The sequence below is a fragment of the uncultured Acinetobacter sp. genome, from assembly GCF_947624825.1.
Classification (GTDB): Bacteria; Pseudomonadota; Gammaproteobacteria; order Pseudomonadales; family Moraxellaceae; genus Acinetobacter.
The window spans coordinates 1-57,671 of sequence record NZ_CANQLZ010000003.1; the positions used below are offsets into that span (position 1 = coordinate 1).

The following is a 57,671-nucleotide window of genomic DNA, read 5'->3' on the forward strand; positions in this document are numbered from 1 at the left end:
GAAATAAGTTTAGAGTTAAAGATATTGATAAATTATTTAAAGATTACTGTAATGATTTATTTGGTATTTAGCTATATAACCACGCTCGCGTAATGTGGCATAAATTGCACGCTTTATTTGCGGACATTGGCTATTTTTATGTTTTTGAAATAACAAAGTTTCGCTTTCACTACGTAACACTTGTTTAAGCTGTAATACGTGTGTTGTATTTTGAGGAAAAAAGCGTTTAAAAAACTGACGTATTCGGGGGGACATATAACACTATACTAACTAAGATAAGCTGATCTTATCGAGTTTTAAATCAACTGCATATTCCTTTTTCACGCCATATTGTTGTGTTTGTGTAATATTAATTTTATCGTCTTCGGTGGCGATCTAAAGCTTAAATACAACGCATCATATCTTTTTTTCATCTCAATAAAAAATGAGCTCAAAATTTATGTTGTGAGAATCTGTATTTGTGCACCAAAATAAAAACATCAGATCTAAAATCAATCATATTGCTGCTCATTTAATTTTTCACGTTCAATAAAATAAAGCTATCTAGCTGAAATATATAGATTATACAAAGTTGGCATAAGTTCTGCATAATGGTATCCAAACTTGTATACAAGATAGGATGCAACAATGGGCAATAATAAAATGATGGGTTGGACAATTTCAGAATGGCATCATGCTTACCAACACCAAGACATTCAACTGGATGACTTATATCAATATGTCAGCCAATTTGATCAAAACGATCCAGCTTGGATTTCAATTGCATCCCGTGAAGTGCTCAGTGCACAAATCAATGCCTTAAATGAAAAAGAGCATGCAAAGCAACTGCCACTTTATGGTATTCCTGTTGCGATTAAAGACAATATTGATGTTGCAGGTTTTGCAACCACGGCTGCATGTAAAGTACTTACACAAGTTAAAGATCAAGATGCTTTTGTGATCTCACGTCTTAAACAAGCGGGTGCCATTATTGTGGGCAAGACCAATCTCGATCAGTTTGCGACAGGCCTGGTTGGCACACGTTCTCCATTTGGTACAGTCACTAATACCTTCAACCCAGACTATGTCAGCGGTGGTTCAAGTTCGGGGTCGGCCAGCGTAGTGGCGCGTGGCTTAGTGCCGATTGCTTTAGGTACCGATACAGCAGGTTCGGGACGTGTACCAGCAGGATTTAATAATATTGTTGGACTTAAGCCAAGCAAAGGACGTTTTTCCAATACAGGATTAATGCCGGCATGTAAAAGTATTGACTGTATTTCCATCTTTGCTTTGACTGCTATAGATGCAGAAATTGTCGGCAATATTATGGAAGGCTACGATACACAGGACAGTTATTCACGTGTAAACCCACAAACAGCTCCTGCAAAATTCAGTCAAAGCTTAAACTTTGCTATTCCGGCCCAGTTAGAATTTTTTGCCGATGAACAATCAAAGACTGCTTATGAAAATGCATTACAACAACTCAAAGCCTTAGGTGCGACATTCACCCCAATTGATTTTTCCGCATTCTCTATTTTGGCAGCACAATTATACCAAGGCTCATGGGTGGCTGAACGTACAGCGGCAGTTACTGATTTATTAAAAACCAACCACCAAGATTTTGATCCAACTGTATTAGAAATCATCCAAAAAGGTCATCAGTATTCTGCAGTGGATGCTTATCAAGCAGAATATCTTAAACAAGATTTGGCGCGTTTTATTCAAATGCAACTTGCTGACTTTGATGCGTTAATTGTTCCAACCTCACCCACAATTCACCGTATTGAAGATATGGTCACGGCGCCGATTGAAAACAATAGCCATTTTGGTACCTATACAAATTTTACCAATTTGGCAGATTTGAGTGCTTTAGCAGTACCAGCGGGTTTTCGTCGCGATGGCTTACCTTTTGGTATTACGTTAATTGCGCCGGCGTGGCATGACACAGCATTACTTGATTTTGCAAAAACATGGCAACAGCATACCAACTTACCCCTAGGTGCATTCAATAAAAAATTACCCCAGCAGGAGCACAGCCAAACGGTCTCGGCACATCATTTTCGAGTTGCTGTGGTCGGAGCACATTTAACCGGAATGCCCCTTAATTTCCAACTGACGACGCGTCATGCTGTGCATGTAGAAACCACACACACTTCGGCAGATTATGCTTTATATGCCTTACCAGGTACGGTACCACCGAAACCAGGTCTAGCACGTGTAGATAAACATCAAGGACAGAAAATTGTTGTAGAACTTTGGGATATTCCAAAGGCACGTTTTGGTGAATTTGTGGCAGAAATTCCAACACCATTGGGTATGGGCAATGTAGAGCTCAGTGATGGACGTTGGGTTAAAGGTTTTATCTGTGAGCCCTATGGACTCAATGGTGCGACAGATATTAGTGCATTGGGTGGATGGCGTGCCTATATCCAACAACTCAATCACACTAAAAACAACGCGGCACTGGCTTAAAAAGTCTCAAAATTTAAACCTATAAAAATTGACAAAAATAAGAGGATGACAATGTTCACTACTGTTTTAATTGCAAACCGAGGCGAAATTGCTGTACGTGCGATCCGTACTTTGAAAAAAATGGGCATTACATCTGTTGCTGTCTATTCAGATACAGACCGCTATGCACAACATGTCTTAGATGCCGATCTTGCGGTGTCATTAGAGGGGATTAAACCCAGCGATACTTATTTAAGTATTGAAAAGCTGATTGCAGCTGCTAAACACACGGGTGCACAAGCGATTTTCCCAGGCTATGGCTTCTTGTCGGAAAGTGCAGATTTTGCCCGTGCTTGTGAAGATAACCAGATTGCCTTTATGGGACCTACAGCGCAACAAATCTTAGAATTTGGTTTAAAACATCGCGCACGTGAACTTGCAGCTGCAGCTGAGGTGCCAATGACACCGGGAACAGGCTTACTGCAAAGTTTAGAAGAGGCATTAGTGGCTGCTGATCAGATTGGTTATCCTATTATGCTCAAAAGTACTGCAGGCGGTGGCGGGATTGGCTTAACACGTTGTGATGATGCACAGGCATTGCATCTTGCTTATGAAAGCGTAAAGCGTATGGGAGAACAATTTTTTAAAGATTCAGGGGTTTTTTTAGAGCGCTTTATTGATCAAGCGCGTCATGTCGAGGTACAGATTTTCGGTGACGGTCAAGGACAAGTGGTCGCACTGGGTGAACGCGATTGTTCATTACAGCGTCGTAACCAAAAAGTTGTAGAGGAGACGCCAGCACCACATTTACCTGAAGCAACCCGACAAAAATTACATCAAGCTGCCGTGCAACTGGGGCAATTGGTCAAATACCGTAGTGCAGGCACCGTTGAATTTATTTATGATGCAGCACGAGATGAGTTTTATTTCTTAGAGGTGAATACTCGATTACAGGTTGAGCATCCTGTCACAGAAATGGTGACGGGCTTAGACCTGATTGAATGTATGTTAAAAGTTGCGGCAGGAGAGACACTTGATTGGGCATTTTTGGCTAATATTCAACCCAAAGGTGTGGCAATTGAAGTACGAATTTACGCTGAAGATCCAGTCAAAAATTTTCAACCCAGCCCCGGGATTTTAACCGATGTGTATTTCCCTAAAAATGTACGCGTTGATACATGGGTTAGTACAGGCACTGAGATTTCTCAATACTTCGATCCAATGATTGCTAAAATTATTGTGCATGCACAGAATCGTGAAGCAGCACTGAGCACATTAAAAACAGCACTGGCCGAAACTCGCCTCAATGGTATTAGTACCAATTTAGATTATGCATTAAGTGTAGTATCAGATTCACGCTTTGAAAATATGCAGATTTGGACACGCATGTTGGATAATTTCAACTATATTCCGAACGTCATCGAGGTCATTCAAGCCGGTACACAAAGCTCAATCCAAGATTATCCAGGCCGTGTAGGATATTGGGATATTGGTGTACCACCGTCAGGTCCTATGGACGACTATGCATTTCAACTGGCGAATAAAATTGTGGGCAACGCACAAACTGCAGCCGGTTTTGAATTTACCTTAGAAGGACCTACGCTTAAATTTCATGCCCAAAGCATTATTGCTTTAACCGGAGCACCATGTTGTGTCAGCCTTGATGGCACGGCTGTAGACTTTTGGCAACCGATTGAGGTGAAGGCTGGGCAAACCTTAAAAGTTGGTCAAGTTGAATCAGGCTGTCGTACCTATTTGGCGGTGCGAGATGGTTTAAATGTTCCCGAATATTTAGGGAGCCGCTCTACTTTTGCTTTGGGTAATTTTGGTGGGCATGCCGGACGCGTTTTGCGTGCCGGTGACATGATCAAGATGGTGAATCCTGAGCTGCCAAGCGACGGCTTACCCTTGGCGATTGCTGAGCCTCAAGCACTTGCACAGGATTTAATTCCAACATATGGCAAAACCTGGGACATTGGGGTGTTATATGGGCCACACGGGGCACCAGACTTCTTTAAAGCTGAATACATCGAATATTTTTTCGCATCAACCTGGAAAGTCCATTTTAACTCTAATCGTCTGGGGATTCGTTTAAGCGGACCTACGCCAAGCTGGGCACGTGAAAATGGCGGAGAAGCAGGTCTACATCCCTCTAATGTACATGATTGTGAGTATGCCATTGGTGCGATTAACTTTACTGGTGATTTTCCAGTGATTTTAGCCAAAGATGGTCCAAGTCTTGGTGGGTTTGTCTGTCCTGTAACCATTGCAAAAGCAGAGTTGTGGAAAATTGGACAACTCAAAGCTGACGATACCCTGCGTTTTTATCCAATGTCGATTGAGCAAGCCAATGCTTTAGAAATCGCGCAAAAGCAACGTATTGAGGATTTTTCTCAGGCTCCTCAAAGCATTAATAGCCAAGATCAAGCTGTTGTTGAAGCACAAAGTATTCTTGCAGTCAAAGCTGCTACAGATCAAGCACCAAAAGCAGTATACCGTCAAGCAGGCGATAGCTATATCTTATTAGAGTATGGTGAAAATGTACTAGATTTAGCTCTACGTTTACGTGTGCATCGTTTAATGCAACTGATTGGTGAAGCCAAACCAGCAGGTATTTTAGAGTTATCGCCTGGTGTGCGCTCATTGCAAATTAAATATGATGGCTTATGCCTCCCTCAAAGGCAGTTAATTGAGTTTTTACTTGGTCTTGAACAACAACTGGGGGATTTAAGTGATCTTAAAATCCCATCTCGTATTATTCATCTGCCTATGGCATTTGAAGATTCAGCAACTTTAGCTGCAGTCACACGTTATCAAGAAAGTGTCTGTGCCGAAGCGCCATGGTTACCTAATAATGTCGACTTTATCCAACGTATCAATGGCCTAGACAATCGCCAACAGGTCAAAGATATTATTTTTGATGCCAACTATCTCATTTTAGGTTTGGGCGATGTGTATTTAACTGCACCTTGTGCCGTACCACTTGATCCTCGCCATCGTCTATTGAGCTCCAAATACAACCCTGCACGTACTTTTACCGCAGAAGGGACCGTGGGTATTGGTGGCATGTACATGTGCATTTATGGTATGGATTCCCCAGGTGGCTATCAATTGATTGGCCGTACGCTACCTATTTGGAATAAATTTAAGAAGAACAAGCAATTTGGTGATCAACAATGGTTTTTAAGATTCTTTGATCAAATTAAATATTATGAAGTCAGTGAAGCTGAATTGGATCAATTTCGTGCCGACTTTGCTCATGGATTAGCTGAAATTAAGATTGAAGAGACTGAGTTTGATTTTGCACAATATCAAGCTTTCTTAATTCAAGAACAAGACAGCATTGCAACGTTTAAAGCACAGCAACAGCGTGCATTTACAACAGAAGTGGCACGTTGGAAAGATCAATTTGATGCTCCTACTGAAATAGAGGTCGTACAAGATCATACCGACTATAGTCAATATGCAGCTTTAAATGCGTCTATGACCGGTAATATTTGGAAAATTTTGGTAGAGTCGGGGCAACGTGTTAAAAAAGGCGAGACCATTGCCATTATTGAAGCGATGAAAATGGAATTACCTGTCTATGCTGATGAAGATGGCATTGTCAAAGCCATTATTTGCCGTGCTGGTCAAACAGTGCAAAGCGGTGAACCATTGGTTTATATGGAGTAAACCATGAGCCTTCTACATTCACCGAAGGCATCAGCACGCAGCTCAGACAATTTGTCTGAGCTGGTGTTTGAAAAAATTAAAAACGATATTTTTGATTTTCAATTGATGCCAGGACAATATTTTACTGAATCTGAAATTGCCCAAATCTATTCTGTAAGCCGAACACCCATACGCCAAGCCTTATACCGTTTACAACAAGAAGGTTATGTGGATGTGCAGTTTAGACGCGGTTGGCAAGTTCGTCCTTTACATTTTAAGAGTTATGAAGAACGTTATGATCTTAGAATTTTATTTGAATGTCATGCCATTGAGCAACTTTGTAAAATACCACAACCTCAATTAAATCAATTGCTTTCTGAACTTACTACAATATGGTGTGTTGAGCCTGAGAATTATATAGGTGATCTTAAGCTACTTGCACAGCAAGATGAAGCATTTCATAGTCAGTTGGTCATGTTAGCAGGCAATCAAGAAATGACCAAACTTCATCATGAGTTAAATGAAAAAATTCGTATGATTCGTCGCTTAGATTTCTCTAAAATCCATCGTATTGAAGCCACTTATGCACAACACCAAAATATACTCCGTTTAATTTTGGCAAAAGACCTAAAAGCAAGTATTCAAGCGTTAACTGGACATATTATGCAAAGCCGCAATGAGGTAAAAAAAATTACCCTAGAGATTTTAGCCTTAAGTGCTAATTAAACACTTTTTATGATATTTCATGTGAAGACTCCCTTTAGGGTAAATATGACCTTGTCACAAGCTGCGTGTGTCTAGCTGTCAATTATGCTATAAAGTTGGCTAACTACTTAAATCTGGTTACGAAAATTATAGCTATACTGGGATTCAGTTGGTTCGCTACAAAGGTCATGCATTAAATTAAGTAACATAACATATATTGCAGTATGGCGGCAGTGATCGATAAGATGCTTAGAATTATTTACATTATGGCAATCAAAGATCACAGTAGCTTGACCGTTTAGTAGTGACCATGCTAAACCCAATATACATCTTCCTCAAAGTAGGTTTTAATGACCCATTGAACCAACATTTAACCCATAAGTTGGCTGTCTATAAATGTTAGACGAAAAAGTTGAGGACTCAAATGGTAATCAATGGTGAGATAGATATTATTTAGTCAGTAAATCGAAAATAATAAAATGACTTTATTTCTAGATTCACGCTATTTGATTCAACCCTTATAGGTATTTTTGCTTCTCATTCCTTGAATAAAAAAATTTTCATAGTACATAAGAAGTTATCTAAATGTGTTCGCTTCAACGTGATCATCCTTTTAATTGTCTATTTTTTGGCAATATGAAACATTCTCATAAAATTTGAATCTTAAAAAAGGGTTAATTATATGGTTAATATTAAATCTATTTTCTTTAATAATTATATAAATAACAATAACTTGTTTTATTAATGTGATGCGTCTTACACGCATCATACTTAGTGCTTGTTATTTTTACAAAAGTGCTTTAGATTGCACATGTGTACCTTACATTAAAATTGCTATGAGTTTAACAGAACAACGTATTCGCCAAGCCAAACCTCGTGATAAAACATACTTTATGGCGGATGATGATGGTCTGAGCCTAAAGATCGAACCCAATGGTACCAAGTCATGGAGTTACCGCTACTCTATGCCCAACAGTACCAAGCGCCCGCGTGTAAAATTAGGGATTTATCCTGAGATGTCATTAAAGCAAGCACGTCTTGTACGTGATGATAAAAAGGATGACGTCTTTAATCAAACCGAAGAAAGTAGCAGTATTCTAAGTTTTGAAAAAATTGCGCTTGAGTGGTTGGATTTTAAAGAAAAGAATGCGCTAAAAGACCGACCACGTTCAGGTGTGCTTGAATTGGCGCGTAAGGCCTTAACGCAAGATATTTTGCCTTTACTTGGCGATAAAGAATTTGAAAGCTTAAAACGTTTTGATTTGGTTCAAGTGATTCGCCATATTGAAAGTCGTGGCGTTAAAGAGCCTGTTAAAAAAGCGTGTAGTTATCTTAATCAAATCTATGATTATGCAGTCGCTATGGGATACACCGATTACAATCTTGCAATTGGTTTACAAAAGGTGATTATTAAGCAACGTGTTAAACAGCACTATCCTTACTTACAAACTGAAAATTTACCTGATTTTTTAAGTCGTCTTAAGCAAAGCCAAGCACATCCGATTGTGAAAAAGGCATTGTGGCTAAAATTATATACAGGTGTACGTGGTGCTGAACTTTTATCTGCAGAACCACAACATTTTGATTTAGAAAATAAATTATGGCGTATTCCTGCCATGCATGTTAAACAATTTAGACGCCGTGTTGTGCTTGGGATGCAGGTGCCTGATTATTTGGTACCTTTGTCTGATCAAGCCATTGAAGTGATACGTTCAGCAATGGATTGGTCAACAGGTGAAAAATATGTGTTTGCAAGCCCACGTCATGCAGGTCAAGCCCTGCATTTTAATACCTTAAATACGCTGATTCGTCGTATGGGCTATAGTAGCGAACAGCTATCTTCACATGGTTTACGTTCTACTTTAAGTACGATTTTAAATGATTCGGGTCTGTTCCAATCGAGTTGGATTGAAGCGCAATTGTCACATACAGATAAAGACCAAACCCGTGGCAGTTATAACCATGCTGAGTATTTAAATCAGCGCCAAGAAATGATGCAATGGTGGGCAGATTATTTGGATCAATGTATGCCTTTAACTATTGAATAATTGAGATGACTGATTGAAGCAGTCCATGGGCATAAGATTGATCTTGTGCCCATTTTTAATTGCATATACGTTTAGGTTTTGCTTTAAATCAGCAGATGCAGTCGTGATAGGATTTTTTTAAACACCTATTAAAATTGATGATTTGAGCATTGTACTTGTAGCCAATCTCTTAAGCTAACAAGTGCACTTCTAATCCTTGGATTTAAAGGATAGCCAGCATTTAACCTAATGAAATTAGAGTATTTTTCATCTGAACTAAATACTTCACCAGGTACAATATTGATACCTTGCTGTTGTGCAAATTTGTAGATATCAAGCCCCTTAATCTTGGTAGGCAGTTGCATCCATAGGCAGTAGCCACCTTGAGGTTGGGTGATTTTTATGTTGATCTCTTTAAAAATCTCAATCATAAAATTTCTGTATTCATCAACTTGTTGAGCCAGCGTAAATCTTAATTTATTTAAATGCTGTCGATAGGCGCGACAATGTATAAAATCTGCTAATCCAAGCTGTAATGGCGTATTGACGAGACTTGATAAAGACAATAAACGGTCTTTAAGATGTTCTTGTTGTGCAGGCAAACATAACCATCCTATCCGATAAGCGGGTGATAATGACTTGGAAATGGAACTACATAAAAACACACGCCCTTGTGTATCCCAATATTGAATAGGTAGGGGCCTTAAAGTGGTGTGACCACATTCTGAATAGATATCATCTTCAATGATAAAACATTCATATTGAGCGGCCAGTTGAGCAATTTTTTCTTTATCGCTGTTGCTTAAGCAAAATCCCAGAGGATTATGATAATTGATGGTGAGTAAGCATACTTTTGCCTTTGATGTTGCCATAACGTGTTCTAGGCGCTGTAAATCTATACCGTTATGAGATGCAGGGATTTCTAAAATATTGCGTCCTAAGTTAGCAAGCAATAATTGTTGCCCATTATAATTTGGCGTTGGCACAATAATATTGTCCCCAACTTGTGTTAGGAGCTGAATCACAATAGAAATGGCTGACAAACAGCCGTGCGTGATAAAAATTGAGTTTTCATTGATATAAATACCATCTTCAGCGCAATGACTTGATAATGCTTGACGTAGTTTAAGATGACCTTGTTTATCACTATACAGAAAGTCTTGTGGTGCACTATGTTTTAGCGCGCGTTGGATTGATCTTCTCAAAGTATCAGTTGGGATAAGTTTGGGTGAAAGTTGGATTGCTCCTAAATGTACGCCTGATGGATGAATAGAAGCTTCTTGTATTTCATTTTGCAGTTCTAAATTACTAATCGCTTGTGCGCATGAACTAAAATATGGATGAGTCGGTGGCTCTAGCACGCTATGAATATTTTTAACAAAGTAGCCACTTTTGGGCTTGGCCACAATAAGACCTCTTACTTCTAATAATTCATAGCATGCTTTGGCTGTTGTTATACTGACAGCATGATGACCTGCAAAAGAGCGTAAAGAGCTCAGCTTATGATGGGGTGGAAGATCTCCTGACACAATACTCTCAGTTAATCGATCCGCTAAATTTTGATAATGAAAAGCCACATCTGTACTCTTTTTTTAAATAATATTGTGTCTGTATTTATTTATAGCAAAAATTTAACATGAATAAAAATAACTTCAAGACCCTTCAATCATGATGAATCCGTTAATCACTATTTTAGTTCTCATATTTTTATGTACAGGTTGTACGATTGAGGAAAATTTGCAGATCAAACAAATGAATTATATCTGCACAGCACTGAGCAAAAATTACTTGAAGATGAGTCAATTTGATGGCTATGAAGTATGGCATAAACCTCATTCAGACCATCAAACAATTGAGTTTTTCTACGCTCAGCCAAAGCATTCAGGACAAATCTCATTTTATCCGCATAATAAACTGCTTGAATGCAAAAAAGAAAAAACGCTGTATGTACTCAGTGAAATTGACCCATTGTCACAACACAAGACTCCAAGGTTAAGCTTAAAAGTTGCACTGTGATCTTAAGTAAAATATCTATCTAATTCAGAACGATTAGGTAATTCACTATAGGCATGGTCTACCGTTATTGCTGGTGCCCAATTGATTTTTGAATGAAGACAAAAACTGAGTCTGGTTTGAATATTCGGTAGTTCATTTAGTAAGCCAAGAGGAATCCACATCCATGTGCTATTGCTGACTTGATTGGGTACAGGAGAACCACACAGCTTACAAAAACAAGCACTAAAGCCTGAGGCTTTTTTAAAAGCCTCAATATACTCTACGCCTGCTGTCCATTCAAAAAAGCTCTGGTTGACTAAAGTTGCTGCATTGGATGCAGTACCACTTTGCTTACGACATAAGCTACAGTGACAGTAATATATAGTTTTAATGTCTTGATGAATAAAGAAATTAATATTCCCACATAAGCAGCTACCGCTATAATTAACAGTCTGATCCATACACATACCATGCTTAAAAATAAATCAAATTTTCTCTGAATATCTAAACCTTAAAATTGTGAATGCACTGCAATATTAAAGCCAGACTCACCCAAATAGAAGATGACGATATACTTGAATGGGTTTGGCTAATGATCTAAAAATTTATCTCAAATTCCATGCGTTTAGCGGTGTTTAACGCAATCTCTCGAGTGGTCACTTTAGCCACAACGTATAAAGATGCATGAATACCAGAAGAGATTCATGCAGCAGTTAAGATTTTATCTTGATCAACAAATTTAACATTCTTAATCACATTAATTTGGGGATATTGTGTTTCTAAGCGCTCAAGATCCATCCAGTGTGTGGTAGCACTTAACCCGTCTAATAAACCTGCTTCTGCCAATATAAAAGCACCGGTGCAGATAGAAAAAGTCATTTGGGTAGTGTAGTGTTGTTGCCTAATCCAATTTAAAAGTGTGGTGTTATAAAGCTCTACTGTTTCAGCACCATAGCCGCCGGGAATCACCAATATATCCAGCTGCGGACAATCTTCTAAAAGATAATCACATTTAACCACAAGACCATTTCTGGCTGAAATTTCATGTTTTTGTGCAATGGTCAATACGTTAAAAATTCTATTATTATTGTCATCTAAGCTGATCCCAAAGACTTCATACGGACCTGCAAAATCCAGCACCTCAACTTCATCAAATAATAAAATACCAATATTTATCATAAACTTATCCTAAGATTTTATAGTATTGTGTACAAATATATGTTTTTCATGATGTTACATATTTTTATCTTGCATTGCTGGCATTAAAATTTCTTTTACACAACTGGCTTTAGAAGTTGAAAGAATAAATCGAATGGCTTGGATGACATCATTCAGCGGAATCAAGCGATGATCTGTTTAAAGTTACCCTATCCATTTAGATGCAAATCATCTTAAATAGCACAGATTGACCAAAAGGTTATTTGCAGTACAAAGATTAAAATCCTACCTACGTGACGGTTCCCCTGGCAACAGATCTATGGGGATCTGCTTTGCCTAAGCCACAGCGTTTATATATACAATTTGGTCAGCGGATTACAGTATCGCAATTTAAAGAGCTTAAAGATGTACCCTGGTAACTTCGAGCAACAAATTATAAAACAGATTTACAAAGCTATCGTATGTAAGATTATGCCAGTTGGTCATGGTTAAGACGCCAATTAACGCAAGGCTCATTTTAATAATGGATACATTCAAGGCTGATCAGGACGCAGAATTTTTAAGTGACTTGAAGCATTGAGCTTTAAAAAGTTAACACATTGTAACTTCATTTGCAGGTATGCTGTGATTATTCACTATTAAAAAAATGTACAACAATAAAGAGAAGCTATGTTGATTGATGAATGTATTGAAAATTTAAAGCAATCTAAACACCTATTCAGCAGCAGTAGCGCGTATGTCACTCAACTACAAAAGCTTGTACAAGCCAGTGCTGATGTCCCTCATTCTGGTGAAGGGGCAACCTTAAGACGTTGGCAAATTTTATCTCAGCTTGCAGCCTTAGATTTAAGCTTGGTCAAATGGTTTGAATCACATTTAGATGCATTAAGTATTCTACGTGAGTTGGGTCATGCAGCACAAAATGATGCAATCTACGCAGTTTGGGCAGCAGAGGGTGGACCTCAAGCTTTAAATGTGACAAATGATTTATGTCATGGTGTTAAACCTTGGTGTTCTGGAGCCGGAATCGTTGAAAAAGCTTTAATGACTTATCGAGATGAAGCTCAACAAACGCAACTAATTTTAGTTGATTTACGTGATGCAAATATACAGATCAACCATAGCGTTTGGCAGGCTGTTGGGATGCAACAGACACAAACAGCCAATATTTTCTTTAATGATGTTGCTGTTGAAAAGGTTGCTGCGCCCAATGCTTATTTAAGCCGACCTGGATTTTGGCACGGTGCAGCAGGAGTTGCTGCCTGTTGGTATGGAGCATGTACACATTTAGCCCAAAAATTAGCAGATCATTTACGCTATAAACCGCATGCTTTTAAAGCCATGTATTTAGGTGAAATCAGTACAGCACTGCATGTCAATCGCCAATATTTTCAGGAAATCGCACGGCGTATTGATCAATCACCGAAACACAGTCATGAATATCAAATCCGTATCCTGCGTCAATGTACCGAACACACAGCGCGTTTAGTTATGGAACGAGTAGGCTTAGCTTTAGGGGCAGCACCTTTTTGTCAAGATGGGCACTTTGCCCAACTTATTGCAGATTTAACAGTATTTATTCGCCAAACGCATGGTGCATTTGATTTAGAGCAGATTGGGACATTGGCAATTAATGAGGAGGCAGAAACATGGATGCTATAAAACATGACATTGTGGATGACCGCGTCATTATAGGCGATGGTACAGATGCGCAAACTTGGCAAGATTGGCAAGGCTTACAACAACTGCCTGTATTTAATATAAAAACAGCTTTCCCCGAAGGTCGCCGTGTATGTATTTTAGCACCACACCCAGATGATGAGATTTTGGGCTGTGGTGGTTTGGTGCAGCAATTGGTGGCTCAAGGCAATCCTATTTTAATCATTGCAGTAACCAATGGAGCTGCAAGTCATCCCGATTCAACTCAGTATACCTCCAATGATTTAAATGACCTAAGACCACAAGAAACCCAAGCAGCCTTACATGTATTAGGTGTGGCAGAACACGTTGAACGTATAGCATTAAATCTACCCGATGGACAGGTATATCAACAACAAAATTCCCTGTATTTAGCGCTAGAACATATTATTCATGATCAGGATATTTTGGTAGCTACCTTTGCGCAAGATGGTCATCCAGATCATGAAGGCACAGGTAAGATTGCCGAAAAATTTGCTCGTGATCATGGCTTGCTGTGTTATCAAGTTTTAATTTGGGCATGGCATTGGGCTGTGCCTCATGATGCCCGTATTCCGTGGTCGCGTGCACAACGCTTAGAGCTGAGTTTAACTGAGCAACAAAAAAAACGTGACGCGATCAATTGTTTTAAAACCCAAATTGAAGTTGACCCAACTACCCTCAATCCACCTATTTTATCAACGCATGCCATTGAGCGTTTGTGTAAAGCTGGGGAAGTCTATATATGCTAAACACCCAACTCTATTTTGATGAGATCTATGCCAACAAAGATGATCCGTGGGGTTATGAGCAACGTTGGTATGAACAGCGCAAACGTCATATCTGTTTAAGTGTGTTGTTAAAACCACATTATCAACAAGCCTTAGAAATTGGGTGCAGTAATGGAGTGTTTAGTGAGGCACTTGCAGCGCGCTGTGATCAATTACTGTGTTTAGATGGGCATTTTAAAGCTGTAGATCTAGCACGGCAGCGTTTGGCGGCTTATTCACACGTGGAAGTGCAACAGGCTTGGGTACCCACACAGCTCCCTCATCAATCCTTTGATTTAATCATTGTGAGTGAGATTTTATATTATTTGGATACTGTTGCACTTGATGAGGTGATGACGTGGCTGAATAAACATTTAATACCAGGTGGGACTTTATTGTGTTGTCATTGGCGTCATTCAATTGAAGGCTTTGAGTTAGATGGTAATTTGGTGCATCAACACTTACAACAGCTCAACTTAGACCATTATTTAACTGTAAAAGACCCTGATTTTTTGATTGATGTTTGGTCAAATGCCAGTATTAATCTGGCACAACAAGAAGGTTTAGTATGATTGGTGTCGTAATTCCTGCATGTAATGAAGAACAATCAATCAAATCTTGTTTATTGGCATTACAACACGCCATTGATATCGTTGCAGATCATGTGCAAGTCCGTGTTGTGGTGGTATTGGACAGTTGCACAGATCAAACCTTGACACATGTGCAAGCATTGAACATTGACTATTTATGTTGTGAATTACGTTGTGTGGGGCAAGTGCGTGATTTGGGGGTACGTTATTTGCTAGAGCAAGGTGCTACATGGATTGCCTGTACCGATGCCGACAGTACAGTGAGCCCCAATTGGTTGGTCTCACAATTAAAGCATCAACCAGCCGATTTGATTTGTGGCGTGGTGTGTATTTCAGATTGGCAAGACTTATCAAAACAGACTCAAGCTTTATATCAAGTTCACTATCAAGATCGTATGGGGCATCGGCATATACACGGCGCCAATTTAAGTTTTAGCCGTGAGGCATATTTAAAAGTCGGTGGTTTTTTGGGTTTAAGTTGTCATGAAGATGTAGATTTAGTGCAACGCATGCTGGCCCAAAACTTTGAGGTACTTTGGAGTAATCAAGTTCGGGTCACCACCAGTAGCCGCTTAGACGGACGTGTAGACGAAGGCTTCGCACATTTTTTAAGGAATCTACATACCAAACAACAGTTATTGCAAAAAGCGAGCAACTCATAGAATTAAACTCTAAATATTAAAATATTGTTTTTATAAGCAAAATAATAATAAATTTGGAATTTTAAGCTTTAATACCAAAAAACGCTGAATTTTTATCCAAAATGTGTATAATTTCGCCAAATCACCCCTGTAGAGATTCTTTTTTAATCTCAATATACAGGGGTTTTTCTATGGATATTGTGCAATTGGACGCTTCACTTTATTTGCTTAGGTATTTCGATGTTGCAATCAAAAACCGTAGCGCATGTTGCGCGCGTCCAAGCACCCCCGCTATCGGCGCAACGTTTAGCTACCTTATTATGTTTCTTTAGCTTGGGCTTTTCCACTGCGGCATGGGCACCCCTCATTCCGTTTGCCCAGCAACGTTTGTCTTTGAATCATGCAGATTTTGGTGGTTTATTGTTATGTGCCGGTATTGGCTCGATGTTGGCAATGCCACTGACAGGGATGTTGATCCAAAAAATGGGTGGACGTTTAATTATTGCCGTGACATTGGCAGTATTTATTGTGGTTTTGCCTTTATTGGCCATGCTACCCACCACGTGGGCTTTAGGTATAAGTCTATTTGCCTTTGGTGCAGCTGCAGGAAGTTTAGGCGTTGCAATTAACTTACAAGCCGTCATGGTTGAAAAACAGTATGCCAAAAACATGATGTCGAGTTTCCATGGCATGTGTAGCTTAGGTGGTTTATTGGGCGTGATGAGCATGACTGTTTTATTGGCACTGGGATTAAGCCCATTACTTGGTGCTTTAATCATTGCAGCCTGTATTTTACTGGTGACTTTGCTGGCTGTGCCCAAATGTTTACAATCTGCACCCACAGAATCTGAGAAGTTGGGTCCAAAAACCAAACGTGGTTTACCAAGCCCTTTTATTGTCCTGATTGGCATCATGTGTTTTATTGCATTTCTATCCGAAGGTTCGGCTATGGATTGGAGCGGGATCTACTTAACTCAAGAATTTGGGGTAGACGCAGCTTATGCAGGTCTGGCGTATACATGTTTTGCCATTACCATGACCATGGGGCGCTTTGCTGGGCGTCGGATTCAGCACTATTTTGGAGAGGCTAAAACTGTGTTTTTAGGTGCCTTAATGGCAGGTTTAGGCTTAAGCGTGGTGATCTTAGCACCACATTGGCTGATGGTGTTATTGGGCTATAGTTTGTTAGGATTAGGATGTGCCAACATCGTTCCGATTATGTTTTCGCGTGTAGGGCGACAAAATCAAATGCCCAAAGCTGCAGCATTATCTTATGTATCGACCTTTGCATACACCGGCTCACTGTTAGGTCCAGCTTTGGTAGGGCTAGGCAGTGAAGTCTTTGGCTTAACTGCCGTATTTGCGGTGATTGCTATCGGTCTAAGTTTAATTGCTGTGGTCAATTATTTCACGTTAAAACACGAGCAAATTGCTGTTTAAACCTCATGCAAATGTCTTGTATTGGCGTGTCTTAAATCTTTAAGAAACGAGGCGCGCCAAGCGTAAATATCATTCAGCTCAAGGTCTTTGATCAGGGCATGGTAACGGATCATGCGTTCAGATAAAGGCATATCAAGTGCTTTACTTAAGGCATCTTTTAAGCTTTTAATGTCATGCGGATTAACTATTAAAGCCTGCTGCATATGTTCTGCAGCGCCAGTATGGCAAGATAAAATCAACACCCCAGGATTATTGGGATCTTGTGCTGCAATATACTCTTTGGCAACCAAATTCATGCCATCTTTCAATGAATTGACCCAACACACGGCACTTTTTTTGTAAAGTTGCATCAGTTGATGATGAGGAATCATTTGATTGGTGACATAAATGGGTTGACCCTCTAAGCTAGATAAATCTTGATTGATCGAGGCAATGCGCTGATTTACGCTGTTATAGAGGTGTTTGTAGGTCTCGACCTCCATCCGGCAAGGACAAGCCACCTGTATTACGGCAAAACAATCGGAAGCTTGTTGTTCTTTGATCCAAGATTCAATGGCATCTAAACGTTCTAAAATGCCTTTAGAGTAATCCACACGTTCGGCTGAGATAATCCACGGCACATTGTGCTTGGGTATAGGGTCAAAGTAGTCTTGTAGCAACAAGTTATCGCCTTGAGCTGCCTGTTGAATTGCATAAGGATCAATCCCAATTGGATAAGCTTGTACTAAAACGCGGCGCTGTTGATAAAAAATCGTGTTGTGTTTAATGGCAGTATTGAGCAAAGATTGGTACACCTCAATACACTCGTCTTGGTCCGCTTGCGTTTGTAGACCAATAACATCATAAGCCAATAAATCTGTGAGCAGCGTATTCGCCACATGCAATTGCTGCCAATGGTCTGTATCACTAAAGGGAATATGTAAGAAAAATCCAATGCGATTTTTTAAGCCCAATTGTCGGCACTGCTCGGCCAAACTTAAAAAATGATAGTCATGCACCCAAATGATATCGTCTTCTTGGGCGATTTCGGCAATCTTTTGGGCAAAGCGTTGATTCACTTGTTGATAGGTTTGAAATTGTGTTGGGTCTTCAACCATCAAATCCAAGCGACTATGTAGCATTGGCCATAGAGTATTATTGGCAAAACCTGAATAGAAGTTTTGATATTCATTGTGATTCAATGGCGTGGTGACATAGGTCACTTGATCATGCTGTTGCTCTTGAAATTCCAATGGGTGCGTATCAGATACTTGTGCACCGTTCCACCCTAACCATGTTCCGCCGTGATCTTTTAGGGCATCGTTTAAAGCCACAGCCAGCCCACCCACCGCTTGTCCAACTTGAGGTTGTGTGACCCGATTAGATACTACAATTAACTGACCCATTGTTATTTTTCCATTTTTATTTGAATTATTTTTGCTGTAAATTGCGCTAAAAAATCTGTGCATTGTTGGATGTTGTGTACACGATAGGAGGCTTGCGTTTCACCTTGTCCCACTTTAATGCTGCTTCCACCAAGTGAGTTGACCATTGCAAAGCCATCTTCATCGGTTACATCATCGCCAATAAAGATAGGATGAGCGTGTTGAAGTGCTAAAGCATGTTGTATACGTTGTATCGCATGTCCTTTGTTGGCCGCTTTAGGGGCAATTTCCCAGACATATTGTCCTTTTTTTAAATAAAAATCAGGAAAACCGTGCACAAGTTTCTGTGCAATTTGTTCTACACAATGCGCTGATTGCGGATATTCACGGTAATGTAGGGCAATAGCGTAATCTTTATATTCTAGACGCAATGCCATTCCTTTACAGGCTTGAGTAACACGCTGTTGTAAATCTTGAATAACAGCAAGGTCTAAATTTGGAGCCTCTCTTTTTTGATTTAAATAAATATCTAGACCATGGCTTGCGGCAATATCTAATTTCAACCCTTGCGCAAGTTTTTGCGCTTCTGTTAAACAGCGACCCGTGAGCAAAATTACTGGAATGTCTAAGGTAATTAAGCCATTTAAAAGCTCTAAGGTGTGTGACGGAATAAAGCTATCTTTAGGATCAAGCTGAAATTCAGCTAAAGTGCCATCGATATCTAAATAGAGCACGTAGTGCACCTGTTTTGACAGAGTATCTAAAAAATTTGAGACAGCCTGACAGGGGCTTTGCATCATAAAGACAGGTCTTATTATTAAAAAATAGAAATCTTGTTATAACAGTACTTAAGGCAACTGCGCTGCTTAAATTACAAAGCGCTAACATGCGGACTATTGACGCTTACATGTGTCTTTTTTGGCGCATGCTGCGCCAAAATTGAACAAAATATTTTTGAATTTGTGGTTTTTTAGTGTGATAAAAACAAAAAAAAGTAATACCAAATTGGCACAGCCTTTGCATCTACTCATACCATCATAAAGTGATCTAGGGTTCCGATTTATGTGAAATATCATAAAGGTCCGAGACCGAGAGTTCACGGCTTAAGTTTAAAGCTCAAGCTACACGGAGGGATAAAAGCCCGGGAGGTAAACCGTTAACAAATTGGGGCAGATGCATGAGCACAATAAACTATCACGAAGATCACGTCCTCTGGACTGAACATTTACCGGGTGGACATCACTGGTCAGCACGTATTCAGCGTGGCGCAGTACTACAACTCAAGTCCTTAGGTCAAAATGCCAATGTGGCGCTGTACTGTGTAAACAGTGAAGATAAATTCGAACGCTACAACATGCCAGACAGCTTAAAAGGGCAACATACGGCATTTTTAAGTACAGGGCATATCCTTGCATCTGATCTTGGTCGAGCGATGGTTTCCATTGTCAAAGATGACCACGGTTGGAATGATGCATTCTGCGCACCAAGCACCGTACAACAAATCGAAAAACAATTTGGCACGCAAACCTTCCAAGATGCGCGTAATGACATGTACAGAAGTGGCAAAGACTCTTTACTGCTTGAGATGACCAAATTTGGCTTATCTGCAACGGATTTAAGCAGCACTTTAAATCTCTTTTCTAAAGTCCAACCAAATGACAATGGCAACTTGAGCTATGTGGTCTCTGACAATACCGATCAAGTGATTGAATTACGCTTTGAAATGGATTGCTTGGTGTTTTTATCATCTGCACCACATGCCTTAGATAACAGCACGGAATATGCACCTGCCGAAGTTCAGCTTTCACTGTTTAAAGCATTACCTTTATTTGATTACGATGTATGTCGTGATTCATGCCCGCAAAATCAGCGTGCATTCCAAAACAATAATCGCTACTACGCATTAAGCGCTTAATTGGGGGGAATGATCATGACAGCACTTGTTAAATTAGAAAAATCGGTTTTAAGCGAAGTCTGTCCTGCTGGTGAAGCATGGATGTGCGAAGTCAAAAAAGGGCAGTATTTCCGTATTGTAGACTTAGAGGGCAACCAAGCGGTTGATACGCTCTTTATCTCGGCACATAACCCTGAAGAGCGTTATAGCGCAACTGATACATTGGCAATCAATCAGCAGATTTATTTAGAAAAAGGCACAGCTTTATACACCAATTTTGGCAATAAAATTGCCACCATTCATGATGACAATTGTGGTCATCATGACACTTTAGGTGGTGCATGTTCATGTGAGAGCAACACCGTTCGTTATTCACATGACAAATTTCCAATGCACAGTTGTCGTAACAATTTCATGATTGCACTGTCACAACATCCAATTGCGAAAAAGCACGGTCTAAACGTGCGTCACATTGGTCCAAACATTAACTTCTTTATGAATGTGCCAGTTACAAGTGAAGGACATTTAAAGTTTGATGATGGTATTTCTGCACCAGGTAAATATGTGGAAATTAAAGCCGAGATGGATTTGATTGTGTTGATCTCCAACTGCCCACAGCTGAATAACCCATGTAATGCCTATAACCCAACTAAAATTCAATTGATCATCCGTGAAGGCGAGGACGCATAACATGTTCAATAAAGTATTAATCGCCAACCGTGGTGCAATTGCGTGTCGTGTTATTCGTACATTAAAAAAATTAGGTATCCAATCGGTTGCGGTGTATTCAGAAGCCGATCGTGATTCACTCCATGTGACTTTGGCCGATGAAGCGGTGTATATCGGTGAAGCACCAGCCAGTCAAAGCTATTTAAATGTCGATAAAATTTTAGAAGTGGCCAAACAAACCGGTGCGCAAGCGATCCATCCGGGTTATGGCTTCTTGTCTGAAAATGCTGAATTCTGCGACTTGTGTGAATCACAGGGTATTGCTTTTATTGGGCCAAATTCAACACAAATGCGAGAGTTTGGCTTAAAGCACACGGCACGTGAACTTGCGATTCAAGCCAATGTACCGTTACTTCCGGGTAGTCAGCTCTTAGCCGATGAAGTTGAAGCACTGTTTGAGGCCAATCGTATTGGCTATCCTGTGATGCTGAAAAGTACGGCCGGTGGTGGTGGTATTGGAATGCGTTTGGTTTGGAACGAAACAGAGCTGAAAGATGCATACACAACGGTGTCTTATTTAGCGCAAGCCAACTTTAAAGATGCAGGTTTGTACCTCGAGAAATTCGTGGAAAATGCCCGTCACATCGAAGTGCAAGTTTTTGGTGATGGCCAAGGTCAAGTGATTGCACTGGGTGAGCGTGATTGTTCGGTACAACGTCGTAACCAAAAAGTGATTGAGGAAACCCCAGCACCGCATATCAATGATACGCAACGTGCTTATATCCAAAATGTTGCCATTCAACTGATGCAGTCGGTGAATTACCGTTCTGCCGGTACGGTTGAATTCGTGATGGATACCGACACACAAGAATTCTATTTCTTGGAAGTGAACACCCGTCTACAAGTCGAACATGGCGTGACCGAGCAAGTCTTTGGTGTGGATTTGGTGGAATGGATGGTGACATTGGCTAGCGGTGATTGGACTGCACCAATTGAAAAACTCGAATCCAAAGGTCATTCGATTCAAGTGCGTTTATACGCTGAAGATCCAATTAAAAACTTCCAACCGAGTGCAGGCTTACTGACACATGTTGAGTTTGATGCCAATGCCCGTACTGAAACATGGGTAGAAACAGGCTCAAATGTATCGTCATTCTATGACCCGATGATTGCTAAAATTATTGTGACAGCAAACGATCGTGCTTCTGCCATTCAAGCCATGACGGATACTTTGGCGAAAACCTCAGTTGCAGGGATTGAAACCAATCTTGAATATCTACAAAACATCGTGGATGGTGAAGTGTTTAAAGCAGGGACACAAACCACACGTTTCCTAAATACTTTTGAGTGGAAAACCCAAAAGGTTGAAGTTTTACAAGCCGGTATTCAAACTGCTGTGCAAGACGTCACAGGTCGTTTGGGCTACTGGGATGTCGGTGTGCCACCATCAGGTGCGATTGATCCATTGTCTTTAAATGTCGCAAACCAGTTACTTGGCAATGCCTATAACACTGCAGGGCTCGAATGTACGCTACAAGGTCCAACATTAAAATTCCATTGTGACAGCCAAATCGTGCTTGCCGGTGGCGATATGCTATCGACTTTGGATGGTGAAACTGTACCGATGTGGCAGACCGTGAATGTGCGTAAAGGTCAGGTGCTAAAATGTGGCAAAATCGCGACAGGTTGCCGTACCTATATTGGTATTAAAAGCGGTTTGAATGTGCCTGAATATCTCGGCTCACAAGCGACCTTTACCTTAGGTCAGTTTGGTGGTCATGCAGGGCGCAACTTATTGATTGGCGATATGCTTCCAATTACTGCATTTAGCTCCGATGAAGTGAAAACGCTTGCACCTGAACAAGTACCGTCATTTAGCCATGAATGGGAAATTGCGGTGATGTACGGCCCACATGGTGCGCCTGATTTCTTTACCAAAAATGATATTGATACTTTCTTTGCCAATAGCTTTGAGATTCACTTTAACTCAAGCCGTACTGGTATTCGTTTAATCGGGCCAAAACCTGAATGGGCACGTATCGACGGCGGTGAAGCAGGTCTGCATCCATCCAATATTCACGACAATGCCTATGCCATTGGTGCGATTGACTTCACCGGTGATATGCCGATTATTCTTGGTCCAGATGGTCCAAGTTTGGGTGGCTTTGTCTGTCCTGCAGTGGTGATTCACTCTGAACTGTGGAAGTTGGGTCAATTGAAAGCCGGTGACAAAGTTAAATTTGTGCCTGTGAGCTACACCCAAGCCAAAGTGCTCAATGAAAAATATCATGCGCAACTAGAAGCATCAGATACACAAACTGTGGCATTTGATGAGTCGTTCTATCCTGAACTTGCAACCTTAAAAAATGCCGTGTTGCATGTATTAAAAGGTGAAAATGGTGCGCCTGATGTGGTGTACCGTCCTGCTGGCAACAACTACATGTTGGTGGAATATGGAGAGTTGGTGCTTGATCTAAACTTACGTTTCCGTATTCATGCACTGATGCAATGGGTTCAAAAGCAAAATATTCAGGGCATTATCGACCTAACACCGGGTATTCGTTCTCTACAAATTCATTTTGATTCGATCAAGCTCGATCAATTGGATTTACTGCGCTTATTGCAAGTCGCTGAAGCTGAACTGCCTGATGTGACGCAAATGCAAGTGCCATCTCGTACTGTGTATTTGCCACTCGCTTGGGAAGATTCACAAACCCAATTGGCAACCGAACGTTATATGCAAACTGTGCGAAGCGACGCACCATGGTGTCCTGATAATATTGAATTTATCCGTCGTATTAATGGCTTAAAAGATAAGCAAGCCGTGAAAGACGTGGTGTATGACGCACGTTATTTGGTTATGGGTTTGGGCGATGTTTATCTCGGTGCGCCTGTCGCAACCCCACTTGATCCACGTCAGCGTTTAGTCACCACCAAATATAACCCTGCACGTACATGGACACCTGAGAATGCCGTGGGTATTGGTGGTGCATATATGTGTGTCTATGGTATGGAAGGTCCGTGCGGTTATCAGTTTGTGGGTCGTACTACGCAAATGTGGTCACGTTACCGCAAAAATGCTGACTTTGAGCAAGGCAAACCGTGGTTATTGCGCTTCTTTGACCAAATTAAGTTTTATGAAGTCTCTGAAACTGAACTCATGCACATGCGTGAGGATTTTAAAGCAGGTCGCTTAAAACTGCGTATTGAAGAAGGCGTGTTGAACTTAAAAGAGTACAACCACTTCTTAACTGAAAACCAAGCATCGATTTCTGCATTTAAATCTGTGCAACAAGCCAACTTTGATGCAGAACGTCGTCGCTGGCATGAGGCAGGACTTGCAGAATATGTGTCTGAAAGCTTAGATGCTTTAGATGATGGGGAAGGGATTGAAGTACCTGAAGGTGGTTGTGCAGTAGAATCGCATATGCCGGGTTCAATTTGGAAAATTGAATGTCAGTCAGGGGATATTGTGGAAGAAGGTACAACTTTGGCAGTCATTGAAGCAATGAAAATTGAGATTCCCATTCTTGCGCCTGAACGTATGAAAGTTGAAGCGATTACCATTGAAAAAGGGCAAACCGTGAAAACAGGTCAGATATTGTTTACCTTGGCGCCAGTGGCCTAAAACACAATAAAAAAAGACCGCTTTGGCGGTCTTTTTCATAGCCATGCTATATGTCACAATCTTTTCAAGTTAAAACCATATTAAGTATATGGGTATCCAATAAATCACATAAATTTTCAATTCAATTAGTATTTGAGTCGTATTCATGTCTTATGATGATGCTCTTTAAAGCACCATACTTGATCAAGGTCTAGAAACATCTCTTGGATCAGTGTGGACTCAATTGTCATAGAGGTTATTACGTCATCAAGTGTTTTAAATGCCATACCAAACAAGTATTGCCTGCCTCACAAAGGATCTATTTTAAAATAAGTATGCATGATTTACTCTTTTTTATATTTAGCTCTTCGTTCAAAGCGTATTGTAGCCAATATAGTGTTTACATCGAAACTGAGTATTAGCACTTTTATTTTAAGCATTTTTAAAAAATCAGCCATAAAGCATGTGTATAAACATGAATAGCGATTTGAATCATGATATTGAAAAATATGAACGCAAATGATTTAAGGTGAATCTAGCAACACCTTAACCTATATGACCAACAAAACATAAAAGCTCTGTTTGTAAGTGTACGCCTCAAATTTGATCTAAAAAAAAGTAACAAAGGATGTGTGCTTACACAATCTCACCTCAATAGACTCAATTCGGCGCGTCAAGTACGGTAATAAAAGTTAAAATACAGCCTTCAGGGTAAGAGCAAAGCAGCAATGATCAAAGCATTATTAAGCAAAAGACAGCAACGCTTATGCGTCGCTTTGGGGCTGGTGTTTATGCTATTAAGTGGTTGTCAGATGGTGAGTATCCAAGAACGTAAGATTGATCAAACCATACAAGCACGTACGCAAGACATTATTAATAGTCAATATTTAAGTGCAGATAGCATCAGTTTACTCAAGCTTTTATCCTATACCCCAAGTACGTGTTTAAGTGATATTGCCACGTGTAGTGCCCATGTTTTGGCGCGTCAAGTGATTGCACCTCATGAACGCTATAGTACATTAAGTGAATTATATTTAGCCCATGCACAGCAGCTTGAAAAAAAACGCTTGCTTGGTAAAGATCGTGAGCAAATTGCCCAAGCTTATGATTTGAGTTTGAAGTATAGCTATTTGTATTTATTTAAATCTGGCTTAGATCCCAAACAGCACACTTTTGATCTGCGTCAGATGCAAGTGAGAACCTTTTATAATTATTCATTGTCCAAATTAATCACATTCAAGTATCAAGCCCATCCAAGTGCTCAAGTGCCCGCAACATTTCGTGTAGGTGCGCAAGATTATCATATTAATACCTCTTTTTATCCGGCTTTAAAAGACTTGACCATTCAAGATTTGCAATCGAGTTATGTGTTGAATTTTTCTGGTTTTGACAAGGTAAATCGTCAAGATGGTTTAGGTGCAGAATTTATTGTGGTGAAAAAAGATCAAGCACCTATTGCCAATGATTTTATTTTAGATCCACTTACTCATTATGCCACCCAAGACAATCCACGTATTCATGAGCCAAAATATTTGTCTGTGACGGCTACGGTTCAACCTATACTACAAGATGCAACTGCTGAGCAAATCTTAAGCTCAAAGACTCCCCTTAAGATTGATCTTTATCATCCATATCAATATAAAACTGGTCAAATTAACGGGCAGAGCTATACCCTAACAGCAAACTACACAGCCCCGTTTGCTTACTGGTTGGCACAAAATCAGCTGGGTAAATTTGGTTATCTAAGTTTACTTGATCGAGCAGGAACATTGCGTATGCCACACCTTTATATGTTAGAGCCTTATCAAGCGAATAAAAAAATTGTGGTTTTGGTGCATGGTTTAGCAAGTAGTCCTGAAACATGGATGAACTTGACCAATAATATTTTAGGTGATCCTACACTTCGAGCCAATTATCAAGTATGGATGGTGTCTTATTCAACCAATATGCCAATTTTTGAAAGTCGTTTTCAGATTCAGGCTGTATTAAAGCAAGCCTTTGCACAAACTGAACAGGGTTCTGCTTCCAATCAAGATGCTGTTTTAATTGGACATAGTATGGGTGGAATTATTAGCCGTTTATTGGTGAGTGATATAGATATTTCTAAGCAGGCGATTCCATTGATGAATTATGAACAATATATCCGTTTGCAGCAAAACCCTATTATTAAGCAACGCTTTGACTTTAAAAATGATTTACCTTTTAGCCGCGCTATTTTTGTTGCAGCACCACATCGAGGCAGTGATTTAACGGATCGTTGGTATGTGGAGTGGGCCAAGAAATTGGTCAAACTGCCCACCTCTTTTTTTGATCAAGTGAATATTGAATTAACGGGCAGCACCAGCACACAAGGTTTAATCCAAAATGGACCAGATGATTTAAGCCCTAATTCACGTTTTATGCAACTGACCCATCAAGTAATGCCAAAAGCCAATCTGCCTTATCATTCAATCATGGGCAGTGTAAAAAAACCAATCTGCCGAGTGCTATGTCTGATGGGATTGTGCCGTATACAAGCTCACATTTACAGCAAGAACAATCAGAACAGGTATTTCAAGGTGGGCATTCAATCCATGCCAAATCCGAAACGATTTTGGAATTAAGACGGATTTTGCATGAGCACTTAGACCAATCGAATTAAACTCGTTCAATAAAAAGACCGCTATAGCGGTCTTTTTACTTTATGAATGATCGATTCAGTTCAAATCCCTCACAAACTCTTCACGAGGGATACGGAATTTTTTAAGCCCGATTAACCAATCTTGCTCGGCATTGCGTCGGCCTAGTGCAAGCAGCACCACAGATTTCAGTCCTTTTTCTTTCAAGCCTAAAAAATCGTCAAGCCCATCTTTATCAAAGCCCTCCATTGGGGTGGTATCAATCCCTAATTCTGCTGCAGCAGCAATTGCCATGGCAAAACCAATATGTGCTTGCTTTGCGGTGTGATGATGTTGCTGTTCAGTTGTAAAACCTGCAAATAAATCTTTTAGATTTTGCACCACATCCATCGTGGTATCGAGTGGTAAATTACGCTCTGCATTCATGGTGTTGTAGCGTTGATCAATCTGCTCATTTGTAATTGTATCCCATGCTGCAAACACCAATAGATGCGAGGACTGAGTAATCTGAGGCTGATGTAGTGCAATTGGTGCGATCTGTTGTTTTAAAGCTTGATTGCTGATTGAAATAATATGAAATGGTTGTAAACCTGCCGAAGTTGGAGCAAGGCGCGCTGCTTCTAAAATCTGATCAACATCGGCTTGATCTAATTTTTCACCGGTCATTTGTTTGGTTGCATAACGCCAGTTTAATGCTCCAAGTAGTTTCATTGTTATCTTCTTATAATGTTAAATAGATTTGGTATACAGCGTTTTTAAATAATCTTCGAGTGGCGCCGTTGCACGACCCAACAACATTTCTAAATCGTGACTTTTAACTTCATATTGATGCCGTTGAATGTCAGCAACCGTGCCATGTGTTAAATAAATCAAAAATTCAGCTAATCCAATCTCTTGCAGTAAGGCTCGGTATGCAGTTGCATCAAGTTGGGTATAGTTCACATCTTGCTTGGACATTTGAGATAACAGCATTGTAATATCTTGATAGCGATAAGCACGACTACCGACAAGCTCATAGGTTTTATTTTCATGCCCATCTTGCATTAATGCGTTTGCAGCTGCTTCACCAAGTTCTGCATGCGTGGCATAAGACACTTTGTCTTGGCCTGCTTGAAGCGCCAATCCAGTCGTGATTGCACGTTCACCAATAATTTGTGGAATAGCCTCGGCATACATAGTGTTACGCAATAGGGTATAGCTCAGTCCGCTGTTTTTTAAATAATTTTCGGTTTAAAAATGGCTGATCATTAAATCTTTTACCGCAGATGTTTCAATATTTTGAATCGACAACCCTGTATATAGAATGTGTTTTACACCTACACTTTTTGCAGCATTAATCACATTTTTATGCTGTTCAAAGCGATTGTGTTCCATGGTAGAAATGAGCAACAATTTATCAATATTTTGAAATGCCGCCTGTAGGGTTTCAGGTTGATTAAAATCAGCATAGACAACTTGAATCCCTTGTTTAACATATGCTGCAGCTTTTTGTTCGCTGCGTGCTAGAACGGCAAATTCATTCAAAGCTAAATGCTGTTGTAATTGTTTGACAACGTGTTGTCCTAGATTTCCTGTGGCACCTGTAACTAAAATCATGTGGCTGTCCTATGTATCTTGTTTGCTTGTCTAAATTTATACCGCAGGCACAGCAGATGTTCACTATACTCTTGTATAGTGTCAATATTGGGATCAATCACTACAGTCAACGCAAGCTAGGACAAAAATATGAGTGACTTTATGGCGCAAAATACTGCAACTTTGAGTGAAGATGATCAGTGCAATATCAAGTTTATCGTTGCTCTAAAAAATGCCATGAATGTGATTAATGGCAAATGGAAATTGGCAATTGGCAATTGGCAATTGGCAATTGTCGCCACCATGATTAAACAGCCGCGCCGTTTTAATGAAATTGAACACTTACTGCAAGGCATTACCCCACGCATGATTTCTAAAGAGCTTAAAGAGTTAGAATTAAATAATGTGGTGCATAAAACTGAAATGATTGATCCTGAGTCTGGTCGTATCACTGCAATGTATGATCTTACCGATTCAGGGCGTAAACTTGAAAAACTCATGGTACAAATGGCAGTTTGGGGACAAGAGCATCAAGGTGCATAAACATTTGTTTATGAATCATATAATCTAACTCTTGTCCAACAAACGATTTTATAACCAAGCTGGTTGCTCTCATTTCGATCATATATAAAATGAAGGCTTTGCATCCTCATCACAAAATTTTGCAATCTGCTACTGATATTATTTTTATTTGATTGCTCTCAAAAGAGCGATTCTAAGGCCTGAATTTGTACTGCCAAGCCAATTGGTGTTTTTCATATTGAAAATCATGTAGTTTAATTTAAGCTAAATTATAGGATTTGTTGACATATTTTCCAAAGAACTTAAATGCTGTTAAGCCAAGATTGCCGATATAATCCTTTTATGCACAACAAAAAATAGCGTAAAAAATTTAGATAGATATAGGGGATAATTCAATTAAATATTTATATATTCTTTTGTATAAAACATGAAAAATCATTGAGTAAAACTTTCAAATATTTTCTTTATTTATTAAGCATGCCTTGTATATAATTCATAGACTTTTTCAAAGGATTGAAGACATGAAAAATGCTTATGTTAACCGATAGAAAACACAAAAATTTAAAGCACACATACAGCAATTTATCATTGTATATAAACGACAAGAACACAGTCTCTTATCGTATTTATTTTCATGAGTAAGTCATATGATAAAAAACTTTTCTGAACTTAAAGATCACTTTGTCAATCATTCGATTTACTTTACCAGAACTGGAAAAGATCGCTTTAAAACTGATGACCCCATTCATTATCAAGACGGCATTCGTATCGAGCCGTATTGTGCTTTTTTAGTGGGTCGTAATCTATGGGAAATGGGCGCCTTTTCTTATAGTTGGTCTACCTTTCCTATGAGTACAAAAGTAGGGCGATATTGTTCTATAGCCACAGATATTAAAGTCATGGGATTGCGACATCCGCATGAATGGCTCACGACCTCAGCCACTACGTATGATCGAAATTTTATTATTTACCAAAAATATCTAGATGAAAAAAATAAGTCACAGCATCCAAGAAGATTACCGAATATTCATGGTAATCAATTGGTAATCGATCATGATGTATGGATTGGTTCTAGAGCAACCCTAAAAGCAAATTTGCATATTGGGATTGGAGCTGTGATTGCAGCTGATGCTGTGGTCACCAAGGATGTGCCTCCATTTGCTATTGTCGGTGGCAATCCAGCAAAAATTATTAAATATCGTTTTGATCAAACCACCATAGAAAAAATCTTACAAACTCAATGGTGGAAATATGATTTTAGTGACATACAAGATCTAGATATTACCAATATCGAGGTATTTTTAGAAGAATTCGAGAAGAAAAAGCATTTGCTTTTAGAAATGGATCTAAGCCCCTTAACACTTTAACTTATTGATATCGGAGAAAAGAAATGGCAATATTTGGTGTACTCAAACCAAATAAAGTTTTGACAGATGTTGAAGAAATCTTTATTCAAGTTGCTCAAAATCGCAATCATCAAGCTTATGTATTTACTGCCAAAGATGTCTGTTTTACATCTCAGACGATTTTAGGTAAAACCATTGAGCACGGTAAAATTATTGAAAAAACATTTTCTTTTCCTGATGTGATTCAAAATCGTTTAGCTGTCAAAGCTGAAGATAAAGAAGTTTATCTTAAACTCGCTGAAATCATTCCATTTACATCTAATCGTATTGGCACCAAAAAACAAGTTGAAGCAAAATTAAGTACAATTGCAGAGCTTCAAGAGTTTTTGATTGAAGTCCAAGAATGTAATGTAGAAATAGATATTCTGAATTCAATTGAAAAATATAATAAAATTATTTTAAAACCAAACTCAAGTAACCAAGGCAAAGGAATTTATACGGTTGAAAAAACTGCCGACCAATATCATGTTAAATTCTTAGATGAAGCGTTTTTCTACACACAAGAAGAACTCAGCACATTTTTGTCCACTAAGATTCTAAACAAGAGTTATACCTTAAGCCCATATTTTAAAAGCTTTACCAATAATGGCTTAAATACAGTTTTTAGACTGCAAATTAACCGAGGCACCAAGGGTCAATGGCAACTGATTAAGTTTTTCCCGTATATTAATATCAATACCGATATTGATATTACCAATGGTATGCAAGGTGCGCTGATTACCACCCGAGAGAAACTTTTTTTGGAGCAGTTTTACACACAACATGCCGAAGAAATTTTAAAAAAAGTGAATTATTTATTTAAAGTTTTTCCATTGGCTTTTCAAAAAAAATATGCATGGCGCTTGGATTCGTTGGGTTTAGATTTAGGTATTGATCAGGCGGGAAATATTGCGATATTTGAAGTAAACGCGGGTCCAGGGATTGGTTTTATGGCTTATCCTGTTGCAAAAGCACAAGTAGATTATTATGAATGGTTAAAAGATAATGCGGTTAAACCATTTAAAAATAACTTCTTACCTTTAAACCTAAGATCTTAATGCACTGATAAACATTAAACACAGTTTGAGGTGTTTTTTCAGCTTCAGCGGAATTGATGGTCATGACGTTGATGAGGTGTTATCTAGATGTAATATTTTATCAGATACAGAACTTACATCTAGCGTTGCTTCTTGAATTGGGTGTTAGCCCAATTTAGGAAGTCGCTCAGGATAAATTTTGCTGTAGTAAAACGATGTAAGATTTAACCAGTTACTTTTTTTAGGATAACACCTGAACTTGAACTGCTGCGCAATGAAGAAAATGCACTACCATGGTCTGATCTCTAAACCATGGCGAGCTTATAAAATTGAATCGCTTTGATTGGCTACAAACGAGCTATTTTTAATTTAAAAGTGTTTATTTTACATGCATCAAACAAGGTTATTAACTTGGATGTCTCAAAACAACACCTTTTAATGAATCTAAAAAAGGCGAGTGTATCAAAATTACAACATCTAACAAGCTTAAAAAAAATCTGACAATTACGACTTTATTGACGCAATTACTTCACTTCAACTGTATTGAGTTTCATCTATCGCCACGCAAGTGAAGCAGTTCAAACCCGAAACTGGCACACTTTATGCAACCCTTTTAGTCATACAAATTATAAATTTCGTCATACTAAAAGGATATTTGCTCATGCTGCTTAAAAAATTATATCCCATTAAAATCTTTCTCACGAATTTGTGCACTGCACGCGCTGGCCTATATATCGTACAGCCTCAACATAAGGTGAATGATTCAGGTGCCTAAATCTAAACTTGCGCGCATTAGTATTACTTTGCCGCAAAGCACACTTATTGCGCTCGATGAAAAAATTGTCGATCCACATTACGAAAATCGCTCCCAAGCCATTGTGGAGATGATCCATCAGCAACTCGTAAGTAAAAATGATCAGGCCAATGCGGTTATGGTTGGTACACTCACTGTACTGTATAGTATACAATCTAAAAATATTCATTATCAAATAATTGATTTACAACAACAATATTTAAAACAGATTATTAGTTCACAACATATTCAACTTAATGACCAAAAGATCATGCAAGTGATGTTATTACAAGGCAAAAGTCATGATCTAAAATGCATCAGTCAAAGTCTGATTGCTCTAAAAGGCGTCATTAAAGGGCATTTGGAATTAATGGATGCTGTTATGCCACCCTTGGCACAAAATGATCAGCTAAAGGAACCATATATATGCCAAGCCTTCAATTGATAACACAAACTTACCCTCAAACCATACAACCTTATTTTAATACAAGCAGAGGGATATGATGAAAATAACGAGCTTTATCTTATATGCAAGTTTGGGGCTGTTGATTGGCTGTGACAAAACGGCACCTATTCCACAGCCAAGCCAACATACCAAGTTACAAACAACCATGCAGCCCATCAAAATTGGCTATAGCGATTGGCCAGGATGGGTGGCATGGCAAGTGGCGATTGATAAAGGTTGGTTTAAAGAAGCAGGTTTAGAGGTTGAGTTTAAATGGTTTGATTATTCTGCTTCTATGAATGCATTTACCGCAAATCAGCTCGACGCGATTTCAATTTCCAATGGTGATAATTTAGTAGTTGCTTCAGGCGGCACACGCGGCATGATGATTATGGCCACTGATTACTCAGCAGGTAATGATGTCATTATTGCTAAATCAGGTGTGCATAGTATTGCTGATTTAAAAGGTAAAACGATTGCGGTTGAAAAAGGTCTCGTTGACCATCACTTGCTCAATACTGCGCTGCAAGATGCAGGTATACAAGAGCATCAAGTCAAGCTGATTAATGCGGTTACTAACGAATTACCGCAAGTATTTGCCAGCCCACAAGTGGATGCCATTGCGGTATGGCAGCCTGTTGCCAATCAAGCTTTACACAGCGTAGCAGGTGCTCAGATTATTTATTCATCTCAAGATAAGCCTGGTCTGATCTATGACACTTTAACAGTCAATATGACGCATTTGGCACGTCATCCTGACGCTTGGAAAAAAATAATCCAAATTTGGGATCGTACCGTGCATTACATTGAAGATCCAAAGACACGCCAAGATGCACTCAATATTATGGCCAAACGTGTGGGAGTAGATGCGGCACAATATCAACATTTGCTTGAAGGTACGCATTTATTAGACATTCAAGCCAATCAAGCAGTATTTGAAAAATCCAAGCAATTTGATTCCATTTATGGCTCAAGTTATCACGTGAATCAGTTTAATTTAGACCAAGGCGTATATACTCACCAGCTTGATGTAGATGGTTTAATTTATCCACAATTATTACAATCACTGCGTTAAAAAAAAAGCCAAGCAAAGAGGGGAGAATTGCTTGGCTTAAAGGATGACTGTAAATTTGGTCGGTAGACCAACCTAGAAGGTTGGCTACCTATTCTGTTGTTAGAATAAAAAAAAGCCGCCAAGTTGTAAAACAGATAAAAATTATAAAATTGATCGTTTATTTAGATTTTAAACCACGTTGTCTACGGCAGCGTTCTGAGCAATACTTCACCTCGTCCCAGCAGCGCTGCCATTTTTTGCGCCAAGTAAAACTCAAACCACAGCAGATACAAATTTTTTGAGGTAAATGTTGTTTTTTCATAATAATCAAGTCCGTCTAATTAATTTCAATTAAAACAAGATTTAAGCAACAAAAAATCACATATATTTCACTTTTTGTCGCTTAAGATAAAGTTTAAGCAGAGCTTTGTGTCAAGCAATAAGGGGATGACATGTCACATACAGCCGCGGATGTATCAAGAGTCATTGAAATGGCATGGGAAGACCGCACTCCATTTGAAGCCATTTTACGCGAATATGGATTGAATGAAGCAGCAGTGATTCGCCTCATGCGTCAAGAGCTTAAAAGTAGCAGTTTTAAATTATGGCGTAAACGTGTCACAGGGCGTAAAACCAAGCATGTTGCGCTACGCTGTGATGGCGTGATTCGTGCCTACTGTAGTCGTCAATATAAACCCACTTAAGCCAGGAGAGTGCTTTTGATGTTGTTGCGTAAGAAAAAATATCTGTTACTCGCAGCAATTGCACTGTGCGTTGTGTTGTGGTTGTTTTGGCAAAAAGTGCAAGGGCCTATTGTTGCCACTTATCATGTGCAAACCCAAGCCTTAGTACAAACAGTCGTGGCTTCAGGTCGTCTTGAAAATGTATCACGTAGTGAAATTGGCAGCCAACTTTCAGGTGTGGTATTAGAGCGCCGTGTTGACGAAGGTCAGCAAGTGAAAGCTGGCGATGTTTTGTTGGTGATTCAATCTGATGATGTCAAAGCGCAAGTTAAAGAAGCTGAAAATGCTTTAACAGAGCTTCGTCAAGTGCGCTATCCGCAAGCACAAGTGGAACTCAAAAGTGCTGAATTACAGCTTGAACAAGCCAGTCGCGAGGCAAAACGTCGTCAAAATACCGAAGTTGGTGTACTGTCGGTAGAAGAAAAAGAACAAGCGCGCGAGGCAGAACGCTTAGCCCGCAATCAATTGGCGGCAGCACGTCTAAAAGCACAAAGTTTAGCAGCAGGTCAAGTCGAAGAGCGCACTTTAATGGAACGTCTGAATGCATTAAAAGCACAATTGGCGAAAAGTGAAGTTCGTGCACAAGTTGCCGGTACCATTTTGACCCGCAATGTTGAGGTCGGTGATGTGGTACAACCGGGTCAAAGTTTATTTAGCCTCGCGGTAGATGGTCCAACCCAAATTTTAGTCCCGCTAGATGAACAAAATTTACCGTATTTGGCTTTGGGGCAGTCGGCACAAGTGATTGCTGATGCCTATCCAAATCAAGCTTTTCCTGCTCAAGTTAATTTTATCGCGCCACGTATTGATCCACAACGTGGTACGGTAGATGTAAAGCTTGCAGTTGATCCTGTGCCTGAATTTTTACGTCAGGACATGACGGTATCGGTTAATATTGAAACTGCCAAACGTGATCAAGCCTTAGTCATTAATAATGATGCATTATTTAATGTGCGTGGTGCACAAGCAGATGTATGGGTGGTACGTGATCAAACATTACAACGTCAAACACTGCAATTGGGATTAAAAAGCAGTACCCAAAGTGAGGTACTACGCGGCTTAAAAGCAGGTGATCAGGTGTTACGTGATCCAAATCAGGGGCAAGATGCACAACGTGTGCGCATTGAGCAGGTAAGCCAAGATTGAATATTCGACGCCTGTGGACCAATTGGCTGATTGCAATTGGTTTTTTACGTGAGGGACGCAGTCAATCGCTGATGATTATTGGTGGTGTTGCCATTGGTGTGGTGGTGATTGTCTTCATTAGTGCTTTGATTCAAGGCTTACAAGCCAACCTGATTGAACGTACTTTAGGTACACAAGCCCATATCAGTTTGCATGCACCACAACAGGTGAATCAGATCATCACCCCACCCAATACTGTGCAAATGGTCTATGAAGATCAGCGCGCACAGCGTCTACGCTCAATTAACAATTGGCAAGAAGTGCTGAGTAATCTTGATCACATTCAGACACTACAAGCCGTTTCCCCAATGGTCTCTGGGCCGGCTTTGGTCAAGCGTGGCGATGCTATTCAATCAGTGGCCATTATGGGGGTGGATTTAGCACGCTACCAACGTATTGTGCCCTTGCAAGATTATCTGATCCAAGGTCAAATTCGTTTAAAAGCAGATGATGTGTTAATTGGCAGTGAAATGGCCAAAGATCTAGGTGTGCGTGTAGGCAGTAAAATTCGTTTGGACAATGGTTTAGATGTAAACGCGGTCATGAATGTGGCAGGTATTTTTGAGCTTGGCATACGGGAATTAGACTCGCGTTATCTTTACGTTGACTTAAAACGCGCACAGTCTTTGCTCAACTTACCCGGTGGTGTCACCGTCATTGACCTACGCATTGATGATATTTTTGCGGCAGAAGAAGTTGCAGCACAGATGCACCGTCTCACGGGTTTAAAAGCAGACAGTTGGATTGGCAGTAATGCCCAATTAATGAATGCCATCTCAGCGCAAAGTTTATCTACCAATATGATTATTGTATTTGTGGCAATTTCAGTGGCATTTGCAATTGCCAGTGTTTTGTCAATTAGTGTGGTACAGCGTACACGTGAAATTGGTATTTTACGTGCCACAGGTGCCAGTCGTGATCAAATTTTGGTGATTTTCTTAATTCAAGGCGCAGTATTTGGCCTATTGGGTTCGGTGCTGGGGATATTAACCAGTTACGCTTTAGTGTGGTCGTTTAATCAATTTGGGCCGGGTTTATTTTATATTCCAATCTCGCCTAGCTTAATTACTGTCGCTTTATTACTGGCAACTTTAAGTGGTTTAATTGCCGCAGCCATTCCTGCACGCCGTGCTGCACGACTCGACCCAGTAGAGGCCATCCGTCATGTATAGTTCTCCTGAAGTATTACGTTTAGAGCATTTAAAGAAATCCTATAATATTGGGCAACCTAATGAAATTGAGGTTTTACATGGTATTGATTTTACCATTCAGCGGCATGACTTCGCGGCTTTAATTGGCCCCTCAGGCTCGGGCAAAAGTACGTTACTTAATATTTTAGGCTTACTTGACCAACCCACGAGTGGCGAGATTTATTTACTTGGCCAACCCACAAGTCAAATGCATGACCAAGAGCGCACGCGCTTACGTGGGCAAAGCATAGGCTTTGTATTTCAGTTTCATCATCTGATTCAAGCCTTTAGCGTGCTTGAAAATGTGCTGATGCCATTAATGTTAGTGCATGGACGCCCCAATCAGCAGGCGATTGAGCGCGCGCATTATTTACTTGAAGCTGTCGGCTTAAAAGACTTCGCCAAGCGTAAAGCCAGTCAACTCTCAGGCGGTCAACAACAGCGCGTTGCAATTGCGCGTGGCTTAATTACGCAACCAGCATTACTGCTTGCTGATGAGCCCACAGGTAATTTAGACAGTCAAACCGCCAGTGAAGTCTTTGAATTATTCCGTGAAGTCAATGCCCAACATGAATGTGCAGTTTTATTGGTGACACATGATCCAAGGTTGTCTGCCACCTGTGACCGTACCATTAACTTGGTGGATGGGCGGATTGAAAGTGATACCTTAACGACCAAGACACTTGACTAAAGTGATAGCTTTTCACTTCCTCAATCAAGTTGGAGATGACCTATCATCAATCTAGCCAAACCACTTATACATCATTAAACATCGGGTAAAAGATGTTCAAAAATATTTAGCTTTGTGCAATGAGCGTCTTTAATCTAGACTTTTTAAAATTGCTAAATTTAAATTGTGCTCAAAATAAGGTAGATTAGCTGTTTTTAAATTTGGATAGATGGTTATGAGCGTAATTGAAGCCTTTGAAGCCAAGAAAAATGCATATTTTGATTATGACTTTAATCCAATTGATGTAGACGATAATTTTCCTGATTGTATTTATAAGTCATTGGTTGGTGAACTCTATAAGCATGTCATTGAATATCCTGATGCAACTTATTGTATCTATTACAGTGAACAGCTTTTAGGTGAAGAATGGGAGAAGCTTCAACATGATTGGCAACGTTATTGCCCACACGCTTAACTTGACCTCCTACGGGAGGTTTTTTCATCACAACACCCTCAATGAGAAAGCCATCTCGTCAAGCTTAAACACATTGAGGTGCTGAGTCTGTAAAACATGAGCCTTGATGATTTTTGCGCGCCATGAAATGAAGTTAAATGGCGCGTTCATATTCAATCAGGCATTTTTCATTTGGTACTTACTTGTGTCATTCGTGGAATCTTAGGTAAATTGGCAAGTGCCGGATCAAGTGTTTCTTCAGTCACATGCACTAAAGCGTCAACGCGTTGTCTTAACTGCTTAAAGGCTTCGCTTTGCATGACCTCTGCATCACGCGGACGGGGTAAACCAACCTCAATAATTTCTTTAATTTCACCGGGATTGGCTTTGAGCGCCACAATACGATCTGCCAATAAAATCGCCTCATCCATATCATGCGTGACAAAAATAATCGTAATATCAATATTGGTCCATAAATCCATCAGATGCTTTTGCATTTTTTGGCGTGTATGTGGATCGAGTGCGCCAAAAGGTTCATCCATGAGTAAAATTTTTGGCTGATTGACCAAGGCACGCGCAATCGCAACCCGTTGTTTCATGCCGCCTGACAATTGGTACGGGTACTGATTGGCATATTGTTCTAAACCAATAATATTGATCCACTCACGTGCTTGAGCCTCAGCCAAAGGATGGCTTTCACCTTTCATTAAGGGACCAAACATCACATTTTCTTTGACTGTTTTCCAAGGAAATAGCGTATAGCCTTGGAACACCATGCCACGTTCAGGACTTGGACCGGTCACCGTTTGACCATCGACCAATAACATACCACTGCTGTAGCCATCTAAACCTGCCACTACACGACTCAAGGTTGATTTGCCACAACCAGATGGACCAATGACACAAATAAATTCACGTTTATGAATTTGTAAATTAATTTGATTTAAAATGGTGCGCTGAGTTTGACCTTGTTGGAAGACTTGGCTTAAATTTTTAGCTTCTAAAATGACAGGACGTTGATAAATCTGCTCAAAGTAAACCGAGGTTGTCATGCTTTTACTCCTTTCCATTTAAATAAACGTTGGCCTAATTTCATTAGTAACACATCACACACCAAACCGATCATGCCAATAATCAAAATTGCGGCAAAGACATTGTCAAAATTTTGGTAGCGTGCTTGTTGGGTAATAAACCAAGTAATTCCTGAGGTACTGCCAATGAGTTCTGCCACAATTAAATAGGTCCATGCCCAACCCAATAGCACTCTTAAATCACGATAAATGTCGGGTAATGCAGCAGGAATCACCACGTTAAATAGACTCTTTGTTTTACTGGTCCCTAAGGTAAAACCTGCTTCAATCAGGCTTTTATCAACAGTTTTTGTGGTGTTGGCAATAATGAGAATTTGTTGAAAAAGTGTACCAATCACAATAATGGCGATTTTAGGTGCATCATTAATACCCAAAATTGCCACTGCCAGTGCGCCAAAAGCAGGCGCAGGCAAATAACGAAAAAACTCAACAAAAGGTTCAATCAATTGCGAGATAGTTTTAGAAAATCCACATAGAATGCCTAAAGGAATGCCAATCAATGATGAAATAAAGAACGCACTAAATACCAATTGAATACTGTGCCACAGACTTTGGTGAAACCAAGGTGCAGCTGCTTGTGTAGGCGGTGTGGTAAACGCCGTGACCAATGCAGTGGCAACCTCATGCGGGGCGGGTAAATAAATTGGATTGCTGAGTAGACCTTGGGGTGGTGTTAGGCCTTGATCAACTGCAAGTTGCGCTTGTTCAGTAAAGATATGACGTTCAACCCGACTGTCGACCTGTAAAAATGTGCTACTACCTGCATCGGTGATATGTACCTGCGGATGCCAAACGGCTGGAATGTAGCTTATGGCACACCAAATTAAGATTGGAATTAAAAATGAGCCAAGGCCGAACAATATTTTTTGTTGAGGGCTGAGAGATTGTGTTACGTAGCTCATAACGTTGCCTATTGATCATACTTTTTATATAAAACGTAATACCAATAAGCAAAATGAGTGCCATAAAAAAGCAGCCCATGAGCTGCTCTTTTTATAATGTAAAATTTACTGTTGTTTATAAGGTGTATAAATCAGATCACTTAAATCATAGCCCAATGACTTGGCATAGTTGAGGTATTCATCAACCACGGCTTGGTTTGGCTGTGGGTCGCGCGATAATACCCATAAATATTTCTTGTTTGGCTCACCCACTAACACAGTTTGATAATCTTGATCAATTTTAAGCACCCAATAATCACCGCGTGCCACCGGAATCCAACGAATGGCTTTAGGTAAGAAACTGACCTTTAACTTTGAATTGGCAGGTGCATTTTGAACAAAGCCTTCGGCTTTAGATTGCTTCATACTGCCATCTGCTTTGTAACAGCGGTTATCTACAGCAACATTACCTTTGGCATTCAAACTGTAATGGGCAGTGACATTGTAGGCACAGTCTTTTTGGAACATTAAAGGCTTACGTACTACTTCGTGCCACTGACCTAAATACTTATTTAAATCAACCTGCTCAACGGCTTGCACCTGAGTATTGGCAAAAGCCGGCGTCATGGCGCTTGCTGCAAGTAGGCATGCCAAGCTTATTTTTTTCAAGTGTTGCATATTAGAGTCCAAGTCAAATTTATGTAGCTATGATGCTGAATTTCATAGTATTTTTACAGAGGTAAATGCGCTTAAAATTGTATAGGTATTGTGAGGATTTGAATAAAAATGTTTTCTATCGCTATTTCAGCTTCAATTGTGGATGAAATTTCACTTAAAAATCACACGCAAACTGAATCAATTTAAACAAATTTTTAATTTTTGTTATAGGTTTTGTAAGTAAAGACGAGATCTTGGCGCTTTTATATTATGTTGGGACACTCTAAGAATAATCACATGATGTTCAAAAATGATAAAAAAAGCGATCTTACCGGTTGCAGGGTTTGGAACACGACTACTACCTGCCAGTAAGGCGATTCCTAAAGAAATGATCAGTATTATTGATCGACCTGCAATTGATTATGTGGTGCAAGAAGCAATTAATGCTGGCATAGAGCATATTATTTTAGTCACACATTCGAGTAAAACCTCGATTGAGGACTATTTTGACTGCCATGCTGAACTAGAACAGCACTTGCTCAATAAAGATAAGCCAGAATTATTACAGAGTCTTCAGGTCATTCCAGCACACATTACGCTCAGCAGTGTACGTCAGGGCAAAGCCTTGGGCTTAGGTCACGCTATTTACGCAGCGCGGCACTGTTTGGCACCCAATGAAGGCTTTGCTGTGTTGTTGCCTGATGTATTAATTGATGAGCCATGTTCAAATTTAAAACAGATGATTGATGCCTATACAGCCAATCAAATAGCACAAATCATGGTAGAACCTGTTGATCCACAACGTGTCGATCAATATGGGATTGTGGCCACTGATCAAGCACTTGCACCAGGCCAAAGCGCCTTCATTCACAGCATGATTGAAAAACCTAGGCTGGATCAAGCACCTTCTAATTTAGCAGTGGTGGGGCGTTATGTATTACCACACCAGATTTTACCCATTTTAGCCAACACACCCGCTGGACAAGGTGGTGAGATCCAACTGACAGATGCCATTGTGCAACTTGATCAAATACAAGCCTACCACTTACAAGGGCAAAGTTTTGATTGTGGTCATCCGGCAGGTTACTTTAGCGCAACCTTGCATTATGCCAAACAGCATCCAACCCTTGGACATGAACTGCGTGAATTAATCAAAAATGCATAAGCGCTAGAGGAACCTTATGAAAATCGTGGTATTTGGAAAGACCTTGTATGCAGGTGTTATGAGCGCTTTATTGGCTGAATCAGGGCATCAAGTCTATTGGTGTGATCATTTGGCAGAATATCTAAATTTTGAGGATCATTTTGAAGATCACTTATTAAAAGTCATGCTGATTAAACAAAAACGAATTGGCTTTTTAAAGCAATGTGATTTTGATGCCTTAGACACCGACATTGATACATATTGGTTCTGTTTGAGCCCCTATGAAGAACAACAGGCTATTCGCCTTGCTCAACGTCTTCAACAGCGGCATATCATTCATCCTAAATTGATGATTAACACAGCGACCTTTGGTCTGTATGGCACAGCTCAGCTACAGGATATTTTAAACCAAGATGAATGGGTCTACTTACCAGATAATATCCGAGAAGGTAAGGCATTAAGCAGCTTCACTGACGCAGAACAATTGGTGGTCGGTTGTGATTGCAAACACACATTAAGCAAGGTGCAAGAGCTATTGCGAGCATTATTTCCACAGCCGCAACAATATATTTGTATGCCCATTTTGGATGCTGAATTTAGCAAATTGAGTGTTTCAGGCATGTTGGGGGCCAGAATCAGTTTTATTAATGACTTAGCCACTGTGGCTGAAAAAATTGGTGTTGATATTCAACATGTACGCGCCAGTATGGCAGCCGATCCTCGGATTGGGGGCAATTACTTATTTCCAGGCATTGGCTTTGGTGGTGAGAATTTTTCACATGACATTTTAACCCTAACGCGTGCTGTGGCAGATGCAGGGGGGAAAAGTCGTTTATTAGAACAGGTATGGCAAATTAATGAAGAACAAAAAGAGTTGTTGTTTCGCAAACTCTGGGCCTACTTTCACGGCGAATTAAACGGCAAAACCATTGCTATTTGGGGTGCTGCGTATAAAGAAAATACCGCAAGCATTCACCAATCTGCCATTCATCCCATGCTTGCAGCGTTGTGGGCACAAGGCGCGGTTATTCGCTTACACGATCCTGCAGCTTTACAAAGTATTGCCAGCATGTATGGCGAGCGCGAAGATTTGATTTTGTGTGAGCAGCAATATGACGCCATTAGCGATGCACATGCTTTGTGTGTGTTAACGCCATGGCGGCAATATTGGAGCTTAGATTATCGTCAACTGGTCAATCGTATGCAGCACCCTTTATTACTTGATGGGCGCAATATGTATCATCCTGAATATGTCAAAAATCAAGGTTTAGCTTATATTGGGGTCGGACGACAATGAGTCAAGAACAACGTTTACACGCGCTTGCCCAAGATATGCGTCAGCGCCATTTATATGATTTATTTTTACAAGAACAACAACGCTTTGAGCGTTTATCGGTACAACATGAGCAAATCATTTTTGATTTTAGTAAACAGCGTTTAAATGATGAGGTATTGGATGAATTAATTGGCTTTGCCAAAACCAAACAACTTGAGACTTGGATTGAACAACTTTTTTCACAACAAAAAATTAACTACACCGAACAACGTGCTGCCATGCATTGGGCTTTACGTTTACCTGAATATAGCGAGCGACATCAAGATTTAAGTACTGAGGTACACGCACAACTGCAACGTATGTTTGCTTTGGTTGAGCAGATTCATGCCGGTCAATATCGTGGTGTTACAGGACAAGTGATTCAAGATGTGGTCAATATTGGCGTAGGTGGCTCAGACCTTGGCCCAATGATGGTCAGTCATGCTTTAGCAGATTTTAAATGCCAAACAGCCAAAGGCCTAAATCTACACTTTGTTTCGACCATGGATGGCAGTCAGTTGTCTGATATTTTGCAACACCTACGACCTGAAACGACCTTATTTATTGTTTCCTCAAAATCATTTAGCACTATTGATACCTTATCTAATGCCCAAACCGCCCGACTATGGTTAAGTGCCAGTCTTGGGGAGCAAAGTTTGTTCTTAAAGCATCATTTTATTGGCATCTCAACCCGTGCCGACAAAATGACAGCATGGGGAATTACCCCAGACAAACAATTCTTGCTTTGGGATTGGGTCGGTGGGCGCTATTCGTTATGGTCATGTATTGGTCTTCCGATTGCCTTAAGTATTGGTGTGGCACAGTTTAAGCGGTTGTTGGCGGGTGCATATTCTGTCGATCAACATTTCCAATTGGCCGATTTTCGACAAAACATTCCAGTTTTAATGGCATTAATTGGCATGTGGAATATCAATTTTTTACAGATCAATACCCACGCTGTTTTGCCTTATGATGGACGCTTAAAATATTTCACCTCGTATTTACAGCAACTTGAAATGGAATCCAACGGTAAATCCATTCAGCGCAATCATCAGCCTGTTGAGATGAATACTTGTCCGATTATTTGGGGGGAAGTCGGACCCAATGCACAACACGCATTTTATCAATTGTTGCATCAAGGTACCAATCAAGTCAGTTGTGATTTTATTGCACCGATTCATCGTTATGATCAGCAACAGTTTCAGCTTGAAAATGCCAATTCCTTGATTGAACAACATTATTTGGCTTTATCCAATTGTCTAGCACAATCGCGTTTATTGGCTTTTGGCAATCATGCCTTAGAAAATGAAGACCTTGATCAACTGCCAGTGTATCAACACTATAGCGGTAATCAACCCAGTAGCACTGTACTAATGAAATCTTTAGAGCCTTATTCTTTAGGTATGCTGATTGCGCTGTATGAGCATAAAGTGTTTGTACAATCGGTACTTTGGAATATTAACCCCTTTGATCAATGGGGCGTTGAAAAAGGCAAACAAATTGCCAATAGCTTATTGCCCGTATTGACCCATGCGCATGCTGATTTATCACATTTAGATGCTTCTACCCGTGGATTAATTCAAAGCATCCAAATGTTTTAAGCCTAAACACACCTTAGCCATGTAAGTTAATTAAATCTGTAAGCATTTGAATATAATCTTCGATCGGCTGTGGTTGTTGCTCGGTTCGTGTTTCAATATTCAAACGCAACAGGGGTTCAGTGTTTGAGGCGCGAATATTAAAACGCCAAGCACCAAAATCAAAGCCTAAGCCGTCGGTGTCATCAAGCTTAAGTACTTGGTCTGCAAAGTGCTGCTTTAACGCCAAAATAGTACTTTGGCTATCTTTGACTGTAAAATTGATTTCGCCACTACATGGAAAACGCTGCTGCATAGTTTGGGTTAAGGCGGATAGCGGCAGCTGCTGCGTTGAGAGTAGATTCATCATCAATAGCCAAGGAATCATGCCACTGTCGCAGTAACCAAAATCACGAAAATAATGATGCGCACTCATCTCGCCGCCATAAATCGCATTTTCTTGTCGCATAACCTGCTTGATATAGGCATGCCCAGATTGGGAAGCTACAGCAATCCCTTGATGTTGCTCGATAATATCAATTGTGTTCCAAATTAAGCGTGAATCATGCACAATTTTTTGTTGAGGTGCTTGTTGTAAAAAAGCTTGTGCCAACAGACCCACCATGTAATAACCCTCGATGAATTGACCTTGCTCATCAAAGAAAAAACAGCGGTCAAAGTCACCGTCCCATGCCACACCAAAATCCGCATGGTGTTCAAGCACAGCTTCACGGGTAGCAATGCGATTTTCAACCAGCATAGGATTAGGAATACCCATTGGAAAATGACCATCAGGATGATGTTGAATTTTAATTAGTTCAATGGGCAAATTGTGTGCCATAAACGCAGCTTCTAAAGCATCAACAATGTGGCCGGCTGCACCATGACCGGGATTGGTGACAATTTTAAGCGGTTTAAGCTTTGGCTTTAGATAACCCATCAAGTGGGCAATATATTGCGGCACAATATCATACTTTTGACACTCACCTTGACGGCTAGGCAGGAGAAAGTCAGCGTTTTGCATGTACGCTTCTAGCTGGGTTAAACCGGTGTCTTTGCCAATGGGGCGGGCTTGTTTTCCCACCAATTTCATACCGTTATAGTCCAAGGGATTATGGCTTGCTGTAATTTCAATGCCACCCTCAACATCTAAGGCAAGTGCTGCAAAATAGACCTCTTCTGTGCCTGCTAAGCCTAAATCGAGGACATCAACACCGCCATCATTTAAACCATGAATGAGGGCTGTCTTAAGACTGTTGCTGCTTAAACGTACATCAGCGCCAACCGCAATGGTCTGAGGTTGAAACACATCAGCATAGGCACGCCCTAATGTATAGGCAAATTTCGGGGTAATTTGTGTATCGAGTTTGCCACGAATATCATAGGCCTTAAAAGCAGTCATTATTATCTATCTCATTATTTTATAATAAAAATTAAGCTAACAGCGTTTTTTGCTACTTTGGGTAACTAATCATTACTTTTTGTTAAGTTAAGCTTCGTTTCATCAGTGCTGATGTGCTGAAAGACTTGACATCCTGCTCAATTTCTCGGTAAATATCTGCACACCTTAAGGCAGGGGAGTCTCCAAAGAGACTGAGAGGCTAGATGAGTATCACTCGAGCTAGCGACCCTTTGAACCTGACCCAGTTAATGCTGGCGTAGGAAGACCATCTTGATTTTATCAGCGCATATCCATTGTGCTGACTTCATTATTCCTGTACGTCGCATGGGTCTCTTTTTTGGAGATCAACATGTTATTTGAGTTTAGTGTATGAGCCACTGGTCAATTTTGGGCAGTGGGGTCAGTGCGCTTTGTGTTGCCACCGCATTGCGCGCCCACGGCGAATCGATTGAAATCATTGTCAGTGAGCAGCCAAGTGCTTCACATTTTGCCGGCGGCATGCTCGCCCCTTTTTGTGAAGCAGAAGCCGCGCCTCATTTTAAAAGTTTATATGACTTTGATGCAATTAAATGGTGGAAGCGTTATACCCAGCAAGTCATTCAACGTGGCACGTTGGTACTTGCGCCACAACGCGATCATGCTGAACTTTCCCGTTTTGCAGCGCGTACCGTCCAGCATGAAAGGGTAGTACCTGCGCAACTTGAAGCAGATTTAGCACACTTTGCGCAGGGCTTGTTTTTTAAAAATGAAGCACATCTTGATCCACGCTTGGCTTTAGCTGAGTTAAAACATCATTTAATCCAACACGATGTACCCATCCATCAAGGGCAAGCGAGCGGTCGGATTATTGATTGCCGCGGGATCTATGCACAAGATCAGCTACCACTGCGTGCTGTACGTGGCGAGATGTTAATTTTAGAACAACCTGAATTACACCTCTCACGTCCAATCCGTTTCTTGCATCCACGTTTTGCCTGTTATTTGGTGCCACGCCAAAATGGCCAATTTATGTTGGGTGCCACCATGCTTGAAAGTGATTCACGCCAACCCATTAGTGTACGGAGCAGCATGGAATTGTTAAATGCAGCCTATGCCATTCATCCAGCTTTTGCTGAAGCGCATATTGTTGAAACAGGTATTGGCTTACGTCCTGCTTATCAAGACAATATTCCAAAAATTAACTATCACCATCAAATTTTTTATATCAATGGTATGCACCGTCATGGCTTTTTGTGTGCGCCATGGCTTGCTGAAAAACTCGTTCAACAACTTGCAGGGAGCGCAACATGAATATTTATTTAAATGGTCAAGCAATTGACACCCAAAGCTTAAATCTTGCTGATTTACTGCTTGAGCAGCATATAGATGCCAATGTGGTTGCCACAGCAATAGAGGGTGATTTTATCCCACGTAGCCAATATCACTGTACGCCTTTAATAGCAGGACAAAAAATTGAAGTCCTTGCACCAATGCAAGGGGGTTAAGATGCAAGTTTATGGAACTCAACTACAATCGCGCCTGTTTTTAGGTACAGCGGGTTATCCATCGCCTGAAACACTGCTACAGGCAATTCAAAGCGCTGATGTAGATGTAATTACGGTCAGTTTGCGCCGTGAAGGTTCCGGTGGACAAGGCTTTCGTGAATTATTAAAGCAGGTCAAATGCCGTTTTTTACCCAATACAGCAGGCTGCTATAGTGTTAAAGAGGCGGTCACCACAGCGCACATGGCACGTGAAGTGTTTAATACTCCATGGATTAAACTTGAAGTGATTGGGCATCCCGATACCTTACAACCCAATCCATTTGCCTTGGTTGAAGCAGCAAAAATTTTAAGCCAAGAGGGTTTTCAGGTGTTTCCTTATACCACTGATGATCTGATTGTGGCTGAAAAATTGCTTGAAGCCGGTTGTGAAGTACTGATGCCATGGGGTGCACCGATTGGTTCCGGTCAAGGCTTATGTCATATAGAAGCGCTACAACGTATGCGCCATTATTTTCCACAGACACCGCTGATTATTGATGCAGGCATTGGTGCACCTAGTCATGCAGCATTGGCGTTAGAAATGGGCTTTGATGCCGTATTGCTTAATACCGCAGTTGCACAAGCCCAAGACCCAGTAGCCATGGCACAAGCATTTGCGCTTGCAGTACAGGCAGGTCATGGGGCTTATCAGGCCGGCTTAATGCCAAAACGCGATTTAGCCCAAGCCTCAACGCCACTATTTGGCTTAGCGGAGTTTTAACATGCCAAATCAACGCTATATCCGCCAAATGCAAATGCCACAGGTGGGTGAGCTAGGACAACAACGCTTACAACAGGCAAAGGTTTTGGTGGTGGGTGCAGGTGGGCTAGCAGCGTCATTACTGCCCATTTTGGCAGCCAGTGGTGTCGGCTATTTAAGGCTATATGATGCAGATCGGGTGGAATTATCTAATTTACATCGGCAAATTTTGTTTCGCATGTCAGACATTGGCGAGTATAAAGTCCTTGCAGCGCAACAACACTTACAGCAACTCAACCCCGAAGTATATGTAGATGCTGTACCTCAGCACATCGACAGCACTACCTTACAAGCGGCCTTGGTGGATATTGATATCGTGGTGGATGCCGCAGATCGTTTTGCCACCACCTATTTATTGTCAGATGCCTGTCATGCAGGAAAAATTCCGTTAATTAGTGCTTCGGTATTAGCGGAACAAGGCTATGTGGGTGGCTTTTGTGGTACAACAGCACCGAGCTATCGTGCTTTGTTTCCTGAGTTACCGCATCAAGCTGCTTCTTGTCACAGCGCAGGTGTACTGGCTTCCAGTGTCGCCACTTTGGCCAGTTTGCAAGCACATATGGTGCTGAATGTCCTATTACAGGCCAAAAAATCGGCCTTGGGTCAGTTGTTAGGTTTAGATTTAGCCACGTGGCACATCAGCAGCATGCGCTTTGATCAACTGCCAGAACCTGAGGAAAGTCACATGTGGCTTGATCGTGCTCAACTTGGTGCAGATGACGTCATTTTAGAATTACGCGACCCCACCGAAATAGCATTTCCAATCACAGGGGCAATTTACGTTAAGCTCGATACTTTGCCCATACAGGTCACGTCTCAACGGGTGGTATGTGTATGTAAAAGCGGAATCCGTGCTGCAAAAGCCGCCAAAATCTTAAAACAGCGTGGTTTTGCAACGGTGTATATTTTAGCGGATTAAAATCTCTTGACCTTCCTATCATGGGAAGGTTTATTCTATGTGTAAGGCTTGGTAGGTAAAGGATAGAACAATGCAATCGGTTCAACTACAAATTTTAGGCATGACCTGTGCCTCTTGTGTAGCACGGGTTGAAAAAGCCTTAAATAAAGTTGAAGGCGTGACTGCGCATGTCAACCTTGCTACCGAACGCGCCGATGTGCAGGCTGAACAGCTTGATTATCTTGCCTTGCAAAAGGCGGTGCAAAGAGCAGGCTTTGATTTAGCAGTGCATTGTTATGAGTTAAATATTCAAGGCATGACTTGTGCCTCTTGCGTTGCACGCGTTGAAAAAGCCTTAAAAAAAGTTGCAGGGGTACTACAAGCTCATGTCAATTTAGCCACTGAACAGGCACAGGTCCATGCTTTAAGCAGCATTACGCAGCAGCAACTGATTCAAGCCGTACAAAAATCAGGATTTGATGTTCGTTTAGCGCAGATTCAATTACATATTGTGGGCATGAGCTGTGCCTCTTGTGTGGCGCGGGTTGAAAAAGCTTTAAAAAAAGTGGTGGGTGTGAGCAATGCGCAAGTTAATTTAAGCACTGAACAAGCCACGATTACTGTTGAGCATGTGGTGGACCCTGAACTTTTGATTCAACAGGTTAAAAAATCCGGTTTTGACGCCTATTTAACTCAAGATGCTCCACAGGATGGAAAACAACAGCAACAGCACCATTTAAAACGTGATTTAATCCTTGCAACGGTTTTAGCGTTGCCTGTCTTTATTTTGGAAATGGGTGGACATTTAATCCCTGCTTTTCATCATTGGATTTTATCAACACTCGGACAATACAACAGTTGGGTGCTGCAATGGCTACTCACTAGCATAATTTTAATTGTTCCGGGACGGCATTTTTATCAAAAAGGCTTCAGCGCACTTTGGCGCTTACATCCTGATATGAACTCTTTGGTTGCAATCGGCACACTTGCCGCCTATAGCTACTCGGTGGTCGCGACGTTTTTACCCCATCTCTTACCTGCTGCAAGCTTAAATGTATATTTTGAAGCTGCCGCCGTGATTGTAGCGCTGGTGTTACTTGGGCGTTATTTTGAAGCACGTGCCAAAGGTCGCACCTCGCTTGCGATTCAACATTTGCTTGGTTTACAGCCTAAGACTGCGCATATTGAACAAGATGGGCAAAGCGTTGAAATTGCCATTCAAAATGTCCAAGCCAAGATGATGCTTTTGGTACGTCCCGGAGAGCGAATTGCCACAGATGGACAGATTGTAGAAGGGCAAAGCTTTGTAGATGAATCCATGATCAGTGGCGAACCCATGGCAGTGACCAAACAGGTCGGTGACGCCGTGGTGGCCGGTACCATTAACCAAAATGGTTACTTGAAAGTGCGTGTAACCGCTGTGGGACAAGATACGCTTTTGGCACAGATTATTCGTATGGTAGAACAGGCACAAGGCGGGAAATTACCCATCCAAGCCTTGATTGATCAAGTGACTTCGTGGTTTGTGCCGGTGGTTATGCTCTTGTCTGTACTGACCTTTATCGTATGGTGGTTATTTGGTCCGCAACCGAGTCTGAGCTTTGCTTTGGTCAATGCTGTGGCGGTGTTAATTATTGCCTGTCCCTGTGCGATGGGATTGGCAACACCCACCTCCATTATGGTGGGTACAGGACGCGGCGCGGAATTAGGCATCTTATTTCGCCAAGGTCAAGCCCTGCAACTGTTACAACAAGCCAAAGTGGTGGCTTTTGATAAGACAGGCACATTAACTGAAGGCAAGCCTCAGCTCACCGATGTACATGTGCTTGAGCATTTTGACGAGCAACGCGTGTTAAGTTTGGTTGCGGCAGTAGAACGACAATCTGAACATCCCATTGCACATGCCATTGTCAAAGCTGCAGATGATTTAGCACTGCCGTATTATCATGCCACAGACTTTCAAGCCCACGTGGGCTATGGTATTCAAGCTTGTGTTGACGGACATACCTTGCATATTGGCGCTGAACGTCTGATGCAACAACTCAACATTGACACCCAACAGCTGCTCGCTTTAAGCCAAGAGTGGGGGCAAGCAGCCAAAACCCCGATTTTTATTGCCATTGATCAACAACTTGCGGGAATTTTAGCTGTTGCAGACCCGATTAAGCCAAGCAGTATCTCTGCCATTCAGGCATTGCATGAGCGAGGTATTCAGGTCGCTATGATTACAGGCGACCAACAGCACACAGCGCAAGCGATTGCCAAACAGTTAAAGATTGATCAGGTGATTGCCGAAGTTTTACCTGCAGGCAAAGTGACTGCCATTCAGGCATTACAACAATACGGACATGTGGCATTTGTGGGCGATGGGATTAACGATGCACCTGCCTTAGCACAAGCAGATATTGGAATTGCGGTGGGTACAGGTACTGATATTGCCATTGAAGCAGCAGAAGTGGTGCTGATGTCAGGTCATCTACACGGCGTCGCCAATGCCATTGCATTAAGTCATGCCACAATGAACAATATTCGCCAAAATTTATTTTGGGCGTTTATCTACAATGCTGCACTGATTCCAATTGCAGCAGGTTTACTCTATCCAATGTTTGGCATTTTATTGTCGCCAATGTTTGCTGCTGCTGCCATGGCCTTATCCTCTGTGTTTGTGCTGAGCAATGCGTTACGTTTACGCGGTTTTCAGGCCCAATATGAGATAAAAACATGAACATTGGTTTGGTGGCTGCGCAAAGCGGTATTTCAGCCAAAATGATTCGTTATTATGAACAGATCGGCTTAATTCAAGCCACACGGCGTGCCAATGGTTATCGAGAATATACCCCACAGCACGTAGAAACCTTAAAATTCATTAAAAATGCCCGTGAATTAGGTTTTGATTTGAACAAAATTCAAACCCTATTAGCACTATGGCACAATCCGGCGCGCACCAGCCGTGAGGTAAAGGCACTGACCTTATCACACATTATCGCGTTGGATGAAAAGATTCATAGCCTACAACAAATGCGTCAAAAATTAACTCAATCGCTGGTGCAGTGTCGTGGTGATGACACCCCTGAATGTAGTATTTTAACTCAAATCTTAGGAGAAACGAGCATGAAATTTCATATTGATAACATGACCTGTGGCGGTTGCGCACGCAGTGTCACAGCCACCATTCAAGATCTCGACCCAAACGCACAAGTGAATATTGATGTTGCCAGCAAATTGGTTGAAATTGAGAGCCAACTTGATGCAGCACAACTCATTGCCGCTTTAACAGAAGATGGTTTTCCGCCAGTTTCTGTTTAAATAACAGCAGGTATGCTTAAAATCATACCTGCGACTCTTTGCCCAACAAGAGCTGCTGAATTTGCATTTTAAGTTGCTCAATCCATATCGGCTTTACCCCTTCAATCAAACAACGACTGATTAAACCTTCAATCAGTGTATAAATCAGATCAGTCCATTGGCCTTGTTGTATGTGCTGACAACTTTTTTCAACCAATTGATAAACCATATATTTATGTTGTTGCGCAATTTGTAAGATTGCGTCATGACTATCATCGGTTTCAGCCACAGCCCGAACGAATAAACAGCCTTTAAAATCATCTTGTAAAAACCACGCCACATGCCAATCGAGCAGAGCCAAAATGGCGTCCATTCCAGACAAACCATCTAAGGCAGTTTGTAAATCACCTTGAAATTTTTCATCGCGCTTTTTAAGTACCGCAACAATCAGCTGCTGCTTATTTTTATAGTGGCTATATAGTGTGGTTTTAGAGCAACCTGACACATCCCGAATGAGATCTACCCCGACAGCAGTAAAACTGTGCTGATTAAACAGATGTTCTGCTGTGGTTAAAATTTTAAGCGCAGATTTAGACATAAAATTCCTTAAAATAAAACTGTACAGGTCTGTACTATTTTAATTCTATCGGTATGATGTTAAAAAGACAAGTTACGGATCTACATAATGAGATTACTTGAACAAACAGGGATAAATCGAGCGGTTGGTATAGACGCACTACGCGGTTGCTTAGGTGGAACATTGAGTATTTTTATACTGTTGCAATTAAGCCAAGTCAGTGATTATGTGTGGATTATGGCACCCTTTGGTGCAAGCTGTGTATTGTTGTACGCTGTACCACATTCTCCCTTAGCGCAAGCGAAAAATGTGATTTTGGGGCATGTGAGTAGTGCTTATGTGGGATTGCTGTTCTTAGAATTTTTTCCTATACACGCATTCACCATTGCTCTAGCAGTAGGCATTGCCATTGCTGTCATGCAATGTTTAAAGTGCATTCATCCCCCTGCAGGTGCCAATCCTTTGGTAATTTTGTTGACATACCAACAGGTGCACTATGGCTGGGATTTTTTGCTGTTTCCAGTCTTGACTGGGGCTGTGCTGTTGGTAATTATTGCAAAAATCTTGAATAGATTGATGCGAAGATCAGCCCTTTAATTTTAACTGGATTTTTGTCTGGTGGCGAGCCAACACAACACAGCCCCCAAAGTCACGCACAACACCCCTTGCCAAAAGATCCACGACAAACTGGTACTCAGAAAAAATGCGGCAAATACAGCAGACAATACCGGAGTAAAGTAAGATGCTCCTGCCAACAAGGTCATGTTGCCAGATAAAATCCCGATGTTCCATGTGCCATATCCTAAGCCAAGTCCTGCAGCAGCCAGCAGTAAAATCAAGCTATTGTCTACGGTAAAAATTAAACTTGGTGCCCCAATAAAAGCATATTTTATCCATAACACCACCGCCACTAAGGCAAAAAACAAAGTCACCACATTATGTCCTTGGGAAGTGCGTACCGTGACTGCACAATACAAGCCCCATAGAATGGCTGCTGCAAAAGCCAAGCTATAACTGAGTGGATTACTGAGTAAGTTGGCCCATACTTGCGCCATATTCAGCCCAGTTTCAGCGGACAATACCAAAAAAATCCCAATCATAGCAGCCGCACAACCCGGCACTATTAGGCCATTGGCTTTGACATTGTTCAATAAAATGGCAAATAACAAAGTAAAAGTCGGCCATAGATAATTGATCATGCCCACTTCAATCGCTTGGCGAGAATTTTGTGCATAGCCAATGGCAAGGGCAAAGCATAATTCATAGGCAATAAACAATAAACTGCCCCAAAATAAATAACGCTTAGGCACGTCTTTTAACTTAGGTAAGCCAATGGTAAAAAATAAAATGAGTGTGGCTAGGGTATAAATCAATGCCGCACCTGCCACAGCACCAAAACTTTGACTCACACTACGCATTAATCCCACGTTACTGCTCCACAAAAACACTGCGCTTAAGCCAATCAGCGTGGCAGTGTTTGGCGTTAATTGAGGCAAATATCTGAGCAGCATGGTGGATAATCCTAAGCACAAAAGAGGAAGTTTTATTCTAATTTTCAAGCATGATGAGCCAAATACCGATCATATTCAAGCCTCACTTACAAAGCATGAAAAAGTGCACTCAATTTGCAGCTCAAAGTAAAAAATTGCCATGATTTTATGGGCAAAAGCACAATCACGTCTGCTATATTAGCAAGCTGTTTAAACACATGAGAATGACAATGTATACCGGTATTGTGCTTGGGACTGAACGCATTGAGGCGATTGAACAGCATGATGGTTTTCATACCATTTTTGTCAGCAACCAAAAGGGCTTTATGAATGATGCTTTTATTGGCGCGAGTATTGCGCTTGATGGCACATGTTTAACAGTGACCGGCATCAGTGAAGATAAAAGCTTAGTCAGTTTTGATATCGGACAGGTCAGCCTTGATTTGACTACATTGGGTCAGTTAAAAGAAGATGATGTGGTCAATATTGAACGTTCATTTAAAATGGGCATGGAAAATGGTGGACATAACCTGTACGGGCATATTGAAGGCACAGCTAAAATCGTCAACATCCTTCATATTGGGCAGACGGTACAGTTTGATATTCAAATTCCAACACAGTGTATGAAGTACTTTTTCTTAAAAGGCTTTATTGGCTTACATGGCTGTAGTCTAACCATTAACCGGGTAGATTTAGCCGCTGAGCAAATTTCAGTGAATTTAATTCCAGAAACCTTACGTTTAACTAAATTTGGTCAGATGCAAATCGGAGATCAAGTTAATTTTGAGATTGATCAGACCACACGTACTTTGGTTGACACCTTAGAAAACATTTATGCACGTAAAACTGTAGTTTAATCATCAAGGGCCTTAACATTTAAGATGAAGGCCTTTTAAAAACCTAAAGAGGCTTTATTTAAGCGTATCAAGTAAAATCATGTTGCAACAACATATGCAAAAAGCGCTCAGATAGATGAGACAGTTGCCCATTTTTATTATAAACCACACCTACATCTAATAATTCACCGTGATCTTCGATTTCAATTAAGCAGTGTTGCTGTAAATCAATATGTCCTTGAAAATGCCGTGGAATGGCACTTACCCCTAAACCATGTGCAGTAAAATGTGCCAAAGCATTGATATGATGGCATTCAACTTTCACATTTAAGCCAATGCCGTGAACTTGGCAATGCTGCTCTAGAATATGTCGTACAATAGAAGGCCGTTGTAGGGTCACAAAAGGCTCTGAACACAGCTCTAACCACGTGATGCGATCACGTTGACTTAAATGGTGTTGTTTAGGAATGAGTGCCACGAAGCCTTCAGAAAACAGGGGTTTAAACATCAGTTGAGGATGGTTTTTTGGCTCAAAACAAATCCCGATTTCAAAAAATCCCTCTTGCACTTTTTCAAGAATTTTCTCGTGGGTAATGTCATGAATGGAAAAATGAATATTTGGGTGTTGCTGTGAAAACGCATAGATGACTTGCGGTAACACAGAATGCGTGACAAAACTCATTGATGCAACATTGAGCGTTCCACGATGAAACTCAAAGCGCTGTTTGACATCTTTTTCCATTTCTTCCCATTGCGCCAATACTTTTTTTGCATAAGGCATGAGCACTTGCCCTTCAGGACTCATGTCCACACGGCGTGTACTGCGTATAAATAATTTACCTCCCAATTCCTCCTCTAGAGTTTTAATACATAAACTCAAAGCCGATTGGGTCAGGCATAATTCATTGGCGGCTTGTGCATAGTTTAAGGTACGTGCCAACACTAAAAAGGCTTTTAATTGTTTAAAGGTCATTGTAGGTCTTCATTTTTGTTCAAGCTTGCCAAGCAAAGCGAGTCTGGTTTTTTTTAAAGTGCTCAGTATTCATGAGTTTTTCTTATTAACCAAGCATTATTTTCAACCTATTCAAGTCTATGTTTCTTTTATAGTGCTAAATGATCGTAGGTTTTTTAGCTTAAAGTTTATATTGTAGCTGTGATAACAGCACGGTGATTGGCTTGCCACGCTATAAGACTAACCTATAAAAAATTGCCTAATCATAGTTTGACCATAAAACCATAATCACACACTTTACAGGATCGGGCACGATATGGTTGGGCAGCGTATAAAATTCAAGGAAGATAAGCATGGAACAACTTTTAAAAGATAAAGTGGCTTTTATTACAGGATCTGCCAGTGGCATTGGGCTCAAGATTGCGCAAAAATTTGCCCAAGCTGGTGCAAAAGTCGTGATTTGTGATGTCAATGTGGAAAAATGCCAGCAAGCTGCACAACAGCTACAACAACAAGGCTTTGAGGTCTTAAGTGCGCCGTGTGACGTCAGCGATGAGTCCCAATATCAACAGGCCATTCAAGACAGCCATACGCATTTTGGGCACTTAGACATTTTAATTAATAATGCAGGCTTTCAGCATGTGGCCATCATTGAAGAGTTCCCGACTGCAACTTTTCAAAAACTCCTCGATGTCATGTTAGTGGGGGCATTTATTGGCATTAAACATGTTTTACCCATTATGAAACGTCAGAAATTTGGACGCATTATTAATATGGCATCGATTAACGGTTTAATTGGTTTTGCAGGTAAAGCCGGCTATAACAGTGCCAAACATGGGGTCATTGGATTGACTAAAGTTGCTGCCTTAGAATGTGCCCGTGAGGGAATTACCGTCAATGCTTTATGTCCGGGCTATGTCGACACACCTTTAGTGCGTGGTCAGATTGTAGATTTAGCCAAGACACGTCAAATCAGTGAAGACTATGCACT

At 40.7% G+C, this 57,671-nt stretch carries 52 protein-coding genes, 1 pseudogene and 2 riboswitches (1 of these 55 running past the window's edge); of the genes and pseudogenes, 36 read left to right on the top strand and 17 right to left on the bottom strand.

What is annotated here, in order from left to right:
* Positions 1-627: 627 nt before the first annotated feature.
* From atzF to Q0017_RS01430, 4 genes are all read left to right on the top strand, one after another.
* Positions 628-2,451 carry an allophanate hydrolase gene (gene atzF / locus Q0017_RS01415; RefSeq protein WP_297427997.1) on the top strand — a complete coding sequence of 608 codons (1,824 nt, stop codon included), beginning with the start codon at positions 628-630 and terminating at the stop codon, positions 2,449-2,451.
* Positions 2,452-2,502: 51 nt separating this feature from the next.
* Entirely contained in the window at positions 2,503-6,105 is a 3,603-nt protein-coding gene (uca, locus tag Q0017_RS01420) for an urea carboxylase (RefSeq protein WP_298141901.1), read from the top strand.
* Positions 6,106-6,108: 3 nt separating this feature from the next.
* A complete protein-coding gene (locus Q0017_RS01425; protein WP_298141903.1) occupies positions 6,109-6,810 on the top strand; it encodes a GntR family transcriptional regulator in 702 nt (233 codons plus the stop codon).
* A gap of 815 nt (positions 6,811-7,625) precedes the next feature.
* Positions 7,626-8,837: an integrase arm-type DNA-binding domain-containing protein gene (locus Q0017_RS01430; RefSeq protein WP_298141905.1), complete on the top strand. Its 1,212-nt coding sequence runs from the start codon at positions 7,626-7,628 to the stop codon at positions 8,835-8,837.
* Positions 8,838-8,965: 128 nt separating this feature from the next.
* On the opposite strand, the gene Q0017_RS01435 is transcribed toward Q0017_RS01430, so the two are convergent.
* Positions 8,966-10,393, bottom strand: a complete 1,428-nt coding sequence (locus Q0017_RS01435; RefSeq protein ID WP_298141907.1) for a PLP-dependent aminotransferase family protein — start codon at positions 10,391-10,393, stop codon at positions 8,966-8,968.
* Positions 10,394-10,610: 217 nt separating this feature from the next.
* On the opposite strand from Q0017_RS01435, the gene Q0017_RS01440 reads away from it, so the two are divergent.
* Complete coding sequence (locus Q0017_RS01440; protein WP_298141909.1) at positions 10,611-10,832, top strand: hypothetical protein; 222 nt, start codon at positions 10,611-10,613, stop codon at positions 10,830-10,832.
* Between the two features lie 2 nt (positions 10,833-10,834).
* On the opposite strand, the gene Q0017_RS01445 is transcribed toward Q0017_RS01440, so the two are convergent.
* The 3 genes and pseudogenes from Q0017_RS01445 to Q0017_RS01455 all read right to left on the bottom strand — a co-directional run.
* Complete coding sequence (locus tag Q0017_RS01445; RefSeq protein WP_298141911.1) at positions 10,835-11,272, bottom strand: GFA family protein; 438 nt, start codon at positions 11,270-11,272, stop codon at positions 10,835-10,837.
* 241 nt (positions 11,273-11,513) lie between these two features.
* Complete coding sequence (locus Q0017_RS01450; protein ID WP_298141913.1) at positions 11,514-11,990, bottom strand: DJ-1/PfpI family protein; 477 nt, start codon at positions 11,988-11,990, stop codon at positions 11,514-11,516.
* Between the two features lie 54 nt (positions 11,991-12,044).
* Positions 12,045-12,224: pseudogene (locus Q0017_RS01455) on the bottom strand (hypothetical protein); the annotation flags it as partial.
* 414 nt (positions 12,225-12,638) lie between these two features.
* Between Q0017_RS01455 and Q0017_RS01460 the strand changes: the two are divergent.
* The 5 genes from Q0017_RS01460 to Q0017_RS01480 all read left to right on the top strand — a co-directional run bounded on the left by Q0017_RS01460 (position 12,639) and on the right by Q0017_RS01480 (position 17,087).
* Positions 12,639-13,631, top strand: a complete 993-nt coding sequence (locus Q0017_RS01460; RefSeq protein ID WP_298141915.1) for an acyl-CoA dehydrogenase — start codon at positions 12,639-12,641, stop codon at positions 13,629-13,631.
* On the top strand, positions 13,619-14,398 hold the full coding sequence (locus Q0017_RS01465) for a PIG-L deacetylase family protein (protein ID WP_298141917.1): 780 nt from the start codon (positions 13,619-13,621) through the stop codon (positions 14,396-14,398). Before Q0017_RS01460 ends, Q0017_RS01465 begins: the two co-directional genes overlap by 13 nt.
* Entirely contained in the window at positions 14,392-14,988 is a 597-nt protein-coding gene (locus tag Q0017_RS01470) for an SAM-dependent methyltransferase (RefSeq protein WP_298141919.1), read from the top strand. Before Q0017_RS01465 ends, Q0017_RS01470 begins: the two co-directional genes overlap by 7 nt.
* The gene (locus tag Q0017_RS01475; RefSeq protein WP_298141921.1) at positions 14,985-15,668 is read left to right on the top strand and encodes a glycosyltransferase; all 684 of its coding nucleotides are present in this window, start codon (positions 14,985-14,987) and stop codon (positions 15,666-15,668) included. Before Q0017_RS01470 ends, Q0017_RS01475 begins: the two co-directional genes overlap by 4 nt.
* A gap of 219 nt (positions 15,669-15,887) precedes the next feature.
* Positions 15,888-17,087: an MFS transporter gene (locus Q0017_RS01480; protein ID WP_298141923.1), complete on the top strand. Its 1,200-nt coding sequence runs from the start codon at positions 15,888-15,890 to the stop codon at positions 17,085-17,087.
* Here Q0017_RS01480 and Q0017_RS01485 read toward each other — a convergent pair.
* On the bottom strand, positions 17,084-18,472 hold the full coding sequence (locus tag Q0017_RS01485) for a trehalose-6-phosphate synthase (RefSeq protein ID WP_298141924.1): 1,389 nt from the start codon (positions 18,470-18,472) through the stop codon (positions 17,084-17,086). The genes Q0017_RS01480 and Q0017_RS01485 overlap by 4 nt on opposite strands.
* Before the next feature lie 2 nt (positions 18,473-18,474).
* Positions 18,475-19,185 (bottom strand): trehalose-phosphatase, encoded by a 711-nt coding sequence (otsB, locus tag Q0017_RS01490; protein WP_298141926.1) that lies wholly within the window; start codon positions 19,183-19,185, stop codon positions 18,475-18,477.
* Positions 19,186-19,487: 302 nt separating this feature from the next.
* Positions 19,488-19,601: riboswitch (guanidine-I (ykkC/yxkD leader) on the top strand.
* Between the two features lie 27 nt (positions 19,602-19,628).
* Here otsB and Q0017_RS01495 point away from each other — a divergent pair.
* The 4 genes from Q0017_RS01495 to Q0017_RS01510 all read left to right on the top strand — a co-directional run bounded on the left by Q0017_RS01495 (position 19,629) and on the right by Q0017_RS01510 (position 27,224).
* Entirely contained in the window at positions 19,629-20,366 is a 738-nt protein-coding gene (locus tag Q0017_RS01495) for an urea amidolyase associated protein UAAP1 (RefSeq protein WP_298141928.1), read from the top strand.
* A gap of 15 nt (positions 20,367-20,381) precedes the next feature.
* On the top strand, positions 20,382-21,035 hold the full coding sequence (locus tag Q0017_RS01500; RefSeq protein WP_298141930.1) for an urea amidolyase associated protein UAAP2: 654 nt from the start codon (positions 20,382-20,384) through the stop codon (positions 21,033-21,035).
* Position 21,036: 1 nt separating this feature from the next.
* Complete coding sequence (uca, locus tag Q0017_RS01505; protein ID WP_298141931.1) at positions 21,037-24,642, top strand: urea carboxylase; 3,606 nt, start codon at positions 21,037-21,039, stop codon at positions 24,640-24,642.
* Between the two features lie 707 nt (positions 24,643-25,349).
* Positions 25,350-27,224 carry an alpha/beta fold hydrolase gene (locus Q0017_RS01510; RefSeq protein ID WP_298141933.1) on the top strand — a complete coding sequence of 625 codons (1,875 nt, stop codon included), beginning with the start codon at positions 25,350-25,352 and terminating at the stop codon, positions 27,222-27,224.
* Between the two features lie 93 nt (positions 27,225-27,317).
* Here Q0017_RS01510 and Q0017_RS01515 read toward each other — a convergent pair whose 3' ends face one another.
* From Q0017_RS01515 to Q0017_RS01525, 3 genes are read right to left on the bottom strand one after another with little or no spacing between them, the layout of a single operon-like run.
* Positions 27,318-27,950: a nitroreductase family protein gene (locus tag Q0017_RS01515; RefSeq protein WP_298141935.1), complete on the bottom strand. Its 633-nt coding sequence runs from the start codon at positions 27,948-27,950 to the stop codon at positions 27,318-27,320.
* A gap of 18 nt (positions 27,951-27,968) precedes the next feature.
* Complete coding sequence (locus tag Q0017_RS01520; RefSeq protein WP_298141937.1) at positions 27,969-28,415, bottom strand: hypothetical protein; 447 nt, start codon at positions 28,413-28,415, stop codon at positions 27,969-27,971.
* A 54-nt stretch (positions 28,416-28,469) separates the two neighbouring features.
* Positions 28,470-28,835 carry an NAD(P)H-binding protein gene (locus Q0017_RS01525; RefSeq protein ID WP_298141939.1) on the bottom strand — a complete coding sequence of 122 codons (366 nt, stop codon included), beginning with the start codon at positions 28,833-28,835 and terminating at the stop codon, positions 28,470-28,472.
* A 129-nt stretch (positions 28,836-28,964) separates the two neighbouring features.
* On the opposite strand from Q0017_RS01525, the gene Q0017_RS01530 reads away from it, so the two are divergent.
* From Q0017_RS01530 to Q0017_RS01550, 5 genes are all read left to right on the top strand, one after another.
* Positions 28,965-29,357 (top strand): helix-turn-helix domain-containing protein, encoded by a 393-nt coding sequence (locus Q0017_RS01530; RefSeq protein WP_298141941.1) that lies wholly within the window; start codon positions 28,965-28,967, stop codon positions 29,355-29,357.
* Between the two features lie 626 nt (positions 29,358-29,983).
* Entirely contained in the window at positions 29,984-30,703 is a 720-nt protein-coding gene (locus tag Q0017_RS01535; RefSeq protein WP_298141943.1) for a CatB-related O-acetyltransferase, read from the top strand.
* Positions 30,704-30,726: 23 nt separating this feature from the next.
* A complete protein-coding gene (locus Q0017_RS01540; RefSeq protein WP_298141945.1) occupies positions 30,727-31,779 on the top strand; it encodes a YheC/YheD family protein in 1,053 nt (350 codons plus the stop codon).
* Between the two features lie 746 nt (positions 31,780-32,525).
* Positions 32,526-32,996, top strand: a complete 471-nt coding sequence (locus Q0017_RS01545; RefSeq protein WP_298141947.1) for a transcriptional regulator — start codon at positions 32,526-32,528, stop codon at positions 32,994-32,996.
* Positions 32,997-33,051: 55 nt separating this feature from the next.
* Positions 33,052-34,071: an ABC transporter substrate-binding protein gene (locus tag Q0017_RS01550; RefSeq protein WP_298141949.1), complete on the top strand. Its 1,020-nt coding sequence runs from the start codon at positions 33,052-33,054 to the stop codon at positions 34,069-34,071.
* A gap of 157 nt (positions 34,072-34,228) precedes the next feature.
* On the opposite strand, the gene Q0017_RS01555 is transcribed toward Q0017_RS01550, so the two are convergent.
* A complete protein-coding gene (locus Q0017_RS01555; protein WP_297425623.1) occupies positions 34,229-34,372 on the bottom strand; it encodes a DUF2256 domain-containing protein in 144 nt (47 codons plus the stop codon).
* A 130-nt stretch (positions 34,373-34,502) separates the two neighbouring features.
* Between Q0017_RS01555 and Q0017_RS01560 the strand changes: the two genes are divergently transcribed.
* The 5 genes from Q0017_RS01560 to Q0017_RS01580 all read left to right on the top strand — a co-directional run bounded on the left by Q0017_RS01560 (position 34,503) and on the right by Q0017_RS01580 (position 38,313).
* Positions 34,503-34,754 carry a TIGR03643 family protein gene (locus Q0017_RS01560; RefSeq protein ID WP_298141951.1) on the top strand — a complete coding sequence of 84 codons (252 nt, stop codon included), beginning with the start codon at positions 34,503-34,505 and terminating at the stop codon, positions 34,752-34,754.
* 18 nt (positions 34,755-34,772) lie between these two features.
* Positions 34,773-35,939 (top strand): efflux RND transporter periplasmic adaptor subunit, encoded by a 1,167-nt coding sequence (locus Q0017_RS01565; RefSeq protein WP_298141953.1) that lies wholly within the window; start codon positions 34,773-34,775, stop codon positions 35,937-35,939.
* A gap of 71 nt (positions 35,940-36,010) precedes the next feature.
* Positions 36,011-37,150 carry an FtsX-like permease family protein gene (locus Q0017_RS01570; RefSeq protein ID WP_298142034.1) on the top strand — a complete coding sequence of 380 codons (1,140 nt, stop codon included), beginning with the start codon at positions 36,011-36,013 and terminating at the stop codon, positions 37,148-37,150.
* On the top strand, positions 37,143-37,859 hold the full coding sequence (locus Q0017_RS01575; RefSeq protein WP_298141956.1) for an ABC transporter ATP-binding protein: 717 nt from the start codon (positions 37,143-37,145) through the stop codon (positions 37,857-37,859). The genes Q0017_RS01570 and Q0017_RS01575 overlap by 8 nt, the downstream gene beginning before the upstream one ends.
* 214 nt (positions 37,860-38,073) lie before the next feature.
* The gene (locus Q0017_RS01580; RefSeq protein WP_298141958.1) at positions 38,074-38,313 is read left to right on the top strand and encodes a hypothetical protein; all 240 of its coding nucleotides are present in this window, start codon (positions 38,074-38,076) and stop codon (positions 38,311-38,313) included.
* Between the two features lie 167 nt (positions 38,314-38,480).
* Here Q0017_RS01580 and Q0017_RS01585 read toward each other — a convergent pair whose 3' ends face one another.
* The 3 genes from Q0017_RS01585 to Q0017_RS01595 all read right to left on the bottom strand — a co-directional run bounded on the left by Q0017_RS01585 (position 38,481) and on the right by Q0017_RS01595 (position 40,942).
* Positions 38,481-39,344, bottom strand: coding sequence for an ABC transporter ATP-binding protein (locus Q0017_RS01585; RefSeq protein ID WP_298141960.1), 864 nt, complete (start codon positions 39,342-39,344; stop codon positions 38,481-38,483).
* A complete protein-coding gene (locus Q0017_RS01590; protein ID WP_298141962.1) occupies positions 39,341-40,285 on the bottom strand; it encodes an ABC transporter permease in 945 nt (314 codons plus the stop codon). The genes Q0017_RS01585 and Q0017_RS01590 overlap by 4 nt, the downstream gene beginning before the upstream one ends.
* Before the next feature lie 105 nt (positions 40,286-40,390).
* Entirely contained in the window at positions 40,391-40,942 is a 552-nt protein-coding gene (locus Q0017_RS01595) for a lipocalin family protein (protein WP_298141964.1), read from the bottom strand.
* 289 nt (positions 40,943-41,231) lie between these two features.
* On the opposite strand from Q0017_RS01595, the gene Q0017_RS01600 reads away from it, so the two are divergent.
* Genes Q0017_RS01600 through pgi form a run of 3 tightly spaced genes read left to right on the top strand, consistent with a single transcriptional unit; the run spans position 41,232 to position 44,981 of the window.
* Complete coding sequence (locus tag Q0017_RS01600) at positions 41,232-42,086, top strand: UTP--glucose-1-phosphate uridylyltransferase (RefSeq protein WP_298141966.1); 855 nt, start codon at positions 41,232-41,234, stop codon at positions 42,084-42,086.
* Between the two features lie 16 nt (positions 42,087-42,102).
* Positions 42,103-43,362 (top strand): UDP binding domain-containing protein, encoded by a 1,260-nt coding sequence (locus Q0017_RS01605; RefSeq protein ID WP_298141968.1) that lies wholly within the window; start codon positions 42,103-42,105, stop codon positions 43,360-43,362.
* On the top strand, positions 43,359-44,981 hold the full coding sequence (gene pgi / locus Q0017_RS01610) for a glucose-6-phosphate isomerase (protein WP_298141971.1): 1,623 nt from the start codon (positions 43,359-43,361) through the stop codon (positions 44,979-44,981). Before Q0017_RS01605 ends, pgi begins: the two co-directional genes overlap by 4 nt.
* A gap of 13 nt (positions 44,982-44,994) precedes the next feature.
* Here pgi and Q0017_RS01615 read toward each other — a convergent pair whose 3' ends face one another.
* Positions 44,995-46,359, bottom strand: coding sequence for a phosphomannomutase CpsG (locus Q0017_RS01615; protein ID WP_298141973.1), 1,365 nt, complete (start codon positions 46,357-46,359; stop codon positions 44,995-44,997).
* 162 nt (positions 46,360-46,521) lie between these two features.
* Positions 46,522-46,640, top strand: a riboswitch (TPP riboswitch).
* A gap of 88 nt (positions 46,641-46,728) precedes the next feature.
* Between Q0017_RS01615 and Q0017_RS01620 the strand changes: the two genes are divergently transcribed.
* The 6 genes from Q0017_RS01620 (at position 46,729) to cueR (ending at position 52,846) form a co-directional block, all read left to right on the top strand.
* Positions 46,729-47,649 (top strand): FAD-dependent oxidoreductase, encoded by a 921-nt coding sequence (locus Q0017_RS01620; RefSeq protein ID WP_298141975.1) that lies wholly within the window; start codon positions 46,729-46,731, stop codon positions 47,647-47,649.
* A complete protein-coding gene (gene thiS / locus Q0017_RS01625) occupies positions 47,646-47,843 on the top strand; it encodes a sulfur carrier protein ThiS (RefSeq protein WP_298141977.1) in 198 nt (65 codons plus the stop codon). The genes Q0017_RS01620 and thiS overlap by 4 nt, the downstream gene beginning before the upstream one ends.
* Before the next feature lies 1 nt (position 47,844).
* Positions 47,845-48,603: a thiazole synthase gene (locus Q0017_RS01630; protein WP_298141980.1), complete on the top strand. Its 759-nt coding sequence runs from the start codon at positions 47,845-47,847 to the stop codon at positions 48,601-48,603.
* A gap of 1 nt (position 48,604) precedes the next feature.
* The gene (locus Q0017_RS01635) at positions 48,605-49,561 is read left to right on the top strand and encodes a HesA/MoeB/ThiF family protein (protein ID WP_298141982.1); all 957 of its coding nucleotides are present in this window, start codon (positions 48,605-48,607) and stop codon (positions 49,559-49,561) included.
* Positions 49,562-49,631: 70 nt separating this feature from the next.
* Complete coding sequence (locus tag Q0017_RS01640) at positions 49,632-52,265, top strand: heavy metal translocating P-type ATPase (RefSeq protein WP_298141984.1); 2,634 nt, start codon at positions 49,632-49,634, stop codon at positions 52,263-52,265.
* The gene (gene cueR / locus Q0017_RS13730; RefSeq protein WP_367277089.1) at positions 52,262-52,846 is read left to right on the top strand and encodes a Cu(I)-responsive transcriptional regulator; all 585 of its coding nucleotides are present in this window, start codon (positions 52,262-52,264) and stop codon (positions 52,844-52,846) included. Before Q0017_RS01640 ends, cueR begins: the two co-directional genes overlap by 4 nt.
* 22 nt (positions 52,847-52,868) lie before the next feature.
* Here cueR and Q0017_RS01655 read toward each other — a convergent pair whose 3' ends face one another.
* Positions 52,869-53,423: a TetR/AcrR family transcriptional regulator gene (locus Q0017_RS01655; RefSeq protein ID WP_298141985.1), complete on the bottom strand. Its 555-nt coding sequence runs from the start codon at positions 53,421-53,423 to the stop codon at positions 52,869-52,871.
* Between the two features lie 87 nt (positions 53,424-53,510).
* Between Q0017_RS01655 and Q0017_RS01660 the strand changes: the two genes are divergently transcribed.
* The gene (locus Q0017_RS01660) at positions 53,511-53,999 is read left to right on the top strand and encodes an HPP family protein (RefSeq protein ID WP_298141986.1); all 489 of its coding nucleotides are present in this window, start codon (positions 53,511-53,513) and stop codon (positions 53,997-53,999) included.
* A 2-nt stretch (positions 54,000-54,001) separates the two neighbouring features.
* Here the strand turns inward: Q0017_RS01660 and yddG are convergent, their stop codons facing one another.
* Entirely contained in the window at positions 54,002-54,913 is a 912-nt protein-coding gene (gene yddG, locus Q0017_RS01665) for an aromatic amino acid DMT transporter YddG (RefSeq protein ID WP_298141988.1), read from the bottom strand.
* Between the two features lie 209 nt (positions 54,914-55,122).
* Between yddG and Q0017_RS01670 the strand changes: the two genes are divergently transcribed.
* The gene (locus tag Q0017_RS01670; RefSeq protein ID WP_298142037.1) at positions 55,123-55,749 is read left to right on the top strand and encodes a riboflavin synthase subunit alpha; all 627 of its coding nucleotides are present in this window, start codon (positions 55,123-55,125) and stop codon (positions 55,747-55,749) included.
* 67 nt (positions 55,750-55,816) lie between these two features.
* Here Q0017_RS01670 and Q0017_RS01675 read toward each other — a convergent pair whose 3' ends face one another.
* Positions 55,817-56,701 (bottom strand): LysR family transcriptional regulator, encoded by an 885-nt coding sequence (locus tag Q0017_RS01675; protein ID WP_298141990.1) that lies wholly within the window; start codon positions 56,699-56,701, stop codon positions 55,817-55,819.
* 332 nt (positions 56,702-57,033) lie between these two features.
* On the opposite strand from Q0017_RS01675, the gene Q0017_RS01680 reads away from it, so the two are divergent.
* Positions 57,034-57,671 carry the 5' portion of a 3-hydroxybutyrate dehydrogenase gene (locus tag Q0017_RS01680; protein ID WP_298141992.1) on the top strand. 148 nt of this gene lie beyond the right edge of the window, so only the first 638 of its 786 coding nucleotides appear in the window; the start codon lies at positions 57,034-57,036; its stop codon lies off the right edge, out of view.

Coding starts and splice junctions, on each gene's coding strand:
- Q0017_RS01460 (WP_298141915.1), top strand. CDS start 12,639: ATGTTGATTGATGAATGTATTGAAAATTTAAAGCAATCTAAACACCTA.
- Q0017_RS01550 (WP_298141949.1), top strand. CDS start 33,052: ATGATGAAAATAACGAGCTTTATCTTATATGCAAGTTTGGGGCTGTTG.
- Q0017_RS01595 (WP_298141964.1), bottom strand. CDS start 40,942: ATGCAACACTTGAAAAAAATAAGCTTGGCATGCCTACTTGCAGCAAGC.
- Q0017_RS01620 (WP_298141975.1), top strand. CDS start 46,729: ATGAGCCACTGGTCAATTTTGGGCAGTGGGGTCAGTGCGCTTTGTGTT.
- Q0017_RS01495 (WP_298141928.1), top strand. CDS start 19,629: ATGAGCACAATAAACTATCACGAAGATCACGTCCTCTGGACTGAACAT.
- Q0017_RS01580 (WP_298141958.1), top strand. CDS start 38,074: ATGAGCGTAATTGAAGCCTTTGAAGCCAAGAAAAATGCATATTTTGAT.
- Q0017_RS01615 (WP_298141973.1), bottom strand. CDS start 46,359: ATGACTGCTTTTAAGGCCTATGATATTCGTGGCAAACTCGATACACAA.
- Q0017_RS01425 (WP_298141903.1), top strand. CDS start 6,109: ATGAGCCTTCTACATTCACCGAAGGCATCAGCACGCAGCTCAGACAAT.
- Q0017_RS01485 (WP_298141924.1), bottom strand. CDS start 18,472: ATGGGTCAGTTAATTGTAGTATCTAATCGGGTCACACAACCTCAAGTT.
- Q0017_RS01450 (WP_298141913.1), bottom strand. CDS start 11,990: ATGATAAATATTGGTATTTTATTATTTGATGAAGTTGAGGTGCTGGAT.
- Q0017_RS01565 (WP_298141953.1), top strand. CDS start 34,773: ATGTTGTTGCGTAAGAAAAAATATCTGTTACTCGCAGCAATTGCACTG.
- thiS (WP_298141977.1), top strand. CDS start 47,646: ATGAATATTTATTTAAATGGTCAAGCAATTGACACCCAAAGCTTAAAT.
- Q0017_RS01590 (WP_298141962.1), bottom strand. CDS start 40,285: ATGAGCTACGTAACACAATCTCTCAGCCCTCAACAAAAAATATTGTTC.
- Q0017_RS01510 (WP_298141933.1), top strand. CDS start 25,350: ATGATCAAAGCATTATTAAGCAAAAGACAGCAACGCTTATGCGTCGCT.
- uca (WP_298141901.1), top strand. CDS start 2,503: ATGTTCACTACTGTTTTAATTGCAAACCGAGGCGAAATTGCTGTACGT.
- Q0017_RS01470 (WP_298141919.1), top strand. CDS start 14,392: ATGCTAAACACCCAACTCTATTTTGATGAGATCTATGCCAACAAAGAT.
- cueR (WP_367277089.1), top strand. CDS start 52,262: ATGAACATTGGTTTGGTGGCTGCGCAAAGCGGTATTTCAGCCAAAATG.
- pgi (WP_298141971.1), top strand. CDS start 43,359: ATGAGTCAAGAACAACGTTTACACGCGCTTGCCCAAGATATGCGTCAG.
- Q0017_RS01465 (WP_298141917.1), top strand. CDS start 13,619: ATGGATGCTATAAAACATGACATTGTGGATGACCGCGTCATTATAGGC.
- Q0017_RS01530 (WP_298141941.1), top strand. CDS start 28,965: ATGAGTGACTTTATGGCGCAAAATACTGCAACTTTGAGTGAAGATGAT.
- atzF (WP_297427997.1), top strand. CDS start 628: ATGGGCAATAATAAAATGATGGGTTGGACAATTTCAGAATGGCATCAT.
- Q0017_RS01475 (WP_298141921.1), top strand. CDS start 14,985: ATGATTGGTGTCGTAATTCCTGCATGTAATGAAGAACAATCAATCAAA.
- Q0017_RS01480 (WP_298141923.1), top strand. CDS start 15,888: ATGTTGCAATCAAAAACCGTAGCGCATGTTGCGCGCGTCCAAGCACCC.
- Q0017_RS01655 (WP_298141985.1), bottom strand. CDS start 53,423: ATGTCTAAATCTGCGCTTAAAATTTTAACCACAGCAGAACATCTGTTT.
- Q0017_RS01445 (WP_298141911.1), bottom strand. CDS start 11,272: ATGGATCAGACTGTTAATTATAGCGGTAGCTGCTTATGTGGGAATATT.
- Q0017_RS01555 (WP_297425623.1), bottom strand. CDS start 34,372: ATGAAAAAACAACATTTACCTCAAAAAATTTGTATCTGCTGTGGTTTG.
- Q0017_RS01675 (WP_298141990.1), bottom strand. CDS start 56,701: ATGACCTTTAAACAATTAAAAGCCTTTTTAGTGTTGGCACGTACCTTA.
- Q0017_RS01515 (WP_298141935.1), bottom strand. CDS start 27,950: ATGAAACTACTTGGAGCATTAAACTGGCGTTATGCAACCAAACAAATG.
- Q0017_RS01635 (WP_298141982.1), top strand. CDS start 48,605: ATGCCAAATCAACGCTATATCCGCCAAATGCAAATGCCACAGGTGGGT.
- Q0017_RS01660 (WP_298141986.1), top strand. CDS start 53,511: ATGAGATTACTTGAACAAACAGGGATAAATCGAGCGGTTGGTATAGAC.
- Q0017_RS01585 (WP_298141960.1), bottom strand. CDS start 39,344: ATGACAACCTCGGTTTACTTTGAGCAGATTTATCAACGTCCTGTCATT.
- Q0017_RS01570 (WP_298142034.1), top strand. CDS start 36,011: ATGATTATTGGTGGTGTTGCCATTGGTGTGGTGGTGATTGTCTTCATT.
- Q0017_RS01575 (WP_298141956.1), top strand. CDS start 37,143: ATGTATAGTTCTCCTGAAGTATTACGTTTAGAGCATTTAAAGAAATCC.
- yddG (WP_298141988.1), bottom strand. CDS start 54,913: ATGCTGCTCAGATATTTGCCTCAATTAACGCCAAACACTGCCACGCTG.
- Q0017_RS01440 (WP_298141909.1), top strand. CDS start 10,611: ATGAGTCAATTTGATGGCTATGAAGTATGGCATAAACCTCATTCAGAC.
- Q0017_RS01630 (WP_298141980.1), top strand. CDS start 47,845: ATGCAAGTTTATGGAACTCAACTACAATCGCGCCTGTTTTTAGGTACA.
- Q0017_RS01430 (WP_298141905.1), top strand. CDS start 7,626: ATGAGTTTAACAGAACAACGTATTCGCCAAGCCAAACCTCGTGATAAA.
- Q0017_RS01600 (WP_298141966.1), top strand. CDS start 41,232: ATGATAAAAAAAGCGATCTTACCGGTTGCAGGGTTTGGAACACGACTA.
- Q0017_RS01520 (WP_298141937.1), bottom strand. CDS start 28,415: ATGTATGCCGAGGCTATTCCACAAATTATTGGTGAACGTGCAATCACG.
- Q0017_RS01560 (WP_298141951.1), top strand. CDS start 34,503: ATGTCACATACAGCCGCGGATGTATCAAGAGTCATTGAAATGGCATGG.
- Q0017_RS01540 (WP_298141945.1), top strand. CDS start 30,727: ATGGCAATATTTGGTGTACTCAAACCAAATAAAGTTTTGACAGATGTT.
- Q0017_RS01605 (WP_298141968.1), top strand. CDS start 42,103: ATGAAAATCGTGGTATTTGGAAAGACCTTGTATGCAGGTGTTATGAGC.
- Q0017_RS01670 (WP_298142037.1), top strand. CDS start 55,123: ATGTATACCGGTATTGTGCTTGGGACTGAACGCATTGAGGCGATTGAA.
- Q0017_RS01640 (WP_298141984.1), top strand. CDS start 49,632: ATGCAATCGGTTCAACTACAAATTTTAGGCATGACCTGTGCCTCTTGT.
- Q0017_RS01535 (WP_298141943.1), top strand. CDS start 29,984: ATGATAAAAAACTTTTCTGAACTTAAAGATCACTTTGTCAATCATTCG.
- Q0017_RS01525 (WP_298141939.1), bottom strand. CDS start 28,835: ATGATTTTAGTTACAGGTGCCACAGGAAATCTAGGACAACACGTTGTC.
- Q0017_RS01500 (WP_298141930.1), top strand. CDS start 20,382: ATGACAGCACTTGTTAAATTAGAAAAATCGGTTTTAAGCGAAGTCTGT.
- uca (WP_298141931.1), top strand. CDS start 21,037: ATGTTCAATAAAGTATTAATCGCCAACCGTGGTGCAATTGCGTGTCGT.